51 protein-coding genes and 1 pseudogene (1 of these 52 only partly in view) are annotated in these 57,100 nt (G+C 60.8%); 28 read left to right on the top strand and 24 right to left on the bottom strand.

What is annotated here, in order from left to right; all coding sequences use genetic code 11:
• The first annotated feature begins 44 nt into the window (after window positions 1-44).
• From J0F90_RS04800 to ppnP, 6 genes and pseudogenes are all read left to right on the top strand, one after another.
• The gene (locus J0F90_RS04800; RefSeq protein WP_033641168.1) at window positions 45-2,744 is read left to right on the top strand and encodes a TonB-dependent receptor; all 2,700 of its coding nucleotides are present in this window, start codon (window positions 45-47) and stop codon (window positions 2,742-2,744) included.
• Window positions 2,745-2,822: 78 nt separating this feature from the next.
• On the top strand, window positions 2,823-3,389 hold the full coding sequence (locus J0F90_RS04805; RefSeq protein ID WP_016928898.1) for a hemophore HasA: 567 nt from the start codon (window positions 2,823-2,825) through the stop codon (window positions 3,387-3,389).
• 72 nt (window positions 3,390-3,461) lie between these two features.
• A pseudogene (locus J0F90_RS04810) lies at window positions 3,462-5,244 on the top strand (type I secretion system permease/ATPase).
• Entirely contained in the window at window positions 5,241-6,572 is a 1,332-nt protein-coding gene (locus tag J0F90_RS04815) for an HlyD family type I secretion periplasmic adaptor subunit (protein ID WP_033641167.1), read from the top strand. The pseudogene J0F90_RS04810 and the gene J0F90_RS04815 overlap by 4 nt, the downstream one beginning before the upstream one ends.
• 2 nt (window positions 6,573-6,574) lie before the next feature.
• The gene (locus J0F90_RS04820; RefSeq protein ID WP_033641166.1) at window positions 6,575-7,366 is read left to right on the top strand and encodes an energy transducer TonB; all 792 of its coding nucleotides are present in this window, start codon (window positions 6,575-6,577) and stop codon (window positions 7,364-7,366) included.
• A gap of 151 nt (window positions 7,367-7,517) precedes the next feature.
• Window positions 7,518-7,808 carry a pyrimidine/purine nucleoside phosphorylase gene (gene ppnP, locus J0F90_RS04825; protein ID WP_004940463.1) on the top strand — a complete coding sequence of 97 codons (291 nt, stop codon included), beginning with the start codon at window positions 7,518-7,520 and terminating at the stop codon, window positions 7,806-7,808.
• A gap of 65 nt (window positions 7,809-7,873) precedes the next feature.
• Here the strand turns inward: ppnP and rdgC are convergent, their stop codons facing one another.
• A complete protein-coding gene (rdgC, locus tag J0F90_RS04830) occupies window positions 7,874-8,785 on the bottom strand; it encodes a recombination-associated protein RdgC (RefSeq protein ID WP_004940461.1) in 912 nt (303 codons plus the stop codon).
• 217 nt (window positions 8,786-9,002) lie between these two features.
• On the opposite strand from rdgC, the gene mak reads away from it, so the two are divergent.
• The 3 genes from mak to J0F90_RS04845 all read left to right on the top strand — a co-directional run bounded on the left by mak (window position 9,003) and on the right by J0F90_RS04845 (window position 10,636).
• Window positions 9,003-9,917 (top strand): fructokinase, encoded by a 915-nt coding sequence (gene mak, locus J0F90_RS04835; protein WP_033641479.1) that lies wholly within the window; start codon window positions 9,003-9,005, stop codon window positions 9,915-9,917.
• Window positions 9,918-10,019: 102 nt separating this feature from the next.
• Window positions 10,020-10,253 carry a type II toxin-antitoxin system Phd/YefM family antitoxin gene (locus J0F90_RS04840; RefSeq protein WP_033641164.1) on the top strand — a complete coding sequence of 78 codons (234 nt, stop codon included), beginning with the start codon at window positions 10,020-10,022 and terminating at the stop codon, window positions 10,251-10,253.
• Entirely contained in the window at window positions 10,250-10,636 is a 387-nt protein-coding gene (locus J0F90_RS04845) for a type II toxin-antitoxin system VapC family toxin (RefSeq protein WP_033641163.1), read from the top strand. The genes J0F90_RS04840 and J0F90_RS04845 overlap by 4 nt, the downstream gene beginning before the upstream one ends.
• Here J0F90_RS04845 and licT read toward each other — a convergent pair.
• The 3 genes from licT to sbcD form a co-directional block, all read right to left on the bottom strand.
• A complete protein-coding gene (gene licT, locus J0F90_RS04850; protein ID WP_033641162.1) occupies window positions 10,633-11,481 on the bottom strand; it encodes a BglG family transcription antiterminator LicT in 849 nt (282 codons plus the stop codon). The two genes, J0F90_RS04845 and licT, sit on opposite strands and share 4 nt — an antisense overlap.
• 231 nt (window positions 11,482-11,712) lie before the next feature.
• Window positions 11,713-14,964, bottom strand: coding sequence for an exonuclease subunit SbcC (gene sbcC / locus J0F90_RS04855; protein ID WP_033641161.1), 3,252 nt, complete (start codon window positions 14,962-14,964; stop codon window positions 11,713-11,715).
• Window positions 14,961-16,193 (bottom strand): exonuclease subunit SbcD, encoded by a 1,233-nt coding sequence (gene sbcD, locus J0F90_RS04860; RefSeq protein WP_033641160.1) that lies wholly within the window; start codon window positions 16,191-16,193, stop codon window positions 14,961-14,963. The genes sbcC and sbcD overlap by 4 nt, the downstream gene beginning before the upstream one ends.
• Before the next feature lie 215 nt (window positions 16,194-16,408).
• Between sbcD and phoB the strand changes: the two genes are divergently transcribed.
• The 5 genes from phoB to proY all read left to right on the top strand — a co-directional run bounded on the left by phoB (window position 16,409) and on the right by proY (window position 22,699).
• On the top strand, window positions 16,409-17,098 hold the full coding sequence (phoB, locus tag J0F90_RS04865) for a phosphate response regulator transcription factor PhoB (protein WP_004940438.1): 690 nt from the start codon (window positions 16,409-16,411) through the stop codon (window positions 17,096-17,098).
• A 24-nt stretch (window positions 17,099-17,122) separates the two neighbouring features.
• Window positions 17,123-18,439, top strand: coding sequence for a phosphate regulon sensor histidine kinase PhoR (phoR, locus tag J0F90_RS04870; RefSeq protein WP_004940434.1), 1,317 nt, complete (start codon window positions 17,123-17,125; stop codon window positions 18,437-18,439).
• 14 nt (window positions 18,440-18,453) lie between these two features.
• On the top strand, window positions 18,454-19,416 hold the full coding sequence (locus tag J0F90_RS04875; protein WP_033641159.1) for a PstS family phosphate ABC transporter substrate-binding protein: 963 nt from the start codon (window positions 18,454-18,456) through the stop codon (window positions 19,414-19,416).
• A gap of 486 nt (window positions 19,417-19,902) precedes the next feature.
• The gene (brnQ, locus tag J0F90_RS04880) at window positions 19,903-21,219 is read left to right on the top strand and encodes a branched-chain amino acid transport system II carrier protein (protein ID WP_033641158.1); all 1,317 of its coding nucleotides are present in this window, start codon (window positions 19,903-19,905) and stop codon (window positions 21,217-21,219) included.
• Window positions 21,220-21,292: 73 nt separating this feature from the next.
• Window positions 21,293-22,699 (top strand): proline-specific permease ProY, encoded by a 1,407-nt coding sequence (gene proY / locus J0F90_RS04885; protein WP_033641478.1) that lies wholly within the window; start codon window positions 21,293-21,295, stop codon window positions 22,697-22,699.
• A 32-nt stretch (window positions 22,700-22,731) separates the two neighbouring features.
• Here proY and J0F90_RS04890 read toward each other — a convergent pair whose 3' ends face one another.
• Both J0F90_RS04890 and J0F90_RS04895 read right to left on the bottom strand, forming a co-directional pair.
• Window positions 22,732-22,995 (bottom strand): hypothetical protein, encoded by a 264-nt coding sequence (locus tag J0F90_RS04890; RefSeq protein ID WP_033641157.1) that lies wholly within the window; start codon window positions 22,993-22,995, stop codon window positions 22,732-22,734.
• A 132-nt stretch (window positions 22,996-23,127) separates the two neighbouring features.
• The gene (locus tag J0F90_RS04895) at window positions 23,128-24,384 is read right to left on the bottom strand and encodes a mechanosensitive ion channel family protein (RefSeq protein ID WP_016928882.1); all 1,257 of its coding nucleotides are present in this window, start codon (window positions 24,382-24,384) and stop codon (window positions 23,128-23,130) included.
• Window positions 24,385-24,630: 246 nt separating this feature from the next.
• Between J0F90_RS04895 and malZ the strand changes: the two genes are divergently transcribed.
• Complete coding sequence (gene malZ, locus J0F90_RS04900; RefSeq protein WP_033641156.1) at window positions 24,631-26,454, top strand: maltodextrin glucosidase; 1,824 nt, start codon at window positions 24,631-24,633, stop codon at window positions 26,452-26,454.
• A 53-nt stretch (window positions 26,455-26,507) separates the two neighbouring features.
• On the opposite strand, the gene ggt is transcribed toward malZ, so the two are convergent.
• From ggt to J0F90_RS04915, 3 genes are all read right to left on the bottom strand, one after another.
• Window positions 26,508-28,271 (bottom strand): gamma-glutamyltransferase, encoded by a 1,764-nt coding sequence (gene ggt / locus J0F90_RS04905; RefSeq protein WP_016928880.1) that lies wholly within the window; start codon window positions 28,269-28,271, stop codon window positions 26,508-26,510.
• A gap of 234 nt (window positions 28,272-28,505) precedes the next feature.
• A complete protein-coding gene (locus tag J0F90_RS04910) occupies window positions 28,506-29,108 on the bottom strand; it encodes a peroxiredoxin C (RefSeq protein WP_004940403.1) in 603 nt (200 codons plus the stop codon).
• Between the two features lie 229 nt (window positions 29,109-29,337).
• Window positions 29,338-29,919: an acyl carrier protein phosphodiesterase gene (locus tag J0F90_RS04915; RefSeq protein ID WP_033641155.1), complete on the bottom strand. Its 582-nt coding sequence runs from the start codon at window positions 29,917-29,919 to the stop codon at window positions 29,338-29,340.
• 120 nt (window positions 29,920-30,039) lie between these two features.
• Between J0F90_RS04915 and queA the strand changes: the two genes are divergently transcribed.
• The 5 genes from queA to secF all read left to right on the top strand — a co-directional run bounded on the left by queA (window position 30,040) and on the right by secF (window position 35,524).
• Window positions 30,040-31,110 (top strand): tRNA preQ1(34) S-adenosylmethionine ribosyltransferase-isomerase QueA, encoded by a 1,071-nt coding sequence (queA, locus tag J0F90_RS04920; protein ID WP_016928878.1) that lies wholly within the window; start codon window positions 30,040-30,042, stop codon window positions 31,108-31,110.
• Window positions 31,111-31,182: 72 nt separating this feature from the next.
• Window positions 31,183-32,307 carry a tRNA guanosine(34) transglycosylase Tgt gene (gene tgt / locus J0F90_RS04925; RefSeq protein WP_016928877.1) on the top strand — a complete coding sequence of 375 codons (1,125 nt, stop codon included), beginning with the start codon at window positions 31,183-31,185 and terminating at the stop codon, window positions 32,305-32,307.
• 33 nt (window positions 32,308-32,340) lie between these two features.
• Window positions 32,341-32,673 (top strand): preprotein translocase subunit YajC, encoded by a 333-nt coding sequence (yajC, locus tag J0F90_RS04930; protein ID WP_004940391.1) that lies wholly within the window; start codon window positions 32,341-32,343, stop codon window positions 32,671-32,673.
• 24 nt (window positions 32,674-32,697) lie between these two features.
• Window positions 32,698-34,545 carry a protein translocase subunit SecD gene (gene secD / locus J0F90_RS04935; RefSeq protein ID WP_004940390.1) on the top strand — a complete coding sequence of 616 codons (1,848 nt, stop codon included), beginning with the start codon at window positions 32,698-32,700 and terminating at the stop codon, window positions 34,543-34,545.
• Window positions 34,546-34,555: 10 nt separating this feature from the next.
• The gene (gene secF, locus J0F90_RS04940) at window positions 34,556-35,524 is read left to right on the top strand and encodes a protein translocase subunit SecF (RefSeq protein ID WP_004940389.1); all 969 of its coding nucleotides are present in this window, start codon (window positions 34,556-34,558) and stop codon (window positions 35,522-35,524) included.
• Between the two features lie 65 nt (window positions 35,525-35,589).
• Here secF and J0F90_RS04945 read toward each other — a convergent pair whose 3' ends face one another.
• Window positions 35,590-36,150, bottom strand: a complete 561-nt coding sequence (locus tag J0F90_RS04945) for a SadB/YajI family lipoprotein (protein WP_016928875.1) — start codon at window positions 36,148-36,150, stop codon at window positions 35,590-35,592.
• 174 nt (window positions 36,151-36,324) lie between these two features.
• On the opposite strand from J0F90_RS04945, the gene nrdR reads away from it, so the two are divergent.
• From nrdR to pgpA, 6 genes are all read left to right on the top strand, one after another.
• The gene (nrdR, locus tag J0F90_RS04950) at window positions 36,325-36,774 is read left to right on the top strand and encodes a transcriptional regulator NrdR (RefSeq protein ID WP_004940387.1); all 450 of its coding nucleotides are present in this window, start codon (window positions 36,325-36,327) and stop codon (window positions 36,772-36,774) included.
• 10 nt (window positions 36,775-36,784) lie between these two features.
• A complete protein-coding gene (gene ribD / locus J0F90_RS04955; RefSeq protein WP_033641154.1) occupies window positions 36,785-37,894 on the top strand; it encodes a bifunctional diaminohydroxyphosphoribosylaminopyrimidine deaminase/5-amino-6-(5-phosphoribosylamino)uracil reductase RibD in 1,110 nt (369 codons plus the stop codon).
• A gap of 107 nt (window positions 37,895-38,001) precedes the next feature.
• Entirely contained in the window at window positions 38,002-38,472 is a 471-nt protein-coding gene (gene ribH, locus J0F90_RS04960) for a 6,7-dimethyl-8-ribityllumazine synthase (RefSeq protein ID WP_004940385.1), read from the top strand.
• Window positions 38,473-38,492: 20 nt separating this feature from the next.
• Window positions 38,493-38,909, top strand: coding sequence for a transcription antitermination factor NusB (gene nusB / locus J0F90_RS04965; RefSeq protein WP_004940384.1), 417 nt, complete (start codon window positions 38,493-38,495; stop codon window positions 38,907-38,909).
• A gap of 51 nt (window positions 38,910-38,960) precedes the next feature.
• A complete protein-coding gene (thiL, locus tag J0F90_RS04970) occupies window positions 38,961-39,953 on the top strand; it encodes a thiamine-phosphate kinase (RefSeq protein WP_016928872.1) in 993 nt (330 codons plus the stop codon).
• Window positions 39,946-40,440 (top strand): phosphatidylglycerophosphatase A, encoded by a 495-nt coding sequence (gene pgpA / locus J0F90_RS04975; protein WP_016928871.1) that lies wholly within the window; start codon window positions 39,946-39,948, stop codon window positions 40,438-40,440. The genes thiL and pgpA overlap by 8 nt, the downstream gene beginning before the upstream one ends.
• A 33-nt stretch (window positions 40,441-40,473) precedes the next feature.
• On the opposite strand, the gene J0F90_RS04980 is transcribed toward pgpA, so the two are convergent.
• From J0F90_RS04980 to xseB, 4 genes are all read right to left on the bottom strand, one after another.
• Window positions 40,474-41,448, bottom strand: coding sequence for an aldo/keto reductase (locus J0F90_RS04980; protein WP_016928870.1), 975 nt, complete (start codon window positions 41,446-41,448; stop codon window positions 40,474-40,476).
• Between the two features lie 106 nt (window positions 41,449-41,554).
• Complete coding sequence (gene dxs / locus J0F90_RS04985) at window positions 41,555-43,420, bottom strand: 1-deoxy-D-xylulose-5-phosphate synthase (RefSeq protein ID WP_033641152.1); 1,866 nt, start codon at window positions 43,418-43,420, stop codon at window positions 41,555-41,557.
• Window positions 43,421-43,454: 34 nt separating this feature from the next.
• Window positions 43,455-44,375: a (2E,6E)-farnesyl diphosphate synthase gene (ispA, locus tag J0F90_RS04990; protein ID WP_033641151.1), complete on the bottom strand. Its 921-nt coding sequence runs from the start codon at window positions 44,373-44,375 to the stop codon at window positions 43,455-43,457.
• Window positions 44,376-44,380: 5 nt separating this feature from the next.
• Window positions 44,381-44,644: an exodeoxyribonuclease VII small subunit gene (gene xseB, locus J0F90_RS04995; protein ID WP_015376838.1), complete on the bottom strand. Its 264-nt coding sequence runs from the start codon at window positions 44,642-44,644 to the stop codon at window positions 44,381-44,383.
• Between the two features lie 160 nt (window positions 44,645-44,804).
• On the opposite strand from xseB, the gene thiI reads away from it, so the two are divergent.
• Window positions 44,805-46,253 (top strand): tRNA uracil 4-sulfurtransferase ThiI, encoded by a 1,449-nt coding sequence (gene thiI, locus J0F90_RS05000; RefSeq protein ID WP_004940377.1) that lies wholly within the window; start codon window positions 44,805-44,807, stop codon window positions 46,251-46,253.
• A 66-nt stretch (window positions 46,254-46,319) separates the two neighbouring features.
• Here thiI and yajL read toward each other — a convergent pair whose 3' ends face one another.
• Both yajL and panE read right to left on the bottom strand, forming a co-directional pair.
• Window positions 46,320-46,910, bottom strand: coding sequence for a protein deglycase YajL (yajL, locus tag J0F90_RS05005; protein WP_033641150.1), 591 nt, complete (start codon window positions 46,908-46,910; stop codon window positions 46,320-46,322).
• Window positions 46,873-47,784, bottom strand: a complete 912-nt coding sequence (gene panE, locus J0F90_RS05010) for a 2-dehydropantoate 2-reductase (protein ID WP_033641148.1) — start codon at window positions 47,782-47,784, stop codon at window positions 46,873-46,875. Before panE ends, yajL begins: the two co-directional genes overlap by 38 nt.
• A 182-nt stretch (window positions 47,785-47,966) precedes the next feature.
• On the opposite strand from panE, the gene J0F90_RS05015 reads away from it, so the two are divergent.
• Entirely contained in the window at window positions 47,967-48,458 is a 492-nt protein-coding gene (locus tag J0F90_RS05015; RefSeq protein ID WP_004940373.1) for a YajQ family cyclic di-GMP-binding protein, read from the top strand.
• 34 nt (window positions 48,459-48,492) lie between these two features.
• On the opposite strand, the gene J0F90_RS05020 is transcribed toward J0F90_RS05015, so the two are convergent.
• The 8 genes from J0F90_RS05020 to J0F90_RS05055 all read right to left on the bottom strand — a co-directional run.
• A complete protein-coding gene (locus J0F90_RS05020; RefSeq protein WP_033641147.1) occupies window positions 48,493-49,857 on the bottom strand; it encodes an MFS transporter in 1,365 nt (454 codons plus the stop codon).
• A 198-nt stretch (window positions 49,858-50,055) separates the two neighbouring features.
• Window positions 50,056-50,946: a heme o synthase gene (gene cyoE, locus J0F90_RS05025; protein ID WP_015376842.1), complete on the bottom strand. Its 891-nt coding sequence runs from the start codon at window positions 50,944-50,946 to the stop codon at window positions 50,056-50,058.
• A gap of 17 nt (window positions 50,947-50,963) precedes the next feature.
• Complete coding sequence (locus J0F90_RS05030; protein WP_016928864.1) at window positions 50,964-51,302, bottom strand: cytochrome o ubiquinol oxidase subunit IV; 339 nt, start codon at window positions 51,300-51,302, stop codon at window positions 50,964-50,966.
• Window positions 51,302-51,916, bottom strand: coding sequence for a cytochrome o ubiquinol oxidase subunit III (locus J0F90_RS05035; protein ID WP_004940367.1), 615 nt, complete (start codon window positions 51,914-51,916; stop codon window positions 51,302-51,304). The genes J0F90_RS05030 and J0F90_RS05035 overlap by 1 nt, the downstream gene beginning before the upstream one ends.
• Window positions 51,906-53,897: a cytochrome o ubiquinol oxidase subunit I gene (cyoB, locus tag J0F90_RS05040; protein WP_004940366.1), complete on the bottom strand. Its 1,992-nt coding sequence runs from the start codon at window positions 53,895-53,897 to the stop codon at window positions 51,906-51,908. The genes J0F90_RS05035 and cyoB overlap by 11 nt, the downstream gene beginning before the upstream one ends.
• Window positions 53,898-53,900: 3 nt before the next feature.
• Window positions 53,901-54,851: a cytochrome o ubiquinol oxidase subunit II gene (cyoA, locus tag J0F90_RS05045; protein ID WP_004940365.1), complete on the bottom strand. Its 951-nt coding sequence runs from the start codon at window positions 54,849-54,851 to the stop codon at window positions 53,901-53,903.
• Between the two features lie 440 nt (window positions 54,852-55,291).
• Window positions 55,292-56,770 carry a muropeptide MFS transporter AmpG gene (ampG, locus tag J0F90_RS05050; protein ID WP_033641146.1) on the bottom strand — a complete coding sequence of 493 codons (1,479 nt, stop codon included), beginning with the start codon at window positions 56,768-56,770 and terminating at the stop codon, window positions 55,292-55,294.
• A 51-nt stretch (window positions 56,771-56,821) separates the two neighbouring features.
• Window positions 56,822-57,100: the 3' portion of a lipoprotein gene (locus tag J0F90_RS05055; protein ID WP_004940363.1), read on the bottom strand. Its footprint extends 300 nt past the window's final position; 279 of the gene's 579 nt are visible here — the last part of the coding sequence; the start codon falls outside the window, past its right edge; the stop codon is at window positions 56,822-56,824.

Raw genomic sequence — 57,100 nt, forward strand, 5'->3', positions numbered from 1 at the left:
CATTATCACTTGGTTTGGCATTCTTTCGGGTGGAACACACACGCATGTTTATTCACAAGGGAACCACGCCGGCCGGCCGATTGGCCACGGCGGTACGCGCCGCGCTGGCGGCGATGATGTTGACTCAGCCGGCGGTAGCGCTCGCCGCCCAGGCTGAGGCGAGCAGCGCGCAGGCCGCGCAGCAAAAGAATTTCAACATTGCGGCGCAGCCGCTGCAGAGCGCCATGTTGCGCTTCGCCGAGCAGGCCGGCATGCAGGTGTTTTTTGACGAGGTGAAACTCGATGGCATGCAGGCGGCGGCGCTGAACGGCAGCATGAGCGTAGAACAGGGCCTGCGGCGCTTGATCGGCGGCAATCCGGTGGCTTTCCGCCTGCAGCCGCAGGGGCAGATCGTATTGAGCCGGCTGCCGACGGCGAACGGCGACGGTGGCGCGCTGGCGTTGGACAGCCTGACGGTGCTGGGCGCCGGCGGCAACAACGCCAACGATTGGGTTTACGACGAACCGCGCTCGGTCAGCGTCATCAGCCGCGAACAGATGGACAACCGCCCGGCGCGACACGCGGCCGATATTCTGGAGCAGACTACGGGAGCCTATTCCAGCGTCAGCCAGCAAGATCCTGCACTGTCGGTCAACATCCGCGGCATACAAGACTATGGCCGGGTGAACATGAATATCGACGGCATGCGGCAGAATTTTCAAAAGAGCGGCCATGGCCAGCGTAATGGCACCATGTACATCGATTCCGAACTGCTGTCCGGCGTGACCATCGACAAGGGCACCACCGGCGGCATGGGCAGCGCCGGCACGCTCGGCGGCATCGCCACCTTCAATACCGTCAGCGCGAGCGATTTCCTGGCGCCGGGCAAAGAGCTGGGCGGCAAGCTGCACGCCAGCACCGGCGATAACGGCACTCACTTCATCGGCAGCGGCATACTGGCATTGGGCAACGAAACCGGCGATATCCTGCTGGCCGCCAGCGAACGCCACCTCGGCGACTATTGGCCCGGCAACAAGGGCGACATCGGCAACATTCGCATCAATAACGACACCGGCAATTACGATCGCTACGCCGAGAGCATCAAGAACAACAAAATCCCCGACACCCATTACCGCATGCACTCGCGGCTGGCCAAGGTGGGCTGGAATCTGCCCGCCAACCAGCGCCTGCAGCTGAGTTATCTGCAGACCCAGACCGCATCGCCGATCGCCGGCACCTTGACTAACCTGGGCACTCGCCCGCCCTATGAACTGGGCTGGAAACGCACCGGCTACACCGATGTGATGGCGCGCAACGCGGCGTTCGACTACAGCCTGGCGCCGGAAGACGTCGACTGGCTCGATTTTCAGGCCAAGCTGTATTACGTCGATACTCAGGATGACAGCGACACCTACAGCACCAGTTCGCTGCTGGACAACGGCTACGCGACGCGCACCCGCCTGCGTACCTATGGCGCACAGGCGCAAAACACCTCGCGCTTCAGCCTGGCGCCGGGGCATGACTTCCGCGCCAATTACGGGCTGGAGTTCTATTACGACAAAGCGACCAGCGACTCTTCCCGCCAAGGCATGGAAGGGGTGACGCCGGCCGGCAACCGTTCGGTAGCCAGCCTGTTCGCCAATCTGACCTACGACTACGACGGCTGGCTGACGTTGGAAGGCGGGCTGCGTTACGACCGCTATCGCCTGCGCGGCCAGACCGGCCTGAGCTATCCGGATTTGGCCAAGGATGGGCAACGCTACACGATTGACAATCCTTGCAAAGCGTTGCGTCTGACCGGCTGTTCAACCACCACCCGCGAAGATTGGGACGTGGATCGCGATCAGGGCAAGCTGTCGCCGACGCTGGCGGTGGCGGTGCGCCCCGGCGTGGAGTGGCTGGAGCTGTATACCACCTACGGCAAATCCTGGCGGCCGCCGGCGATCACTGAAACGCTGACCAACGGCAGCGCGCACAGTTCTTCCACGCAATACCCCAATCCGTTCTTGCAGCCCGAGCGTTCGCGCGCCTGGGAAGTCGGGTTCAACGTGCAGCAGCCGGATCTGTGGTTTGAGGGCGATCGGTTGGTGGCCAAGGTGGCCTACTTCGACACCAAAGTGGATAACTACATCAACCTGGCGATAGACCGCAATAAACCGGGGCTGGTGCAGCCGAGCATCGGCAATGCCGCTTACGTCAACAATCTGTCGAAAACCCGCTTCCGCGGGCTGGAGTATCAGCTCAACTATGACGCCGGGGTGTTCTACGCCGACCTGACCTACACCCACATGATCGGCAAAAACGAGTTCTGCTCGAACAAGGCCTGGTTGGGAGGGCGTCTGCGCTACGGCGACGGCTCGCGCCGCGGGAACTTCTATGTTGAGCCTGATGCCGCGTCCAATGACTTCGTCACGTGTGATGGGGGGACGCAGTTCGGCTCCGCCGCCTACCTGCCGGGCGATCGCGGTTCGGTGACGCTGGGCGGGCGTGCCTTCGATCGCAAGCTGGACGCCGGGGTGACCGTACGCTTTGCGCCGGGTTATCAGGACAGCTCGGTACCGTCCAACTACCCGTACCTGGCCGACTGGCCGAAGTACACCCTGTTCGATCTGTACGCCAGCTACAAGCTGACTGACAGCCTGACGCTGCGCGGCTCGGTGGAGAACCTGACCAACCGCGCCTATGTCGTCAGCTACGGCGAGACGTTGGCCAATACCCTGGGGCGCGGCCGCACCGTGCAGGGCGGGGTGGAATACCGTTTTTAAGCAGTAAAAGGGCGTTGCTCATCCTTGAGCACAAGGGCCGCCTCGCAAGGGGCGCCGTTCATCAATGGAGATAGAGAAATGGCATTTTCAGTCAATTATGACAGCAGCTTCGGCGGTTACAGCATTCATGACTATCTGGGCCAGTGGGCTTCGACATTCGGTGATGTCAATCACACCAACGGCAATGTCACCGACGCCAACAGCGGCGGCTTCTATGGCGGCAGCCTGTCCGGTAGTCAGTATGCCATCAGCAGCACGGCAAACCAGGTGACCGCCTTCGTGGCGGGCGGCAACCTGACCTACACGCTGTTCAACGAACCGGCGCATACCTTGTACGGCCAGCTGGATTCCCTGTCCTTCGGCGACGGTTTGAGCGGTGGCGATACATCGCCGTACAGCATCCAGGTGCCTGACGTCAGCTTCGGCGGCCTGAACCTCAGCAGCCTGCAGGCGCAGGGTCATGATGGCGTGGTGCACCAGGTGGTGTACGGCCTGATGTCCGGCGATACCGGTGCGCTGGAGACCGCGCTGAACGGCATCCTCGACGACTACGGCCTGAGCGTCAACTCCACCTTCGATCAGGTGGCGGCGGCGACGGCGGTGGGCGTGCAGCACGCCGACAGCCCGGAACTGCTGGCGGCCTGATCGCGGCCGTTTGCCCGCCGGCGCCGTGCGCCCCGGCGGGCGTTTTCTCGTTTTTAGCCGATGGAAAACGCCATGAAAAACGCCGTCAGGCGCGGAGAAGTGATGAGCGTGCTGGCCGCATACCGGCGCGGATTTTGGGGCATCGCGCTGTTTACCGCGGTGATCAACTTGCTGATGCTGGCACCGGCGCTGTACATGCTGCAGGTCTACGATCGCGTGTTGCCGTCGGGCAACCGCATGACGCTGGCGATGCTGACCCTGATGGTGGTCGGCCTTTACCTGTTTATGGGGCTGCTGGAGTGGGTGCGCAGCCAGGTGGTGATCCGCCTCGGCGCCCAGATGGATATGCGCCTCAATCAGAGAGTCTACGACGCCGCCTTCGAAACCAATCTGAAAACCGGCAACCCGCTGGCGGGGCAGGCGCTGAACGATCTGACCAACCTGCGCCAGTTCGCCACCGGCAATGCGTTGTTCGCCTTTTTCGATGCCCCCTGGTTCCCGGTTTATCTGCTGGTGGTTTTTCTGCTCCACCCCTGGCTTGGCGCGTTGGCCAGCGCCGGAGTGATCGTGCTGGTGCTGCTGGCCTGGCTCAATCAGCGGGTGTCGCAAGCGCCTCTGGCGGAGGCCGGCCGGGTCGCGCTGAGCGCCACACAGCAGGCCAACGGCAATCTGCGCAACGCCGAAGCTATCGCCGCCATGGGGATGCTGACCGACTTGCGCCTGCGTTGGCTGCGGCAGCATCAGCAGTTCCTGCTGTTGCAGAACCGCGCCAGCGAGAAAATCGCCGCCGTCACCGCCTGGTCGAAAACCGTGCGGCTGGCGCTGCAGTCGCTGATGTTGGGCTGCGGCGCGCTGTTGGCGGTCAGCGGTGACATTACGCCGGGCATGATGATCGCCGGATCGATCCTGATCGGCAGGGTGCTGGGGCCGATCGATCAGCTGATCGGCGCCTGGAAGCAGTGGTCATCGGCGCGCCAGTCCCTGCAGCGTCTGGAGGTGATGCTGGCCGCTAACCCGCCACGAATACCGAGTCTGCCGCTGCCGGCGCCCGGCGGCGCATTGACCGTGAGCCAGTTGACCGCCAGTGCGCCCGGCGGCACGGCGCCGGTGTTGCACGGCGTCAGTTTTCGTCTGGAAGCCGGCGAGGTGCTGGGCGTGATTGGCGCGTCCGGCTCCGGCAAAACGTTGCTGATGCGCCAACTGGTCGGCGCGCTGACGCCGATCAGCGGCGACGTGCGGCTGGACGGTGCAGACATTCAACAGTGGGACAAGCAACAACTCGGGCCGCATATCGGCTACTTGCCGCAGGATATCCAGCTGTTCGCCGGCACCCTGACGGACAACATCGCCCGCTTTGGCCAGGTCGACGCCGAGAAGGTGGTGGCCGCGGCGGCGCTGGCCGGCGTGCATCAGCTGATCCTGCATTTACCGAAAGGCTATGAGACCGAGCTGGGTGAAGGCGGCAGCGGCCTGTCCGGAGGCCAACGTCAACGGGTGGCGCTGGCGCGCGCTGTATGGATCTCCGGCGCTGGTGGTGTTGGACGAACCGAATGCCAACCTCGATCGCGAAGGGGAAGAGGCGCTGCAGCGGGCGATCGAAGCGCTGAAGGCGCGCGGCACCACTATCGTGTTGGTGACCCACAAACCGGCGATCCTGGCGACCACCGACAAATTACTGGTGCTGACCGCCGGCCAGGTGCAGCACTTCGGCCCCAGCGACGCCATCCTGAAAAAACTGCCTGGTTTTGCGCCCGCCGCTGCCGCCGCTCCGGCCAATACCGGGCGCAGCAACGGCGGCTTCAACGTCAATTACGCCAATTTCGCCAAAACGGCCAGCGGTGAACGAAAAGTATGAGCAATCAGAGTGTGATCCCCGGCGATATCGACACCCTTTCCCGGCAGTTTGACGAAGGGCGCCATCTGCGGCTCGGCGGCTGGCTGGTGCTGCTGGGATTTGGCGGCTTCCTGCTGTGGGGGCTGTTGGCGCCGTTGGATAAGGGCGTACCGGTTTCCGGCAGCGTGGTGGTGGCCGGCAACCGCAAGGCGGTGCAGCACCCGAGCGGCGGCGTGGTGTCGCAGATTCAGGTGCATGAGGGTGACCGGGTCCGCGCCGGGCAGGTGCTGTTACTGATGGATACCGTCGACAGCCGCACCCAGCGCGATGCGCTGCGCAGCCAGCAGTTGAGCAACGCCGCGCAGCAGGCGCGGCTGCAGGCCGAGCGCGACGGTCTGCAGGCGATCGCTTTCCCGCCATTGCTGCAAGCGCGGCGAGAAGAGCCGGAGGTGATGTCGCTGATGCTGCTGCAACAACAGCTGTTCACCAGCCGCCGTGCGGCGCTGCAGAGCGAGCTGGCGGCGATCGCGGAGAGCATCGCCGGATCGCAGGCGATGTTGGAAGGGGTTCGGCAATCTTACGCCAGCAAGCAACGGCAAAAGGCCATGTTGCAGGAGCAACTGAGCGGCATGCGCAAGCTGGCGGCGCAGGGGTATGTGGCGCGCAATCGGCTGTTGGATCTGGAAGGGCAGCATGCGCAGATCGACGGCCAGGCGTCCGAGGATACCGGGAATATCGGCCGCCTGGGCCGCCAAATCCTGGAGCTGAAACTGCGGGCGATCCAGCGGCGGGAGGAGTATCAGAAAGAGGTCAGTAGCCAATTGGCCGAGGTACGGATGAAGCTGGACGAGCTGGATAACCGCTTGGCCAAGGCGGAGGCCGATCTGGGGCATACGCAGGTGAAAGCGCCGGTGGCGGGCACCGTGGTGGGGTTGAGCGTGTTCACCGAAGGCGGCGTGATCGGCGCCGGTCAGCAACTGATGGAGATCGTGCCCAGCGATCGGGGGCTGCAGGTGGAGGCGCGCATCCCGGTCGAACTGATCGACAAGGTGCAGGTGGGGCTGCCGGTCGAACTGTTGTTCTCGGCGTTCAACCAAAGCACCACGCCGCGCGTCGAGGGTGAAGTGACGTTGGTCGGGGCCGATCGCCTGACCGACGAGAAAAGCGGTGCGCCTTATTACAGCGTGCGCGCCAAGGTCAGCGAAGAAGGATTGCAACGTTTGAACGGGTTGGAGATCCGCCCGGGGATGCCGGTTGAAGGATTCATCCGCACCGGCGAGCGTTCGATGATGAACTATCTGTTCAAACCGCTGACCGATCGCCTCCATTTGGCGCTGACGGAAGAGTGAGCATGTCGGTTTCGCCGCTGCCTTTCGCCGCGCCCGGCGCCGCCATGCCCTGGCGCCGTTGTCTGGTGTTGGTGCTGGCGCTGCATCTGCTGGTTGCCGCGCTGCTTTGGCCCAGGAGAGACAAGGCCGAGCCGCCGTGGGTGCCGCCGCCGGCGGTGATGGTGCTGATGGCCGCCGCGCCGCAGGCCCCGGCCGAGGCGAAACAGCCGCCGGGACAAAGGACGCCGCCGCCTCAGGCTGAACCGTCGGCGCCGCCGGAGCCGTTGCCGCCGGTGAAAGCGCCTGACGCCACGCAGCCGAACATCGCCGTGCCGCCGAAACAGAAAAAACCACCTAAGCCGGTGAAGAAAAACAACCTGCCCCGCACGCCGCCGCAGGAGAGAATCATCGCGCCGCCGAAGGTTCAGGAGCAAAGCGTCGGCGCGCCGCCGCCGGGCCGCGCGGATAAAACGGCCGCGCCGCAAACCCGCCTGACACCCTATGCTCAGGCGGGGGAGGACAACTGGCGCAGCCGCATCAGCGGCCGCCTGAATCGCTTTAAGCGTTACCCCAAAGACGCACTGCGGCTGAAGCGCCAGGGCGTCGGGCAGGTGCGTTTCACGTTGGACAGACAGGGCCACGTGCTGGCGGTGACGCTGGTCAGCAGCGCCGGGCTGCCGTCGCTGGATCGTGAAATCCAGGCGCTGGTCAAACGCGCGTCGCCGCTGCCCACGCCGCCGGCGGACGCCTACGTCAACGGCACGGTGGAATTGACGTTGCCGATCGATTTCAGTTTGCGCGGCGCGGGTTTTTGACGCGGTTGTTTCATGGCGATGGCCTGAGCGTGGCGCACGGAAACCTTTGCCTCTGCGCCGCGATCGCATTTCGCGCGAAAAACCAGTGACAGATCAACCGCAATCCCCCAATATGGATTTTCCATCAAGATGATTACGCGGGTGCCAGTCTATGCTGAAAGTGAATGAGTATTTTGCCGGAAAAGTGAAGTCTATCGGTTTTGACAGTAGCAGCATCGGTCTTACCAGCGTGGGCGTGATGGAAGAGGGCGAATACACCTTCTCCACCGCGCAGCCGGAAGAAATGACGGTGATCACCGGGGCGCTGAAAGTGCTGCTGCCGGGGGCGCCGGACTGGCAGGTGTTTACGCCGGGCGAGAAGTTCTTCGTGCCGGGGCACAGCGAGTTCAACCTGCAGGTGGCCGACGCCACCGCCTATCTGTGCCGCTACCTGAGCAAATAAACGTTGCTCGTTAGGGGAACGCAGGGCTCAGCGAAGGCTGGGCCCTGGTCGTTTCTGAGGCGGGATTAACGCTGGGCTTCGCCGCCGAGCGCTTCGATGGTGTTTTTGATCAACGCCGCCAGCTCGCTGGTCATCAGGATAAAGTCGGCGTCAAAGCGCTGGGCGAAGTCATCGCGATCGATATCGTCGTTCTGCTCGCGCAGCGTGTCGGCGAACTTCAGGCGCTTGAGCGAGCCGTCGTCCGACAGCATCAGCTGGATGCGCTCCTGCCAGTCCACCGCCAGCTTGGTCACCAGCTTGCCGGCTTCGATGTGCACCGCGATTTCGTCGCTGATCAGATTCTGCTTCTTGCAGCGGATCACGCCGCCTTCTTCCAGAATCGCTTTCAGTTCCGCCTCATCCTGAATGGCGAAGCCGGCCGGCATCTCGCCGGAACGCACCCATTCGGTCAGCGTCAGTTCGATCGGGCTTTCCATGGTCAGCGGCACTACCGGCAGCGAGCCGAGGCTTTTGCGCAGCAGCGCCAGCGTGTCTTCGGCGCGTTTGGCGCTGGCGGCGTCGACCATGATCAGATCGTTGACGGTGTCGATCCACATGAAGGTCTGGTTGAAGCGGCTGAACGCGCGCGGCAGCAGGCTGTGCAGCACTTCATCTTTCAGCGCGTCCTTCTCGGTTTTCTTCAGTTTGCGGTGTTGCTCCGCCTCCAGGCGCTCAATCTTGGCCTGCAGCTCTTGCTTGATCACCGGCGACGGCAGGATTTTCTCTTCCTTGCGCGCGCAGATGACGATCTGGCCGTTGACCGCGTGCGTCAGCGCATCGCTGTGCGAGCCCATCGGGGAGACCCAGCCGGTCTTCGCCATGTCCTGGCTGCCGCACGGCGTGAAGGCGAACGCGCTGAGTTGTTTTTCCATTTCATCCGCGTTTAACGCCACTTCGCGGCTCAAACGGTAAACCATCAAATTCTTAAACCACAGCATAATGTTATCCCTGGCTGGGCGTGCGTTCGGCACGCTGATTCGTCAAAAGCAGGGCGGCATGATAACGAATTGACGCTGAAAAATCGCCCCATTCTCTCCGAATTGCGTCGCTTTGCGCACCGGGGAAGGACGGGACGGAGAATGGGAAACAGGTGATTCATTCGCGCGCTTACATTAGGCTGTGACAACGCTGCGTGGCATCGAGGAGAAAAAATACGTGCGCATTGGCATCGACTTGGGTGGAACAAAAATTGAAGTGATCGCGTTGGCGAATGACGGGCGGGAGCTGTTTCGCCATCGCATCGCCACGCCGCGCCATGACTACCGGCAAACCCTGGCGGCGATCGCCGGACTGGTGAAACTGGCGGAGGATCATACCGGCGAACAGGGATCGGTCGGGATCGGCATTCCCGGCACGCTGTCGCCGTTTACCGGGCGGGTGAAGAACGCCAACTCGGTATGGCTCAACGGCCAGCCGCTGGACAAGGATCTGTCGGCGCTGCTGGCGCGCGAGGTGCGTATCGCCAACGACGCCAACTGCCTGGCGGTGTCGGAAGCCACCGATGGCGCCGGCGCCGGCGCGAAAACCGTGTTTGCGGTCATCATCGGCACCGGCTGCGGCGCCGGCGTGGCGCTGAACGGCCAGGCGCATTCCGGCGGCAACGGCATTGCCGGCGAATGGGGCCACAACCCGCTGCCGTGGCAGGATGACGATGAGCTGCGTTACGCCCGCGAAGTGCCGTGCTACTGCGGCAAACCGGGCTGCATCGAAACCTTTATTTCCGGCACCGGTTTCGCCACCGACTATGCGCGCCTGAGCGGCAACGCGCTGCAAGGGCATGAGATCATGGCGCTGAGCGAGCGGGGCGATGCGCTGGCGGAGCAGGCGATCGTACGTTACGAAATGCGATTGGCGAAATCGCTGGCGCACGTGATCAACATGCTGGATCCGGACGTGGTGGTGCTCGGCGGCGGCATGAGCAACGTGGATCGCCTGTACCGCACGGTGCCGCAGCGAGTGAAAGACTGGGTGTTCGGCGGCGAGTGTGAAACGCCGATCCGCAAGGCGGTTCACGGCGACTCCAGCGGCGTGCGCGGCGCGGCCTGGCTGTGGCCGCAACAGCAGCGCTAAGCGTTGCAACAAAGCGCGAGGCTGCTCGCGCTTTAAACCCTTCACTGTACAAAAACTGGACGGCGCTTTATGCTTTAGCTAACTTAGCTAAGGAGGACGCGTATGCCGATTCAGGCCAATATGCACGAAGCCAAATCCAATCTGAGTCAGTTGGCGGACAGAGCCGCGGAGGGAGAAACCGTGATTATTGCAAAAGCAGGGAAGCCGTACGTACAGCTGGTCGCCATCAAGGGGGGAGCGCGCCGCCCTGGCGCCGCCAAGGGCAAGTTCACCGTGCCGGCGGATTTCAACGCGGGGGATGCGGCCATTGCGGCGTTGTTTGAGGGCGATGAATGAAGCGCCTGTTGCTGGATACCCACGCGTTGCTGTGGTGGTTGATTGATGACGCCTGCCTGGGCGCGAACGCCAAAAGGCAGATCGCCGATCCGGGCAATGCGGTGTACGTCAGCGCGGCCAGCATTTGGGAGATCTCGATCAAGCAGACGCAGGGCAAACTGGCGCTGCCGGAAGACATCTTTGCGATCATCGAGGCCGAGGATTTTCTGTCGTTGCCGATGGACGCCTTTCACTGCCAACAGGCCGGGCAGCTGCCGCCCTATCATCAGGATCCTTTCGATCGCATGCTGATCGCACAGGCGCAGGCCGAGGGGCTGACGCTGATCTCCGCCGACGCGGTGTTTCCGCAGTACGGCGTGCGGGTGGCGGACGCCCGCCGTTAAGCCGGCTTTTCCTCGCTTTCGCTGCGCACCCGTTCGATATGAATGGTCAGAAACATCATCTCTTCCGTGGTGAGCTGATGCTGATAGTGCTTTTCGATGTGGCGGTTGATCTTGCCGGCGCAGGCGAAAGACTCGCGGTATTTCTCTTTCACCACCTGATACAGCGAGTCGTCGTCGCTGTCGACGTAGTTTTTCCCCAGCAGGCGCTGGGCGAAGAACTTCAAATGGGTGACGAAGCGGTGGTAGCTCAGGGATTCCTCGTTGTAATCAAAGCGGAAATGGTATTTGACCAGGTTGAGGATCTCTTGCATCACGCGGGTGATGTGCAGCGTGTTATGCATCTCGTCGTTAAGCTGAGCGTTGACCAGGTGCAGGGCGATAAATCCGGCTTCGTCTTCCGGCAGCGCGGTATCCAGCCGCTGGGCGATCAGGGCCAGCGCCTCCAGCCCGACGGCGAACTCGGCCGGGTAGAGCTTTTTAATCTCCCATAGCAGCGCATTTTTGATATCCAGCCCTTGCGCATGGCGCTGCAGGGCGAAGTGGATGTGATCGGTCAGCGTGATGTAGACGATGTTATGCAACTTGCCCGGCAGGCGTTCGCGGGCGAGGGTGATGATCCTGTCGGCGGTGGTGACGCAGGCCAATGGGATCTCGGCGAGCAGCTCTTTATAGCGCTCGGCGATTTCACCGCCGTTATGGGTGAACACCTTTTCGATCAGGCTTTCGTCCAGCGTATCGCCGGGCTTCTTTTTAAAGCCGATTCCTTTTCCCATTACCACCGTCTCTTCCTGACGGTCGTCCAGCGTAATCACCACGTTATTATTGAGTATTTTAGCGATTTTCATGGTTTTTCCCGGTGTTTCAGCATCCTGAAAACGAAAAAACCTGACGCCCGGAAGCGATCCCGGGCGTCAGGTTTTGCCTGTATTTTATGTTTCTGTCCTGCGGCCTGAGCGGCGAAGGGGATACAGTAACAATCCTGTTATGCCTGCATAATAACCCGTGCTTGCCGCGGCTCAACGCTTTTCACTGCGGAGTGCCGCCGCGGTCACACTTCTGCGCCGCGCGCGGCGGGATCATTCCAGCCTGAAGTGCGCCTCCAACCGGCTGACGCCGAGCCCGTTGACCTTTTTCACTTTGATCTGCACCGGAATACGCTCTTTCATCGCCTCGACGTGACTGATCACGCCAATGGTTTTGCCGGAGGCGTTCAGACTGTCCAGCGCGTCCAGCGCGGTATCGAGGGTTTCGGCGTCCAGCGTGCCGAAACCTTCGTCGAGGAACAGCGAGTCGATGCTGGTTTTGTGGCTGACCAAATCGGACAACGCCAGCGCCAGCGCCAGGCTGACCAGGAAGCTCTCACCGCCGGACAGGGTGCGGGTATCGCGCAGCGCGTCGGCCTGCCAGGTGTCCACCACCTGCAGCTCCAGCGCGTCGCTGGTCTTGCGCTGCAGCAGGTAGCGCCCGTGCAGCCGGCCGAGTTGAAGGTTGGCCAGATACACCAGATGATCGAGCGTCAGCCCCTGAGCGAAGCGGCGGAATTTGTCGCCCTCTTTTGAGCCGATCAGCTGGTTGAGGCAGCTCCAGTCGTCGTAGTCTTGCTGGCTGCGGGCGATCTGCTCGAACAGCGCCTGTTGATTGAGACGGCGTTCGGCGTCGCTTTCCAGCTGGTTGCGCAGTTCGCCCTGGCGCAGCTGCAGCGCCTTCAACTGCTGTGCCAGTTCGGCCAGCGATTGGGTGAGCGCATCGAGATCCGCGTTGGCTTCATCCACCCCTTCAGGGCGGTTTTGCCGGTGCTGCTCCAGCGTTTGCGTCGCCTGCGTCAGCAGGGCGGCGGCCTCCACCTGCCGCTGTTGCAGCTGTTCTTTGCGCTGTTGCAATTCGCGGCGCAGGACATCGTCCAGCAGCGCGGCGGTGAAGGCGGTTTCATCGGCGAATTCGCTGTCGGCCAGCGCCTGCTGCCACTGCTGCTGCGCCTGCTGCAGCCGCTCCTGCATCTGAGTGTGTTGATGTTGCAGCCCGGCCTGCTGGCCGGCCAGGCGTTCGCGCAGTTCCTGCGCCTTTTGCCACTGCTCGGCGGCCTGAACGCTGGCCTGTTCGCAGGCGGTGTGTTTGGCGCGCAGCTGTTCGCGCACCTCGGCGACCTGCTGTTCGCCGAACAGCGCCAGCCGCTGCGCGCGTCGTTCGGCAAGGGTCTTCTCGCCTTCTTGCCAGCGTTGATGCAGCTCTTGCTGCTGTTGCAGGCTGTCGGCGTGGGCTTTCTGCAGCAGCGTAAAGCGTTCTTCGAGCAACGCCAGCTGTTGATGCGTCTGCTGCTGCTGCGTTTGCAGAGCGATGAGCGCATCCTTCGCCTGCTGTACCGCCTGCGCCGCCTGTTCATGCTGTTGCAGCGCGTGTTGCCCGCGCCGTTCTTCGTCGTCGCAGCCGTTCAGCCAGGCGCTGAGTTGCTCGCCATCCGCCAGCGTAAAGTCGAACGCCAACGGCGCGCTGAGCTGCCCCCACTGCAGCTGTTGGCCGGCCAGCTGTTGTTCATCCTGCGCGATGGTTTGCTGCTGACGCTGCAATTGCTGTTGCAGGTTGTCGTAACGGGCTCGCAGCTCGACGCCTTGTTTTTGCAATGCTTCGGTCTGGACTTTCATTTGCTCCAGACGTTGCGCGGTTTCTGACAGTTTTACCTCTTGGTATTGTTCTACCGCCGGGTGCTCGCATGAGCCGCACAGCGGGCAGGGGGCGCCGGGTTGCAAACGGGCGCGCTCGGCCTCCAGACCCACGATCCGTTGTTCCAGCGCATAGGTTTTTTCAACATCGGCCTGGTGGGCTTTCTGCTGCTTAAATTGCTGACGGATGAGTTCTAGCTGTGGTTCCAACTGGGTAAGTTCATGTTGGCCGCTGTTTAGCTCTTGCCGCTGCTGTTCCAGCCGTTTAACGATTTGCTGCGACAAAGAAGATAGAGTAAACAGCTGCTGGCGTGTTGGGCGCAGATCCGCCAGGGCGCTCAGGCGTTGGCGCAGCGGAGCCAACGGCGTTTGCGCCTCCAGCGCCTGTTGCTGTTGCTGTTGAACGGCCAGTGCTTCGGTCAGCGCGTTCAACTGCTGTTGATGCTGTGCGGCCTGCGTCGTCAGTTGGCTGCGCTGGGCGGTGAGCTGCTCCAGCGCGGTCTGCTGCTGGGCGCATTGCTGCGCGGCGGCATCGCCGGCCTGTCGCCGCTCGGCCTGTGTCGACTGCAGTTGGGCTATTTGATGGTCGAGCGGGGCCACCTGGTCATCGATCAACTGTTGCTGTTGCCGCATATGCTCGGCATGGGCTTGCTGCGCCAGACGGGTTTTTTCCACCGCCTGCTGCAGCGGCGCCAGCTGCGCCGAGTGCTGTTCCTGTTGTTGCGTCAGCTGGGCTGCCTGCTGTTGTATCGTCTGCAGCTCGGCGCGGCAACGATCGCGTTCGCCGCGCAGCGGCCGCAATTTCTCGGCCGGCTCGCTGAGCGCCAGCCGCTTCAGCTGTGGGGCGGCCTCCGCCTGCTCGCGCTGGGCGGTGTCCAGCCGCAATTGCCCCTCGCTTTGCTGTTGCCGGAGGCGTTGCCATTGCTGCAGCCAGCTCAGCGCCTGTTGCTGCCGCTGGGTTTGCTCGCCGAGGGCGATTTCCTGCGCGCTCAGCGCCGTCAGCTGTTCGGTCAGAGACTGGCGCTGCTCGTCGTTCAGCAGTTCGATGCCGCTGGCGCGTTGATGCAACGCATCCAGGTCGGTTTTGGCCTGCTTGTGCGACTCGAACACCTGTTCGGACAACCGCCCGTAGATTTCGGTGCCGGTCAGCTCTTCCAGCAGTTCGGCGCGATCGTTGGCGTCGGCGTTGAGGAACGCGGCGAACTGCCCCTGAGACAGCATCATCGATTTGGTGAAGCGGCCAAAGTCCAGCCCGGTGATGGCGGCGGTAAGCTCCAGCTTGTCGCGCACCTTGTCCGCCAGGATCTTGCCGTCCTCGCGGCGCGCCAGTTCGACCTTCGGCGCCTGCAGATTGCCGTCCGGCGCGTTTTTGGCGCGGCGCTGGCTCCAGAAGGCGCGATAGCCGACGCCCTTGACCTCGAATTCGACCTCCGCCAGCGATTCGGCGGTGTGGCGGGTCATCAGTTCATTCTGGCTCGGCGTGACGTTGAGGCGCGGCGTTTGGTGGTACAGCGCCAGGCAGATGGCGTCCAGCAGGGTGGTTTTGCCCGCGCCGGTCGGGCCGGTAATGGCGAACAGGCCGTTGCTGGCGAACGGCTCGGCGGTGAAGTCAATTTTCCATTCGCCCTGCAGCGAGTTGAGGTTTTTTAAGCGCAGGCTGAGGATCTTCATGGGTTGGTCTCCTCGGCGTTCTGCTGCACCGCCTCGACCACCTGGCGGAACAGTTGGTGCATCCGCCGTTGGCGCGCTTCGGGCATGTCGGCCTCCTGTGTCAGACGCCGTTCGAACACTTCGTTGACGCTCAGCTCGTTCAGCGTTTCTTTATCCTGCTGCGCGATCGCCTGGCGGCGCTGCTCTTTACTGCGCCGCAGCAGCACCACTTCCACCGGCAGCTCATCCGCCATCAGCTGGATGCGGCGCTGGATGTCGCTGAGGTAGTCCTGCGTCGCCACTTCGATATCCAGCCACACCGGCAGCTCGCCGGCATAGTCGGCAAATTGCCGCAGCTGCCGTTCGATCTCGGCCAGATCGCCTTTGATCAGTTGCATGGGCTGAAACTGCGGGATCGTTAACGCGTCTACCCGCTGCAAAGCGCCGTCGGCGAAATCGACCAGGAAGACGCTTTTGGCTTTGCCCAGCTCATCGAAACTGAGCGGGATCGGTGAGCCGCTATAGCGAATATGCTCCGATTTGGCGACGTTCTGCGCGCGGTGAATGTGGCCGAGCGCGATATAGTCGGCGGGCGGGAAGGCCTGCGCCGGGAAGGCGTCGAGGGTGCCGATATAGATGTCGCGCACCGAGTCGGAGGTGGTGACGCCGACGGTGGTCAGGTGGCCGGTGGCGACGATCGGCAGCGGTAGGCCCAGCTGGTCGCGGCGCTCGCAGGCCGCCTGATACAGCGCTTGGTAATGTTCGGCGATGGCTTCCTGCAGCGCCTGCTGTTTCTGCGCGCCGGATTCGCCGGCGCGGCTGGTGAGCAGGTCGCGCGGCCGCAGGAACGGGATGGCGCACAGCACCGCGCCCGGCTGGCCGTCGCGTTGGTTAAGCACCACGATCTGCTGTTCCGGGGCGCCCTGCGCGCTGGCGATCACCGTGGTGTTCAGGCAGGAGAGCAGTTCACGCGATTCGTTCAGCGTTGCGACCGAATCGTGGTTGCCGCCCAGCACTACCAACTGGCAGCCGGTGCGCTGCAGTTCCACCACGAAGCGGTTGTACAGCTCGCGGGCATAGCTGGGCGGCGAGCCGGTATCGAACAGATCCCCGGCGACGATCAGCGCATCCACCTGCTGCTGTTCGATCTGTTCGATCAGCCAGTTCAGAAAAGCCTGGTGCTCGGCGGCGCGGCTTTTGGTGAAAAAGTACTGGCCAAGGTGCCAGTCAGAGGTGTGGATCAGGCGCATGACACTCCCGGATGTGAAGATAATGGCGATGATTATAAAGGCCGCGGCGGCGGCTGTCCCGGCGCAATGATGATGACAACCGGATGATTTTTCTTTACTGCGGGAAATAATCGCTATGCTTACTGCCTATAACAGCCGGTTTTTTTCATAAAAGTGTCACAAAACTGACGCATAATGGCGCCCGAAAAGTCGCTAACACATTGGCAGGATTGACGATGGCAAGACGCATACTGGTGGTGGAAGACGAAGCGCCGATCCGTGAGATGGTGTGCTTTGTGTTGGAACAGAATGGTTACCAACCGTTGGAAGCCGAGGATTATGACAGCGCCGTGACGCGTCTGTCTGAGCCGTTCCCTGATTTGGTGTTGCTTGACTGGATGTTGCCCGGCGGTTCCGGCATTCAGTTTATCAAACATATGAAGCGCGAAGCGCTGACCCGCGATATCCCGGTGATGATGCTGACCGCGCGCGGCGAAGAAGAAGACCGGGTGCGCGGCCTGGAAGTGGGGGCGGATGATTACATCACCAAGCCGTTCTCGCCCAAGGAGCTGGTGGCGCGCATCAAAGCGGTCATGCGCCGCATTTCGCCGATGGCGGTGGAAGAAGTGATTGAAATGCAAGGGTTGAGTCTGGATCCGTCCTCCCATCGCGTAATGGCGAACGATCAGGCGCTGGACATGGGGCCGACAGAGTTCAAGCTGCTGCACTTCTTTATGACCCACCCGGAGCGGGTTTATAGCCGCGAGCAGTTGCTTAATCACGTCTGGGGCACTAACGTTTATGTGGAAGACCGTACCGTTGACGTGCATATCCGTCGGCTCCGCAAGGCGTTAGAAACCAGTGGGCATGATAAAATGGTTCAAACCGTTCGGGGCACCGGCTACCGGTTCTCAACGCGCTACTGATCGCGCCGCGCTGGAGAATATGCCGTGTTAGAACGTCTGTCGTGGAAGAGGCTGGCTCTGGAGCTGGCTCTTTTCTGTCTGCCCGCCTTACTGCTGGGGCTGATTTTCGGTTATCTGCCCTGGTTCCTGCTGGCCTCCGCGCTGGCTGCGCTGGTGTGGAATTTCTACAACCAGCTCAAACTCTCCCATTGGCTGTGGATCGACCGCAGCATGACGCCGCCGCCCGGCCGCTGGAGCTGGGAGCCGCTGTTCTATGGCCTGTATCAGATGCAGCAGCGCAACCGCCGCCGCCGGCGCGAGCTGGCGCTGCTGATCAAGCGCTTTCGCAGCGGGGCCGAATCGCTGCCTGACGCGGTGGTGATGACCACCGTCGAAGGCAATATCTTCTGGTGCAACGGGCTGGCGCAGCATCTGCTCGGCTTTCGCTGGCCGGAAGACAACGGCCAGCACATCCTTAACCTGCTGCGGTATCCGGAATTCAGCCACTATCTGCAACAACAGGAGTTTTCGCGCCCGCTGACGCTGCAGCTGAACAACGAACACTACGTCGAATTCCGCGTGATGCCGTATTCTGAAGGGCAACTGCTGATGGTGGCGCGCGACGTCACCCAGATGCGCCAGTTGGAGGGCGCGCGGCGCAACTTCTTCGCCAACGTCAGTCATGAACTGCGCACGCCGCTGACGGTGCTGCAGGGCTATCTGGAGATGATGGGCGACGAAGAGCAGGATGGCTCGCTGCGCAGCAAGGCGCTTAGCACCATGCAAGAGCAGACCCGCCGGATGGACGGGCTGGTCAAGCAGTTGCTGACGCTGTCGCGCATCGAGGCGGCGCCCAATGTCGACATGAACGAGCGGGTGGATATTCCGCTGATGCTGCGGGTGTTGCAGCGCGAGGCGCAATCGCTGAGCGGCGGCAATCACGAGATCACCTTCCGGGTGAACGAACAGCTCAACGTGTTCGGCAATGAAGATCAGTTGCGCAGCGCGGTGTCTAACCTGGTGTACAACGCGGTCAACCACACGCCGAAGGGCACCCATATCGAAGTCAGCTGGCAGCAGACGGCGCACGGCGCGCAATTCCAGGTCAGCGACAACGGGCCGGGCATCGCCGCCGAGCATCTGCCGCGCCTGACAGAGCGTTTTTATCGCGTCGACAAGGCCCGTTCGCGCCAGACCGGCGGCAGCGGGCTGGGGCTGGCGATCGTCAAGCACGCGCTCAGCCATCACGACGCGCGGCTGGAGATCCTCAGCGAACCGGGGATCGGCACCCGCTTTATCTTTACCTTGCCCAATCGGTTGATTGTTCCCGCCGCTTTATCAGAGAATGCGGTGAAAAATTAACGCGAGACACCGGTATGACCCGAATTACCCGAGGGCTGTTGCTTTGCCTGGCGCTGCTGGCCGGACGCGGCGCGCTGGCGCAGCCTGACGGCATGTTGGCGGGCAACCTGTCCAGCGTCGGCTCCGACACGCTGGCGAATTTGATGGCGCTGTGGGCGCAGGATTTCAGCCAGCATTATCCCAACGTCAACCTGCAGATCCAGGCCGCCGGTTCGTCGACCGCGCCGACCGCGTTGGCGGCGGGCGCCGCGCAACTGGGCCCGATGAGCCGGCCGATGAAGGCGGCCGAGGTTTCGGCGTTCGAACACCGTTACGGTTATGCGCCCCTGGCGGTGCCGGTAGCGGTGGATGCGCTGGTGGTGTTGGTGCATCAGGACAATCCGCTGCGCGGCCTTAACCTGCAGCAGCTCGATCGCATTTTCTCCGCCACCCGGCGCTGCGGTGAAAGCCAGCCGCTGACGCGCTGGGGCGAGCTGGGGCTGCGCGGCGACTGGGCGACACGCTCGCTGCAACGCTTCGGCCGCAACTCGGCGTCCGGCACCTACGGCTATTTCAAACTGCGCGCGCTGTGCGGCGGCGATTTCATGCCGCGCGTCAATGAGCTGCCTGGTTCGGCTTCGGTGGTGCAGGCGGTGGCCGGTTCGCTCAACGGCATCGGCTACGCCAGCATCGGTTTTCGCGCCAGCGGCGTGCGGCTGCTGCCGCTGGCGGAGTCGGGAGAAGACTATGTCGCGCCTACCGCCGCCAACGTGCGCAACGATCGCTACCCGCTGTCGCGCTATCTGTATATCTACATCAACAAAGCCCCCAATCAACCGCTGGAGCCGCTGACCGCCGCGTTCCTCGATCGCGTGCTGTCGACACCAGGGCAAAGCCTGGTCAACCACGACGGCTATCTGCCGCTGCCGCCGGCCGCCCTGCAGAAGACTCGTCAGGCGCTCGGGTTGCCACCGCTCGCGCCGGCCACGGCGCAATAAGCGACAAAAATCGGCGTAATTTTCGCCTTTTTTCACGGCAAAACGGAGCTTATACCACGCGAAAACCGGGCATTTATTGGCGTTTTCGCGCGGTAAAGCGATATATGCTTCACGTTTCGTGAATTCATTGTTCAAAAATGATACAAATCATGTAGTGTATATTTATTGATAGCCAATATGATCGACTGGTGGCTAAAGTTTATATGGTCGATAGCTCTGCTTTTCGCCGTGCGTCTTGCCTTGAAGCGCTATAAACGTTTACCTTAGCCTTCGTTGTCGGATTAAACCTCCATTTTTATAACTCCTAAAATTTTGCCCATCTTCATGAGCGGCCACTTTCGAATAGGGACATAAACGCCGGATCGACTGCGTTTAGGGTGCTTATTAGGCGCTGCGACGATCGGGCATGCCGGCAACCGGGTGGGGCGTTTCGCCACCACGCTATCGGACAATTTTTTTTCATTTGAACAGGCAACACGACATCGTATGAGTCATCGTTTAACGTCAAAAGATATCCTGGCACTGGGCTTCATGACCTTTGCCTTATTCGTTGGGGCCGGGAACATCATCTTCCCGCCGATGGTCGGCTTGCAGTCCGGTGAACACGTCTGGATCGCTGCGCTGGGCTTCCTGCTCACCGCCGTGGGCCTGCCGGTCATCACCGTCATCGCGCTGGCGCGCGTCGGCGGCGGCATCGACGCCCTCAGTTCGCCGATCGGCCGCGGCGCCGGCCTGCTGCTGGCGACCGTCTGCTACCTGGCCGTCGGCCCGCTGTTCGCCACGCCGCGCACCGCCACCGTGTCCTTTGAGGTGGGCATCGCCCCGCTGACCGGCGACGGCGCCATGCCGCTGTTCATCTACAGTCTGGTGTACTTCACGCTGGTGATCGGCATCTCCCTGTATCCGGGCCGTCTGCTCGATACCGTCGGCCACGTGCTGGCGCCGCTGAAGATCGTCGCGCTGGCCGTACTGGGCATCGCCGCGCTGCTGTGGCCTGCCGGCGCGCCTATCCCGGCGACGGCGGCTTATCAGAGCGTGCCTTTCTCCTCCGGCTTCGTTAACGGCTATCTGACCATGGATACGCTGGGCGCGCTGGTATTCGGCATCGTTATCGTCAACGCGGCGCGCTCGCGCGGCGTGAAAGACGCCGGTCTATTGACCCGTTACACCATTCTGGCCGGTTTGATCGCCGGCGTGGGCCTGACGCTGGTTTATCTGAGCCTGTTCAAGCTGGGCTCCGGCAGCGGCGCGCTGGTGCCTGACGCCACCAACGGCGCGGTGATCCTGCACGCTTACGTTCAGAACACCTTCGGCGGCCTCGGCAGCTTCTTCCTGGCGGCGCTGATCTTCATCGCCTGCATGGTGACCGCGGTGGGCCTGACCTGCGCCTGCGCCGAGTTCTTCGCGCAATACCTGCCGTTCTCTTACAAGACGCTGGTGTTTATCCTGGGCCTGTTCTCGATGGTGGTGTCCAACCTCGGCCTGAGCCACCTGATCCAGATCTCCATTCCGGTGCTGACCGCGATTTATCCGCCGTGCATCGTGCTGGTGGTGCTGAGCTTCACCCTGCGTTGGTGGCACAGCGCGCCGCGCATCATCGCGCCGGTGATGCTTGTCAGCCTGTTGTTTGGTATTCTTGACGCGGTGAAAGCGTCCAGCTTCCAGCAGCTGCTGCCGGCCTGGTCCACTCACCTGCCGCTGGCGGAGCAGGGGTTGGCATGGTTGCCGCCTTCGCTGCTGATGTTGGCGCTGGTCGCGATTTATGATCGGGTGTGCACGCGTTCCCAAGTGACCGCGCACTGATAATCCCCCGGCTAAATCCAGGGCCACGGACATGTCCGTGGCTTTTTTTCGTTTAAAACTATGGGTCATTTTCATGCAACAACAGTCACCCACCACTGCCTCCGACAATAAGCTGAAACGCGGCCTCAGCACGCGTCATATCCGCTTTATGGCGCTGGGGTCGGCCATCGGCACCGGGTTGTTCTACGGCTCGGCGGACGCCATCAAAATGGCCGGCCCGAGCGTGCTGCTGGCTTACCTGATCGGCGGCATCGTGGCCTTTATCATCATGCGCGCACTGGGGGAGATGTCGGTCAACAACCCGCAGGCCAGCTCATTTTCCCGCTACGCGCAGGACTACCTCGGCCCGATGGCGGGTTACATCACCGGCTGGACTTACTGCTTTGAGATCCTGATCGTCGCCATCGCCGACGTGACCGCCTTCGGCATCTATATGGGGGTCTGGTTCCCGGAAGTGCCGCACTGGATCTGGGTGCTGAGCGTGGTGCTGATCATCGGCGCCATCAACCTGATGAGCGTCAAGGTATTCGGCGAGCTGGAGTTCTGGTTCTCGTTCTTCAAGGTCGCCACCATCATCATCATGATCGCGGCCGGCATCGGCATCATCATCTGGGGTATCGGCAACGGCGGGCAACCGACCGGCATTCATAACCTGTGGTCGAACGGCGGCTTCTTCAGCAACGGCGTTATCGGCATGATCCTGTCGCTGCAGCTGGTGATGTTCGCTTACGGCGGCATTGAAATCATCGGCATCACCGCCGGCGAAGCCAAAGATCCGAAAAAATCGATTCCCAAAGCCATCAACTCGGTGCCGTGGCGCATTCTGGTGTTCTACGTCGGCACGCTGTTTGTCATCATGTCGATCTACCCGTGGAACCAGGTGGGCACCAACGGCAGCCCGTTCGTGCTGACCTTCCAGCATATGGGCATCACCGTGGCGGCGGGCATCCTCAACTTCGTGGTGATCACCGCTTCGCTGTCGGCGATCAACAGCGACGTGTTCGGCGTCGGCCGCATGCTGCATGGCATGGCCGAGCAGGGGCACGCGCCGAAGATGTTCAGCAAGGTGTCGAAACGCGGCATTCCCTGGGTGACGGTGGTGGTGATGATGCTGGCGCTGCTGCTGGCGGTATACCTCAACTACATCATGCCGGAGAGCGTGTTCCTGGTGATCGCCTCCCTGGCGACCTTCGCCACCGTGTGGGTGTGGATCATGATCCTGTTCTCGCAAATCGCCTTCCGCCGCAGCCTGAGCAAAGAGCAGGTGAAGCAGCTGGCGTTCCCGCTGCGCGGCGGGGTGTTCACCTCGGTGGTGGCGATCGTGTTCCTGGTGTTCATCATCGGCCTGATCGGTTACTTCCCGACCACGCGCGTCTCGCTGTACGCCGGCCTGGTCTGGGTGGTGTTGCTGCTGGCGGGGTACTGGTTCAAGGTCAACCATCAGAAAAAACGCGCGCCGTTGGCGACGCAGCAAGACTAAATGGAAAAACACCGGCTGAGGCCGGTGTTTTTTTAGGGTTTATCTTCCGCTTCCTCCTCCCCGGCGGCGCGCGCTTCGATGCGCATGCCGCCGTCGTTCAGCCGTTCCTCCTCTTCCTCGCCGGCGCAGCGCGCCAGCACTTCGCGAATGTCCTGCAGGTTGCTGCTGAGGGCGCTCAGCGAAGGTTGCAGATTGCGGGGCATGCGGCTTTCATCCAGCGACGCGCTGTGCAGGCAGCCGATAAACAGCAGGGTGGCCAGCAGGGTAAACAGCCGATGACGTATGCGTTTCAGCAAGGGCTTTCCCTCTCGGTGGTGAAGGTGATGGCGCATTAACGCCGTTTTCGCCGGGGAAAAGAAGGGGATGGAGATATCTGCTGGCAATTGAAAGAGAATAATTACCAGCAGACACAGTTACGTCAGCCGACGTCAGGAAGCGTTCGCGCTTTGTCGCAGCATGCCGCGCAGGTCATTGCCGGTTGGCGTCTGATGCACGCGCAGGCCGAACTCGTCGATCACCGCCAGGATATGATCGAAAATATCCGCCTGAATACTTTCGTACTCCGCCCAGACCGTGGTGTTGGTGAAGGCGTAGATTTCCAGCGGCAGGCCCTCCGGCGTCGGCGCCAGCTGGCGCACCATCAGCGTCATGTTCTGGTGAATGCGCGGATGAGCGCGTAGGTAGGCTTCCAGATAGGCGCGCAGCGTGCCGAGGTTGGTGAGGCGGCGGCCGTTGAGCGGCGAGGCCAGATCGACGGCGATTTCCTGGTTGTGCTGGCTCAGCTCCTGGGTCTTAACGTTCAGATAGCTGTGCAGCAGCGGGTTGCGCTGCAGGCGGCGCTGCTCTTCTTCCGACAGGAAGTGCACGCTGCCGGTGTCGATATTCAGGCTGCGCTTGATGCGGCGCCCGCCGGATTCCGACATCGACCGCCAGTTCTTGAATGAGTCGGAGATCAGCGCGTAGGTGGGGATGGTGGTGACGGTGTTGTCCCAGTTGCGCACTTTGACCGTGGTCAGGCCGATGTCGGTGACCGCGCCGTCGGCGCCGTATTTCGGCATTTCCAGCCAGTCGCCGATCTTCAGCATGTCGTTGGCGGAGAGCTGGATGCCGGCCACCAGCCCGAGGATCGGATCCTTGAACACCAACATCAAGACCGCGGTCATGGCGCCCAGACCGCTGAGCAGCAGCAGCGGCGATTTGCCCATCAGCAATGAGACGATCATGATGCCGATCAGGATCGCCGCCACCAGCTTCAGGCCCTGGAAAATGCCGCGCAGCGGCAGCTGATTGGAAATCGGGCTTTGGCGCAGCAGCGCCAGCAGCGTATCCAGCAGCGAGAACAGCGACAACAGGGTGAAGGCGAGGATCCACACCTGCGCGGCGGTGACGATCACCGCCTGAGTCTGGCTGCCGCTCTGCAGCCACAGCGTCGCCTGGATGCTGATGATCACCCCTTGCAGCAGCAGCGCCACGCGCTGGAACAGTTTGTATTGGGTGATGGCCTGTTGCCAGACGCGCTGCGACTGCTGGCCACGGCGCTGAAGGGCCGCCAACACCACCCGGTGCAGCACCAGGTGGATCGCGACCGAGATCAGAACAATCAACCCCAATACCATCAACAGCGACATCACTCCGCCGAATTCCAAACCAAACTGTTCCAGCCAGCGCGTTATCTGTTGTTGCATTACCGCTCCTTAAAAAATGCGCAAAAAATATCCTGTAAACTTAAAACGCGTTAGCCTAAGGGGTAACGTGCAGGATTTGTGCCTGTTTACCTTTTTTTACATCAAGTTAGCGTTATTTTTCAGTCTCCGCCCCCCGGCTCATCCCCGGGTTTTGCGGCCAGAGAGGAGGGGGAGTTGCACTTAACGTGGCATTGTTCGTTTTTTGAAGAACGCCGTCGATTTCGTTTGGTACAGCAGGAGAACAGTATGCTTAACGCCTGGCATCAACCGGTCCCGCCTTTTGTGGTGAAGCAAGGGCAACGTTTGGATATCACGCTGTGGTTACAAGGGGATGAACTGCCGGAACGGGTATTTTTGCGCGCCGAACCGGACAACGAAGAGTGGCTGCTGACGATGAAAGCGCAGCGCCACGAGGGGATGCGGCGCTACCAGGCCAGCCTGACGCTGAATGAGGGCGAGCCGACGCGGCGTTACTGCTTCAAGCTGCTGTGGGCCGATCGCCAACAGTGGTTCGGCCCGCAGGGCTGGTCGCCAACGCCGCCGGGCCAGCTGGCGCAGTTCGCCGTCGACGAGCCCGACAACGGCCCCGCGTGGGTGGCGGATCAGCTGTTCTACCAGATTTTCCCCGATCGCTTCGCCAGCAGCGGCGGCGAGCACGGCATCCAAAGCGGCAGCTACCGCCATCACGCGGCCGGCGCCGAGGTGATTCGGCGCGACTGGCAGCACCCATTGGAGGATCGCCACGCCGCCTCGACCTTTTACGGCGGCGATCTGGACGGCATTTGCGCCAAACTGCCGTATTTGCAGCAGCTGGGCGTGACGGCGCTGTATCTGAACCCGATTTTTACCGCGCCGAGCGTGCATAAGTACGATACCGAGGACTATTACCAGGTCGATCCGCACTTCGGCGGCAACGCGGCGCTGCAGCGTTTGCGAGTGAGCACTCACAAGGTGGGCATGAAACTGGTGCTGGACGGGGTCTTTAACCACACCGGCGACTCGCACCCGTGGTTCGACCGCCATCGTCAGGGCGAAAACGGCGCCTGTCACCACCCCGATTCACCGTATCGCGGCTGGTTCAACTTCTACCCGGACGGCCGCGCGCTCGACTGGAAGGGCAACGCCAGCCTGCCGAAGCTCAACTTCGCCGAGCCGCAGGTGGCGGAAGCGATTTATCAGGGGGAAGGCAGCGTGGTGCGTCACTGGCTGCGCCCGCCGTACAGCATCGACGGCTGGCGGCTGGACGTGGTGCATATGCTGGGGGAGAACGGCGGCGCCACCGGCAATCTGCGCCACCTGGCGGGCATCTATCAGGCGGTGAAGCAGGAGAATCCACAGGCCTATGTCTTGGGCGAGCACTTCGGCGACGCGCGCCGCTGGCTGCACGCCGGCGTGGAGGATGCGGCGATGAACTACATGGGGTTCGCGTTGCCGGTGCGGGCGTTTTTGGCGGGGCTGGACGTGGCCTACCACCCGGTGCGGCTGGACGCCGCCGGGTGCGCGCAGTGGATGGACGGTTACCGCGCCGGGCTGCCGCACAGCCGCCAGCTGATCCAGTTCAATCAGCTGGACAGCCACGATACCGCGCGCTTCCTCACGCTGTTGCAGGGGAATGCGGCGCGCATGCAGATGGCGGCGGTGTGGTTGCTGAGCTGGATCGGCGTGCCTTGCCTCTATTACGGTGATGAGATTGGCCTGGACGGCGGCAACGATCCGTTTTGCCGCAAGCCGTTCCCGTGGGACGTCGGTGACTGGGATCGGCCGCTGCTGGCGCTGTTCCAGCGCATGGCGGCGCTGCGTAAACAGAGCCTGGCGCTGCGTCGCGGCGGCTGTCAGGTGCTGTACGCCAGCGGAGAAACGCTGGTGTTCGTGCGTCTGTATCAGCAGGAGCAGGTGTTGGTGGCGCTGCAGCGCGACGGCAGCGGCCAGGCGCAGCTGCCGCACAACCCGCTGTTGGCCCGCGGCCCGTGGCGGCGTGTGGAAGGGCGGGGAGAGTTGAGCGAAACGGTCGGCGGGCTGCGCCTGCAGCTGGCGGAAGAGTCGGCCACCGTGTGGCGCTGCGAGGGATAAAGGGAGTGCGGGGGCAGAAACGCCCCCGCGGTTAAGGTGAGTGGGTGTTTACATCAGTAACCGACCGCGGAGCCCGCCGGGCGACGCACGTCGTTGGCGCCGTACAGGTAGCCTTCACGCACTTTGCCGGAAACCGCCGAATCGTTGCCGGAGTTGGCCGGGCTGACGCCCGCCGCACCCGGCAAACCGACCAGAATCAGTTCGGCGGCGCCCCACGGCGTTTGCTCGACCATCTTATAGCCCATGCCGCTCAGCAGCTTCAGCGTATCGGCGGAAACGCCGCGCTGTTCGTAGTACACCTCATCCGGCAACCATTGGTGATGGATGCGCGGTGCGTCCACCGCTTCCTGCGGCGCCATACCGTGGTCGATCACGTTCAACGCGGTCTGCAGGGTGATGGTGATTATGCGTGAGCCGCCCGGCGAGCCCAGCACCATAAAGATCTTGTTGTCCTTGGTCACCAGCGTCGGGCTCATCGACGATAGTGGGCGCTTACCGGGGGCAATGCTGTTGGCGGTGCCCTGTACCAGCCCGTACAGGTTTTTCTCGCCCACTTTCACCGTAAAGTCGTCCATCTCGTCGTTGAGGAAGAAGCCGGTACCCGGTGCGATGACGACAGCGCCGAAGCGACCGTTGACGGTATAGGTGGTGGAGACCGCGTTGCCGTCGTGATCGACGATCGAATAGTGGGTGGTTTCCGGCTTCTCATGCGGCTCCATGCCGGGCTGCACGTTTTCCGACGGCGTGGCCTTGTCCGCGACGATTTTCTTGCGGATCTGCTCGGCGTAGCTCTTGCTCACCAGTCGGTCGATCGGGTTCTTGATGAATTCCGGGTCGCCAAGGTAGGTGTTGCGATCCATGTAGGCATGGCGCATCGCTTCGGTCATGGTGTGAATGGCCGCCGCCGAGTTGAAGCCCATGCTTTTCAGATCATAGCCTTCCACCACGTTGAGGATTTCGCACAGCGTCACGCCGCCGGAACTGGGAGGCGGCGCTGACACGAACTTGTAGCCGCGATAGCTGCAGGTGATCGGCGGGGTTTCGGTGACTTTATAGTTGGCGAAGTCGGCGGCGGTCAAAATGCCGCCGCCCTGTTTGGCCGCCGCCTCCACGGCCTGCGGGATCTTGCCTTTATAGAAGGCGTCGGTTCCGCCTTTGGCGATGGCTTCCAGCGTGTTGGCCAGATCGGTTTGCACCAGCTTGTCCCCCGGCTGCAGCGGGCTGCCGTCCGGGCGCAGGAAGATTTTGGCCGATTCGGGATCCTGCTTGAAGCGCGCGATGGTGGTGTCGAGGATATCGGTATCGGCGCGGGTCAGCACAAAGCCTTCGCGCGCCAGCCTGATCGCCGGCGCCAGCACCTGTTCGCGGCTCAGTTTGCCGTACTTCTCACGCGCGGTTTCCATCCCCAGCACGGTGCCCGGCACGCCCGCCGCCAGATAGCCGTACAGGCTGGCGTCTTTCTTCACCTTGCCGTCGGCGTCCAGATACATGTTGGCGCTGGCCGCCGCCGGCGCGGTTTCGCGGAAGTTGATGAAGGTGTCGGTGCCGTCCGCCAGGTGGACGGTCATAAAGCCGCCGCCGCCGATGTTGCCGCAGCAGGGGTTCACCACCGCTTGCGCATAGCCGACCGCCACGGCGGCGTCGATGGCGTTGCCGCCCATCTTCAGGATATCCACCCCGACCTGCGAGGCCAGATGCTGCGAGGTGACCACCATGCCGTTTTGGGCTTCCACCGCTGGGTTGGATGCCGCATACAGGCTGCCGCTGACCAGCAGCGCCGCCATAGTCAGGGGTTTGCTCCATTTCTGTAAAAACATAGTTATTCCTACCCTGTCAGTTTTTTATTGTGTTGTGTTTGCTTGCCGCTGTTCGCTTGCAAAGCGCGAGCCAGCGTTATTGATAGTAGCCGCAGATGGGCATTCGCGCGGCGAACTGGGCGGGAAATGTGAGCGGAAACAGGGAAATAAAGCACTGCAGGCGGGCGGTCTGCCCCAAAAAGGGGCATAAAAAAACCGGCCGCGTGGGCCGGTTGATTCACTATCAGGCTGAAATTACAGCTTGGCAGCGTTTTCAGACAGGTATTTTGCCACGCCGTCTGGGGAAGCGCCCATACCTGCTTTGCCTTTTTCCCACTGAGCCGGGCAGACTTCACCGTGCTCTTCGTGGAATTGCAGCGCGTCAACGGTACGGATCATTTCGTCGATGTTACGGCCGATTGGCAGGTCGTTAACAACCTGAGCACGCACGATGCCGTCTTTGTCGATCAGGAAGGAGCCGCGCAGCGCAACGCCGGCTTCCGGGTGTTCGATGCCGTAAGCTTTCTGGATTTCACGCTTAACGTCAGCAACCATTGCGTATTTCACTTCACCGATGCCGCCTTTGTCGACAGGGGTTTTACGCCATGCGTTGTGGACGAATTCTGAGTCGAAGGAAACGCCAACCACTTCAACGCCACGCTTCTGGAACTCTTCATAGCGGTGATCGAAAGCGATCAGCTCGGAAGGGCATACGAAGGTGAAGTCCATTGGCCAGAAGAACAGCACGGCCGGTTTGCCGTTCAGGTGCTTCTTCAGGTTGAAGTTTTCAACGATTTCGCCGCTACCCAGTACGGCAGCTGCAGTGAAGTCAGGGGCTTGACGAGTTACCAGGACCATAATTACTCCTGTAATAGGTGTTAAAGGGTGGATGTAAAAACAAGGGCCAGTATAGGGGCCATGACTTGGTGAATAAAGGGTAAAAGACCAATTAATGAGATAGCTTTTACCTATCAAAGTCGTTGATATAATTTATCAAGCTTTAAAAATAACCTTTTCCTGCAAAAGGGCAAGCGGCAAAACGTAAATTCTTGCAATGCGCTGCAATTTCAAACGCTTGGGCTTGACCTCAGAGCGTTTTTTCCTTCGCCTGCTGCATCATTTGCGGATAAAACTGCCAGAATTGTGTTTCAAGCTGATGATAATGTTGTTCGACGTCGGCGAACGAGCCGGCCAGCGCTTCGAGGCGCGGACGGCGGCTGGCCATGCCCTGCAATACCCGGGCGATGAACGGCAATTCGGCGTAGCGTTCCAGCCAGCGTTCCGGCCACAGATAGCCGTTCAGGTTCTGAAAACGCGGGGGCGTGAGCGGCAGGTAAGGTTCGATCTGGCTGCGGGCTTCCTGGGTAAACTGGTGCAGGTCGCGTGAAGGCTCCAACTGTTGCCAGTGGCGCGCCAGAAAATGGTCCCACACCACGTCGAGGGTGATCGGCGCCACGCGGCGGTAGGGGGCGCTGAAATAGTCGCGGCAGGCTTTCACCTGCGGCAGGCTGTCGGTCAGCACGTCGACGCGGCGGTGCATCATGATGCCGGCCACGACCTCGGGCTGGTAGTCGGCGGCGGGGTTGCCGCGCACGAAATCGGCCAGCAGGTTGCCCAGCAGCGAACTGTCCGCCAGCATGGCCAGGTGAAGGTGAGCGAGAAAATTCATCCCTCAACTATACCTGAAGTCAGGCAAATCCTCCTTATTTCTTGCCGCTGACCGCCCCCGGCTTTAGACTAGGCCGCCTGTTTTTTACCAACCAGCCTTAAATTGAAGAAGTGAATACCCATGCGCGTCGCTGATTTTTCGTTTGAACTTCCCGAATCCCTGATTGCCCACTACCCCCAGGCCGAGCGCAGCGCATGCCGCCTGCTGCAGCTGGATGGGCCGAGCGGGGCGCTGACGCACGGCGTATTCACCGATCTGCTGGATAAGCTGGAAGCCGGCGACCTGCTGGTGTTCAACAATACCCGCGTGATCCCGGCGCGCATGTTCGGCCGCAAGGTCAGCGGCGGCAAGATAGAAGTGCTGGTGGAGCGCGTGCTGGACGACCATCGCGTGCTGGCGCACGTGCGCGCGTCGAAAGCGCCCAAGCCGGGCGCCGAGCTGCTGTTGGGGGATGACGAGAGCATCGCCGCCACCATGGTGGCGCGCCACGAGACGCTGTTCGAGCTGCGCTTCAACGACGAACGCGACGTATTCACCATTCTCAACGCGGCCGGCCACATGCCGCTGCCGCCTTATATCGCCCGCCCGGATGAAGACGCCGACCGTGAGCTGTATCAGACGGTCTACAGCGAGAAACCGGGCGCGGTCGCCGCGCCGACCGCCGGCCTGCACTTCGACGAACCGCTGCTGGCGGCGCTGCGCGCCAAAGGCGTGGAAATGGCGTTCGTGACGCTGCACGTCGGCGCCGGCACCTTCCAGCCGGTGCGCGTGGAAACCATCGAAGATCACGTGATGCACGCCGAATACGCCGAAGTGCCGCAGGACGTGGTCGATGCGGTGCTGGCCTGCAAAGCGCGCGGCAAGCGCGTCGTGGCGGTGGGCACCACCTCGGTGCGTTCGCTGGAAAGCGCCGCGGCGGCCAGCAAAGAGGCGCTGATTGCGCCGTTCTTCGGCGACACCAGCATCTTTATCTATCCGGGCTATCACTACCAGGTGATCGACGCGCTGGTGACCAATTTCCACCTGCCGGAATCGACCTTGATCATGCTGGTGTCGGCCTTCGCCGGCTACAAAAATACCATGAACGCCTATCAGCAGGCGGTGGCCGAGCAGTACCGCTTTTTCAGCTACGGCGATGCGATGTTCATCAGCCGTAATCCGCAGGCGGAAAACGAGTCCGTCGGCGGTTAATTTCCCGGGCTGCGCCTACGGCGCGGCCCCGTTTCAACGACATCAGACTGTTTCTCTGATGCTGGAGGCTTTGTGAAGTACGAACTACAAACTACCGATGGCCGCGCACGCCGCGGCCGCCTGATTTTCGACCGCGGCGTGGTGGAAACCCCGGCCTTTATGCCGGTCGGCACCTACGGCACGGTCAAGGGCATGACGCCGGAAGAAGTGAAAGAGACCGGCGCGCAGATCCTGCTGGGCAACACCTTCCACCTGTGGCTGCGCCCGGGCCAGGAGATCATGAAGCTGCACGGCGATCTGCACGACTTCATGCAGTGGCCGGGCCCGATCCTCACCGACTCCGGCGGTTTCCAGGTGTTCAGCCTGGGGGCGATGCGCAAGATCAAAGAGGAAGGCGTGTACTTCCGCAACCCGATCAACGGCGACAAGGTGTTCCTGAGCCCGGAAAAATCGATGGAAATCCAGTATGACCTGGGTTCCGACATCGTGATGATTTTCGATGAATGCACGCCGTACCCGGCCGACTGGGACTACGCCAAGCGTTCGATGGAAATGTCGCTGCGTTGGGCGCAGCGCAGCCGCCAGCGTTTCGACGAGCTGGAAAATAAAAATGCGCTGTTCGGCATCATTCAGGGCGGCGTTTACGAAGATTTACGTGATGTTTCCGTCAAAGGGCTGGTGGATATCGGCTTTGACGGGTACGCTGTGGGCGGCTTGGCTGTAGGCGAGCCGAAAGAGGATATGCATCGCATTCTTGAACACGTTTGCCCGCAAATTCCGGAAGATAAGCCACGCTATTTGATGGGCGTCGGCAAGCCGGAAGATTTGGTGGAAGGCGTGCGTCGCGGCATCGACATGTTCGACTGCGTCATGCCGACCCGCAACGCCCGCAACGGCCATTTGTTCGTGACTGACGGTGTGGTAAAAATCCGTAATGCCAAGCACAAGGATGATACTTCTCCGCTGGATAAGGACTGTGATTGCTACACGTGTCGCCATTACAGCCGCGCCTACTTGCACCATCTCGACCGTTGCAACGAAATATTGGGTGCTCGACTGAACACAATTCATAACCTGCGTCACTACCAGCGCCTGATGGCGGGTTTACGCCAGGCTATCGAAGAGGGTAAATTAGAGCAGTTTGTTGCGGATTTCTATGGTCGGATCGGCAAGCCGATTCCGCCTTTAAACGCTTGATCTAATAATTGATAACTTAATGAGGGAATTTCAATGAGCTTTTTCATTTCTGACGCCGTCGCATCCGCAGGGGCTCCGGCTCAGGGAAGCCCGTACTCTCTGATCATTATGCTGGTGGTGTTCGGCCTGATCTTCTACTTCATGATCCTGCGCCCACAGCAGAAGCGCGCGAAAGATCACAAGAAGCTGATGGACTCCATCGGTAAAGGCGACGAAGTGCTGACCACCGGCGGCCTGATCGGTCGCGTGACCAAAGTGGCCGACACCGGCATCATCGCCATCGCGCTGAACGACACCACGGAAGTGATGATCAAGCGTGACTTCGTGGCGGCCGTTCTGCCGAAAGGTACCATGAAGGCCCTGTAATCTTTTTTCCCGAAGGGAATTGCCGTGCTAAACCGTTATCCTTTGTGGAAGTATCTGATGTTGATCGTCGTGATCCTCGTCGGTCTGCTTTATGCGCTTCCCAACATCTACGGTGAGGATCCGGCCGTACAAATCACTGGCGCGCGCGGCGTCGCCGCCAGTGAAACTACGCTGGACCAGGTCCGTACCGTATTAGAAAAAGACAACATCGCGAGCAAGTCGATTGCGCTGGAAAATGGCGCCATCCTGGCTCGCTTTAAAGATCCTGACGTTCAGCTGCGCGCCCGCGAAGCGCTGGTGACCGAGCTGGGTGACAAATTCGTCGTGGCGCTGAACCTGGCGCCGGCCACGCCGACCTGGCTGGCCATGCTGGGCGCAGAGCCGATGAAACTCGGCCTGGACCTGCGCGGCGGCGTCCACTTCCTGATGGAAGTGGACATGGACACCGCGTTGAGCAAGCTGCAGGAACAGACCATGGATACCCTGCGCAGCGAGCTGCGCGAGAAGGGCATTCCTTACGCGTCTATCCGCAAGCTGGACAACAACGGCGTGGAAGTTCGCTTCCGTGACGATGCGGCTCGCGATCAGGCCATCAGCTACATCGGTCCGCGTCAACGCGATCTGGTGCTGTCTGCCAACGGCGCCAACACCATGAAAGCCAACCTGACGGACGCCCGTCTGAGCGAAGCGCGCGAATACGCCGTCCAGCAGAACATCACTATCCTGCGTAACCGCGTCAACCAGCTCGGCGTCGCCGAACCGCTGGTGCAGCGCCAGGGCGCCGACCGCATCGTGGTTGAGCTGCCGGGCATTCAGGACACCGCGCGCGCCAAAGAAATTCTGGGCGCCACCGCGACCCTGGAGTTCCGTCTGGTGAACACCAATGCGGACGCCACTGCGGCGGCCAACGGCCGCGTGCCGGGCGACTCAGAGGTGAAATACACCCGTGACGGCCAGCCGATCGTGCTGTACAAGCGCGTGATCCTGACCGGTGACCACATCACCGACTCCACCTCTAGCACCGACGAATACAACCAGCCGCAGGTTAACATCTCGCTGGACAGCGCCGGCGGCACGTCCATGTCCAACTTCACCAAGGATAACATCGGCAAGCCGATGGCGACCCTGTTCGTGGAGTATAAGGACAGCGGCAAGAAAGACGCTAACGGCCGTGCGGTGCTGGTGAAACAGGAAGAAGTGATCAACGTGGCGAACATTCAGTCGCGTCTGGGCAACAGCTTCCGCATCACCGGCATCGGCAACCCGAACGAAGCGCGTCAGCTTTCGCTGCTGCTGCGTGCGGGTGCGCTGATCGCGCCGATTCAGATCGTCGAAGAGCGCACCATCGGTCCAACCCTGGGTCAGCAGAACATCACCCAAGGTCTGGAAGCCTGTCTGTGGGGCCTGGTGGCGTCCATCGTCTTCATGGTGGTCTGGTACCGTAAGTTCGGCGTGATCGCCACCACGGCGCTGGTCGCCAACCTGGTGCTGATCGTCGGCGTGATGTCCCTGTTGCCGGGGGCGACGCTGACCATGCCGGGTATCGCCGGGATCGTGTTGACGCTGGCGGTGGCGGTTGACGCCAACGTACTGATTAACGAACGTATCAAGGAAGAGCTGAAGAACGGCCGGTCCGTTCAGCAGGCGATCCATGAGGGCTATAAAGGCGCGTTCTCCAGTATCGTCGATGCCAACATCACCACCCTGATCACCGCGGTCATCCTGTACGCAGTGGGCACCGGTTCGATCAAAGGCTTTGCGATCACCACCGCTATCGGTGTGGCGACGTCCATGTTCACCGCGATTGTCGGTACCCGTGCCATCGTCAACCTGCTTTACGGCGGCAAACGCATTAACAAGCTGTCTATCTGAGGAGTGCGTTGTGGCACAGGATTATACTGTTGAGCAACTCAACTACGGCCGTAAAGTCTACGACTTTATGCGCTGGGACTATTTGGCCTTCGGCATCTCGTTGCTGCTGTTGGTCGCGTCGATCGTCACCATGTCGGTGCGCGGGTTTAACTGGGGTCTGGATTTCACCGGCGGTACGGTGATTGAAATCAACCTGGAGAAACCGGCTAACCTCGACCTGATGCGCGATACGCTGGAGAAGGCCGGGTTCCAGGATCCGATCATCCAGAACTTCGGCAGCAGCCGCGACGTGATGGTGCGCATGCCACCGGCGACCGGCACCGCAGGCCAGGAACTGGGCAACAAGGTGATCGGCGTGATCAACGACTCGGTGGATAAAAACGCCACCGTGAAGCGCATCGAGTTCGTCGGCCCGAGCGTGGGCAGCGAACTGGCGCAAACCGGCGGCATGGCGCTGCTGGTGGCGTTGATCTGTATCCTGATCTACGTCGGTTTCCGCTTCGAATGGCGCCTGGCGCTGGGGGCGGTTATCGCGCTGGCGCACGACGTGATCATCACGCTGGGCGTGCTGTCGCTGTTCCACATCGAGATTGACCTGACCATCGTCGCGTCCCTGATGTCGGTTATCGGTTACTCGCTGAACGACAGCATCGTGGTTTCCGACCGTATTCGTGAGAACTTCCGCAAGATCCGCCGCGGCACGCCTTACGAGATCATGAACGTGTCGTTGACCCAGACGCTGAGCCGTACGCTGATGACTTCCGGTACTACCCTGATGGTGGTGCTGATGCTGTACATCTTCGGTGGCGCGATGCTGCAAGGCTTCTCGTTGGCGATGTTGATCGGCGTGTCGATCGGTACCGTCTCCTCCATCTACGTCGCGTCCGCGCTGGCGTTGAAACTGGGGATGAAACGCGAGCACATGCTGCAGCAAAAAGTGGAAAAAGAGGGCGCGGATCAGCCTTCGATTCTGCCTTAACCGCCGCAGTATTCAGAGAAATGAGAAGGAGCGCCCATCGGCGCTCCTTTTTTTTGCTTTGGGTTTCAGCGTTGCTGCACCACCGCCGGTTGGGCGGTCGAAACCAGACTGTGCAGACGGATATAGCCCAATTGTTCCGGCGTCACGCCGCTGAAGCGCAGCTCAAAGTCCTGGCCGGGTTTCGGCAGCAGCGAATCGGCGCTGGCGATCGGTTGCGACAGCGCCTCGGCGGTCAGCGGCCGCCCGGTGGCGTCGTCCAGTTGGCCCCATTCCACCACCGCTTTGAACGGCGGCAGCGTGGCCTGTGAGAGGATGCGCACATGCAGCTGCGCCTGCGTGCCGTTGGCTTCGCTCTTGATGTGGCTCAGCGAAACGCTCAGCTCGCCGATGCCGCTCTGCAAACGGGCGGCGCTTCGGGCCGCCGGCAGCAGGTAGACGCCGTTGTCGGAGTGCTGATTGAGCATATTCTGCCGCTCCAGTGCGGTGGTTTGATCGGTCAGCACGCTCACTTTCTGGTTCAGCGCGGCGACCTGATGGCGCAGTTGAGGCACGGCGGCGTTGTGCGCGCAGCCTGCCAGCAACACGGCGGCGGCGAGCAGGGCGATTTTGGGGTAACAGGTTGTCATGACGGCGATTTCCTATGCTGAATCTCCTGCTATCAGCTTAGTCCGCCCGGAGGGGAAAGTCATATCGGCGCCGCTTCCCGGCTGCGTGTCGCAACAAATGGCCGCCGCCCTTTGTTGTGGCTGCACTTCGGGGTAAACTGCGTTTATCTATAAAAACGTTTATCAGGACGTGTTATGCATTGCCCTTTCTGCGCCGCCGTTGATACCAAAGTCATTGATTCCCGCCTGGTGGGGGACGGTTCGCAAGTGCGCCGCCGCCGCCAGTGTCTGGTGTGCAATGAGCGCTTCACCACCTTCGAGGTGGCCGAGCTGGTGATGCCGCGAGTGATTAAAAGCGATGAGGTGCGCGAGCCGTTCAACGAAGACAAACTGCGCCGCGGCATGCTGAAAGCGCTGGAAAAGCGCCCGGTCAGCTCGGACGACGTGGAAAACGCCCTTAATCATATCAAATCCCAACTGCGCGCCACCGGCGAACGCGAAGTGCCGACCAAACTGGTGGGCAATCTGGTGATGGACGCGTTGAAAAAGCTGGATAAGGTCGCCTACATTCGCTTTGCGTCGGTGTACCGCAGCTTCGAGGACGTGCGCGAGTTCGGCGAAGAGATCGCCCGCCTGCAAGACTAAAGGATCTTTCATGCATCACGACGAATTTTATATGGCGCGCGCCTTCGAACTGGCGCGCCTGGGGCGTTTCACCACCGCGCCCAATCCGAACGTCGGCTGCGTTATCGTGCGCGACGGCGAAATTGTCGGTGAAGGCTACCATCTGCGCGCCGGCGAGCCGCACGCGGAAGTGCACGCGCTGCGCATGGCGGGCGACAAGGCGCGCGGCGCCACCGCCTATGTGACGCTCGAGCCGTGCAGCCACCACGGCCGCACGCCGCCCTGCGCCGATGCGCTGGTGGCCGCCGGCGTAACACGGGTGGTCGCGGCGATGCAAGATCCCAATCCGCAGGTGGCGGGGCGCGGGCTGTACAAGCTGCAGCAGGCCGGCGTCGAAGTCCGTCATGGCCTGATGCTGGCCGAGGCCGAAGCGGTCAACCTGGGCTTCCTCAAGCGCATGCGCACCGGTTTCCCTTACGTGCAGCTGAAGCTGGGCGCGTCGCTGGACGGCCGCACGGCGATGGCCACCGGCGAGAGCCAGTGGATCACCTCACCCGAAGCGCGTCAGGACGTGCAGCGCCTGCGCGCGCAGAGCGCCGCGATTCTCAGCACCAGCGCCACCGTGCTGGCGGACGATCCGTCGCTGACGGTGCGTTGGGATGAGCTGGACGCCGAGACGCAGCGCCACTATCCGCGCGAAAATCTGCGCCAGCCGCTGCGCATCCTGCTCGACAGCCAAAATCGCATCACCCCGCAGCACCGCGTGGTGCAGCAGCCGGGCGCTACCTGGCTGGCGCGCCTGCAGGCGGATGAACAGGCCTGGCCGCAAGAGGTCGAACAGTTTATCTGCCCGGCGCACGGCGGCGGCATTGATCTGGTGGTGATGATGATGCTGTTGGCCAAGCGCCAGGTGAATTCAATCTGGGTAGAGGCGGGCGCAATGCTGGCCGGCGCGCTGCTGCAGGCCGGCCTGGTGGATGAGCTCATTTTGTACATCGCGCCGAAACTGTTGGGCGATAATGGCCGTGGCCTGTGTCATCTGCCGGGCCTGGAACGGCTGGCCGACGCGCCGGAATTCGTCTTTAGCGACGTGCGCCAGGTCGGCCCCGATCTGCGTTTGCGCCTGCGGGCGAAACACTGAATCTCGCGCCCGCGCGCCGGTTTTACAAAAGCGCCGCGCAGGCGATGAAAGAATATGATAGAATCCGCCCCCCTGCGGGGTATTGAACCCATTTTTAAGGAAAGCCCATGAAAGTTATCGAAGGTGTTGTTGCTACTCCAAATGCCCGTGTGGCGATCGCAATTGCACGTTTTAACAATTTCATCAACGACAGCCTGCTGGAAGGCGCCATCGACGCGCTGAAACGCATTGGTCAGGTTGCTGACGACAACATCACCGTTGTCTGGGTCCCGGGCGCTTACGAGCTGCCGCTGACGGCGAGCGTATTGGCCAAAACCGGCAAATACGACGCGGTTATCGCGCTGGGCACCGTTATCCGCGGGGGCACCGCGCACTTCGAATATGTGGCGGGCGAAGCCAGCTCCGGCATCGGCAACGTTGCGATGAATGCCGAAATCCCGGTTGCCTTTGGCGTGCTGACCACCGAAAGCATCGAACAGGCGATCGAACGCGCCGGCACCAAAGCGGGCAACAAGGGCGCTGAAGCCGCGTTGACCGCACTTGAAATGATTAATGTTATCAAAGCTATTAAAGCCTGAATTTAGTTAAGGGGAATTCCGTGAAACCTGCTGCTCGTCGCCGCGCTCGTGAGTGCGCTGTTCAAGCGCTTTACTCTTGGCAGTTGTCTAAAAACGACCTTGCCGATGTTGAACACCAGTTCCTGACGGAGCAGGATGTCAAAGATGTTGACGTCGCCTATTTTCGCGAGTTGCTGTCCGGCGCGGCAGTGAATGCAGGTATGCTGGACGAACTGATGGCGCCTTACCTGTCGCGTCAGCTCGAAGAGCTGGGCCAGGTGGAGCGCGCGGTGCTGCGCGTCGCGCTGTTTGAACTGAAGATGCGCGAGGATGTCCCTTACAAAGTGGCGATCAACGAAGCGATCGAGCTGGCGAAAACCTTCGGCGCGGAAGACAGCCACAAGTTTGTGAACGGGGTGCTGGATAAAGTGGCGCCAACCCTTCGCAAGAAAAAGTAAAACATTAAGGCCGGCATTCCCGGCCTTAATTTCTTCTCGTGGAATATCGATATGGCATGCGGCGAATTTGACCTCATTGCCCGCTATTTTGACCGGTTTAAGCGCGTGCGCCGGGATGTACAGTTGGGCATTGGAGATGACTGCGCACTGCTGGCAGTGCCGGAAAAACAGCTGGTGGCCGTCAGTACCGATACGTTGGTGGCGGGCGTGCACTTCTTGCCGGATATCGATCCGGCCGATCTCGGTTATAAAGCGCTGGCGGTCAATCTGAGCGATCTGGCGGCGATGGGCGCCGATCCGGCGTGGCTCTCGCTGGCCCTGACCCTGCCCGAGGTGAACGAACCCTGGCTGAAGGCCTTCAGCGACAGCCTGTTTGATCAGCTCAACTATTACGGCATGCAGCTGATCGGCGGCGATACCACGCGCGGCCCGCTGAGCATGACGTTGACCATTCAGGGCTTGATCCCGGCCGGCCGGGCGTTGACCCGCAGCGGCGCGCGCATCGGCGACTGGATCTACGTGACCGGCACGCTGGGCGACAGCGCCGCCGGTCTGGCGATCCTGCAGGATCGCCTGGCGGTGCCGGATGCGGCGGCGCGCGATTACCTGCTCGCTCGCCATCTGCGGCCGCAGCCGCGGGTGCTGCAGGGGCAGGCGCTGCGGGATCTGGCCAGCTCGGCGATCGACATCTCCGACGGCCTGATTTCCGATCTGAAACACATCCTGAAGGCCAGCGACTGCGGGGCGCGCATCGTGCTGGACGAGCTGCCGATGTCGCAGGCGCTGAGCAGCCACACCGACGCCGAGCAGGCGCTGCGCTGGGCGCTGGCGGGCGGCGAAGATTACGAGCTGTGCTTCACCGTGCCGGAGATCAACCGCGGCGCGCTGGAAGTGGCGCTGAGCCACCTCGGCGCCGACTACACCTGCATCGGCCAAATTGGTCCGCTGTCTGAAGGCATCCGCTATTATCGCGACGACGAAGCGGTAGAGCTGGACTGGGCCGGGTTCGATCATTTCAATGCGGAGCCGGGCACCCATGGATGAAGCCAAGCGTCGGCTGCGGATGAGCAATCCGTGGCACCTGCTGGCCACCGGTTTTGGCAGCGGTTTGTCGCCGGTGATGCCGGGCACCATGGGATCGCTGGCGGCGATCCCGTTCTGGCTGCTGCTGATCCAGCTGCCGTGGCAGCTCTACTCGCTGGCGGTGATGTTCAGCATCTGTATCGGCGTCTATATTTGCCACCGCACGGCAAAAGACATGAAGGTGCACGATCACGGCAGCATCGTCTGGGATGAGTTCGTCGGCATGTGGATCACGCTGATGGCGCTGCCGATCAACGACTGGCGCTGGGTCGCCGCCGGTTTCGTCATCTTCCGCATTCTGGATATGTGGAAGCCGTGGCCGATCCGCTGGTTCGACCGCAACGTGCATGGCGGCATGGGCATCATGGTCGACGATATCATCGCCGGCGTGCTGTCCGCCGGCATCATCTACCTGATTGGCCACCACTGGCCTATCGGGCTGTTCTGACAGACGGGCGCGCTTCTTCGCGCCCGCTTCTCTTTATTCAAACCCTGTCACCCGGTGCGGCACGTAGGCCGTCTCCAGTTCCGCCACCTCTTGTGGCGACAAACTCAAATCGACCGCGGCGATGGCGTCATCCAACTGCTCGCTGCGTGAAGCGCCGACGATCGGCGCGCTGACCGTCGGTTTGTTCAGCAGCCAGGCCAGCGCGATCTGCGCGCGTGAAACGCCACGTTCGTCGGCGAGGCTGGCGACGCGCTCGGCGATGATGGCGTCGATGCCTTCAGTGTCCTCGTACAGGCTCTTGCCGAACTGGTCGGAGACCAGCCGCGCGGTGGTTTCGCCCCAGGGGCGGGTCAGGCGGCCGCGCGCCAGCGGGCTCCACGGCAGCACGGCGATGCCTTCGGCGGCGCATAGCGGGTGCATCTCGCGTTCTTCTTCGCGCTGGATCAGGTTGTATTGATCCTGCATGCTGACAAAGCGCGTCCAGCCGTGCAGATCGGCGGTATACAGCGCTTTGGCGAACTGCCAGGCGTACATCGAGGAGGCGCCGATGTATCGCGCTTTACCGGCTTTCACCACGTCATGCAGCGCTTCCAGCGTCTCTTCCAGCGGCGTTTCGTAATCCCAGCGATGGATCTGCAGCAAATCGACATAGTCGGTGCCCAGACGCCGCAGGCTGTCGTCGATGGACTGCATGATCTTGGCGCGCGACAAACCGCGCTCCAGGTTGCTCAGTGGGAAATAGACCTTGGTGGCGATCACCACGTCCTCGCGGCGCGCATAGTCGCGCAGCGCCCGACCGAGGATCTCCTCGCTGCTGCCGTCGGAATAGCTGTTGGCGGTGTCGAAAAAGTTGATGCCGGCTTCCAGCGCCTGTTTCAGCAGCGGGCGGCTGCTCTCTTCCGGCAACGTCCAGGCGTGATTGCCGCGATTCGGTTCGCCGTAGGTCATGCAACCCAGGCAGATGCGCGAAACGTTCAGATCGGTGTTGCCCAATTTCAGGTACTTCATGTTTGCCTCCCATTCACAGCTCAGACAGTAACTGTAGCGCGGATCCCGGAGGGCGGAAACGAAAACGCCTCCGAGAGCGGAGGCGTTTTTTCAGGCGCTGGGGGGATTACTGCGCCAGCCAGGTTTCGATTTGGCGCTGAATGCCGGCGGCGTCCAGCCCCAGATCGGCGCGCAGCTCTTCCTGGCTGCCCTGCGAGACGAAGCTGTCAGGCAGGCCGAGGTTCAGCACCGGCACCGGTCGGCGTTTGGCCATCAGCAGTTCGTTGACGCCGCTGCCGGCGCCGCCCATGATGGCGTTCTCTTCCAGCGTCACCAGCGTTTCATGGCTGGCGGCCAGCTCGAGCACCAACTGCTCGTCCAGCGGCTTGACGAAGCGCATGTCGACCAGCGTGGCGTTGAGCGTTTCCGCCGCTTGCGCGGCCTCCGGCAGCAGAGTGCCGAAGTTGAGAATGGCGATCTTTTCCCCCTGGCGGCGCACCACGCCTTTGCCGATCGGCAGCATGCTGAGCGGCTCCAGCGCCGCGCCGGTGCCGGTGCCGCGCGGATAGCGCACGGCGCTCGGGCCGGCATTGTAGTGATAGCCGGTATACAGCATCTGGCGGCATTCGTTTTCGTCGCTCGGCGTCATGATCACCATGGTCGGGATGCAGCGCATGAACGACAGATCGAACGCCCCCTGGTGGGTCTGGCCGTCGGCGCCGACGATGCCGCCGCGATCGATGGCGAACATCACCGGCAGGTTCTGGATCGCCACATCGTGGATCAGCTGATCGTAGGCGCGTTGCAGGAAGGTGGAATAGATCGCCACCACCGGCTTGTAGCCGCCGATCGCCAGCCCGGCGGCGAAGGTGACCGCGTGCTGCTCGGCGATCGCCACATCAAAATATTGCTGCGGGTAGTCGCGGGAGAACTGCACCATGCCGGAGCCTTCGCGCATCGCCGGCGTGATCGCCATCAGCGAGCTGTCTTTGGCGGCGGTTTCACACAGCCAGTCGCCGAAGATTTTCGAATAGGTCGGCAGACCGCCGGCGCTTTTCGGCAGCGTGCCGCTGGCGGGATCGAACTTCGGCACCGCGTGGAAGCTGATCGGATCCTTCTCCGCCGGCGCGTAGCCACGGCCTTTCTTGGTCATGATGTGCAACAGCTGCGGGCCTTTCAGATCGCGCATGTTTTTCAACGTGGCGACCAGCCCCTGCACGTCGTGCCCGTCTACCGGGCCGATGTAGTTGAAGCCCAGCTCTTCGAACAGCGTGCCCGGCACCACCATGCCTTTCAGGTGCTCTTCGGTGCGTTTCACCAGCTCCTTGATCGGCGGCACGCCGGCCAGCACTTTCTTGCCGCCTTCGCGCAGGGTGGAATAAAGCTTGCCGGACAGCAGCTGCGCCAGATGGTTGTTCAGCGCGCCGACGTTTTCCGAGATCGACATCTCGTTGTCGTTCAGCACCACCAGCATGTCCGGATTGATGTCGCCGGCGTGGTTCATCGCTTCGAACGCCATGCCGGCGGTGATGGCGCCATCGCCGATCACGCACACCGTGCGGCGGCCTTTGCCTTCACGCTCCGCCGCCACCGCCATGCCGAGGCCGGCGCTGATCGAGGTTGACGAATGGCCGACCGACAGCACGTCGTATTCGCTTTCGGCGCGCCACGGGAAGGGGTGCAAGCCGTTCTTTTGCCGGATAGTGGCGATCCGGTCGCGGCGACCGGTCAGAATTTTGTGCGGGTAGGCCTGGTGGCCGACGTCCCACACCAGATGATCGAACGGCGTGTTGTAGACGAAATGCAACGCCACCGTCAGTTCGACGGTACCCAGCCCGGAGGCAAAGTGGCCGCTGGAGCGACTGACGCTGTTCAGCAGATATTGCCGCAGCTCATCGCACAGCTTCGGCAAGCTCTCTTTGGGCAGTGAGCGGAGTTCCTCGGGGTTTTCCGCTAGCGCCAGGGTTGGGTATTTGGCTATATCAAGACTCATTCGATACTCATATCAGAGGAGTTAACGTCACACGTTAATTGTCGCGTTCAATAATGAAGCTGGCTAACGCTCGCAATGGCGCTGTGTTATAAGATTGCGCTGCCAAAGTGTCTAATGCAGCTAATGCTTCCTGATAGAGATCCCACGCTTTTGCTTTCGCGCTGTCAAGCCCGAGTAACGCCGGGTAGGTACTCTTTCCGTGCTGTTGGTCCGCTCCCTGGCGCTTGCCGATCTTTTCAGTCTCGCCGACAACGTCCAAAATGTCATCCTGCACCTGGAACGCCAGGCCGACCGCGGCGGCGTAACGATCCAGCTGCGGCAGCGCCGCTCGCCCGGCTTCGCCTGCGCTCAGCGCGCCCAGGCGCACCGCCGCGCGGATCAGCGCGCCGGTTTTGTGGCGGTGGATCTGTTCCAGCGCCTGCAGATCAACGTGCTTGCCTTCAGCTTCCAGATCCAGCGATTGGCCGCCGCACATGCCGGCGACGCCGCTGGCTGCTGCCAGTTCGGAAACCATCGCCAGCCGATCGCGCAGCGCCACGTCAGGCATTTCGGCATCGGCCAGGATCGAAAACGCCAGCGTTTGCAGCGCATCGCCGGCCAGGATCGCGTTGGCTTCACCGAATTTAATGTGGCAGGTCGGCTGGCCGCGGCGCAGATCGTCGTCGTCCATCGCCGGCAGATCGTCATGGATCAGCGAGTAGGCGTGAATGCATTCCACCGCCGCCGCCGGCGCGTCCAGGTTAGCCAGCGACACGCCGAACATCTGGCCGGTGGTATACACCAGGAACGGGCGCAGGCGCTTGCCGCCCAGCAAGGCGCCATGACGCATCGCCGCCACCATGTTGCCGTCGTTGAACGGCAGCGGGGCGATGAAGTCCAGCAGCGCGCGATCGGCGCGCTGGCGGAAAATCTGCAGTTGATCGGCAAAAGCGGCCGATGGGGCGATCTCAGACATGTCGGTTACTCGGCATCCGGTGTGAAAGGCGCCAGCGCCGCATCGTCGGCGCTGTCGTTAAGAAGTATCTGCACACGCTGTTCCGCCTGTTGCAGTTTCTGCTGGCCTTGGCGCGCCAGCTGCACGCCGCGTTCGAATTCGTTCAGCGCGTCTTCCAGCGGCAGTTCGCCCGACTCCAGACGCGTCACGATGCTTTCCAGCTCGCCGAGGGCGCTTTCAAAGCTGGCTGTTTGCTCTGTACTGGCTGATTGTGCTGGTTTTTTCGGCATAATTTTCTTTTTACGTCATCATGTGAACCGTGGCGCCAGAGCCTATCCTAGCGGATCTTGATTAGCAAATCATGGCGCTCATGTGTGGTTTTGTGCGCAGAGCGCGGTGATATGGTGATATACTCCGCGCCGTAATTCTTATCTGACAACAAAGACCGCCATGAAGTTTATCATTAAATTGTTCCCGGAAATCACCATCAAGAGCCAATCTGTGCGCTTGCGCTTTATCAAGATTCTCTCGACCAATATTCGCAACGTCCTGAAGCAGTATGATGAAACGCTGGCGGTCGTCCGTCACTGGGATCATATCGAAGTTCGCGCCAAAGATGAAAACCAGCGGCCGATCATCGCCGACGCGCTGACGCGCATTCCCGGCATCCACCATATTCTGGAAGTGGAAGATCGCGCTTACACCGACATCCATCACATCTTCGAGCAGACGCTGGAAGCCTACCGCGCCCAGCTGGAAGGCAAAACCTTCTGCGTGCGCGTCAAGCGCCGCGGCAAGCAGGCGTTCAATTCGCAGGACGTGGAGCGTTATGTCGGCGGCGGCCTGAACCAGCATATCGAGAGCGCGCGCGTTAATCTTACCCGCCCGCAGGTCACGGTAAATCTGGAGATTGAAGACGACAAGCTGATGCTGGTCAAACGCCGCCTCGAAGGCATCGGCGGTTACCCGGTCGGCACTCAGGAAGACGTGATGTCGCTGATTTCCGGCGGTTTCGACTCGGGCGTGTCCAGCTATATGCTGATGCGTCGCGGCTGCCGCGTGCACTTCTGCTTCTTCAATCTGGGCGGCGCCGCGCACGAGATCGGCGTGAAGCAGGTGGCGCACTATCTGTGGAACCGCTTCGCCAGTTCGCACAAGGTGCGCTTCGTCGCCATCGACTTCGAACCGGTGGTGGGCGAGATCCTGGAGAAGGTCGACGACGGCCAGATGGGCGTGGTGCTCAAGCGCATGATGGTGCGCGCCGCTTCGCAAGTGGCCGAACGCTACGGCGTGCAGGCGCTGGTAACCGGTGAAGCGCTGGGGCAGGTGTCCAGCCAGACGCTGACCAACCTGCGCTTGATCGATAACGCGTCCGACACCCTGATCCTGCGTCCGCTGATCTCGCACGATAAAGAGCACATCATCAAACTGGCGCGTGAAATCGGCACCGAAGACTTCGCCAAAACCATGCCGGAATACTGCGGCGTGATTTCGAAGAGCCCGACGGTAAAAGCCGTCAAGGCCAAGATCGAAGAGGAAGAGAGCCACTTCGATTTCAGCATTCTCGATCGGGTGGTGAGCGAGGCGAAGAACGTTGATATTCGCTCCATCGCCGAGCAGGCGCAGGAGCAGGTGACCGAGGTAGAAACCGTTGCGGCCTTCGGCGCCGATGAGGTGATCCTGGATATCCGTTCCAACGACGAGCAGGAAGAGAAGCCGCTGCAGCTGGAACAGGTTGAAGTGAAAGCGTTGCCGTTCTACAAGCTGAGCACCCAATTCGGCGATCTGGACCAAAGCAAAACCTACCTGCTGTACTGCGAGCGCGGCGTGATGAGCCGTCTGCAGGCGTTGTACCTGCTGGAGCAGGGCTTCAGCAACGTGAAGGTTTATCGCCCGTAACGCGCGGAGCGCCATAAACGAGAAGGGCTGAACCGATGTTCAGCCCTTTTTTTATCGGCAAGCCGCTCAGTCGCGGAAATCGTACATTCCCGGGATCAGCACCAGCTGCGCGGCGATCTCCGCCGCTTTGGCCTTGCCGAGCAGCAGGTCTATCAGCTTCAGCGCGAACTCCATCGCGGTGCCCGGCCCCTGGCTGGTGAGCAGGTTGACGCGCGCGTCGTACACCACGCGGCGCTCCATCCATTTTTCCGCCGGTATCTGGTCTTTCAGGCCCGGGAAGCCGGTCATGTTGCCGACCGGGAACAGATCGTGGTGCTGCAGCACCAGCGCCGGCGCCGCACAGATGGCGGCGACGATGTTCCCCTGCAGGTGCATCTGCCGCACTTTTTCCACCAGCAACGGGCTGTCGCGGAAGCATTCTGCGCCTTTCAGGCCGCCGGGCAGCACGATGGCGTCGAAAGGCTCATCGACGATCGCCACCAGCGGCGCATCGGCCAGCAGTTTGACGCCGCGCGAACAGACGATAGTCAGCTCGCCGTCGCCGGCGACGCTGGCGGTAGTGACTTTTACGCCCGCCCGCACCAGCAGATCGATGGTGGTGACGGCTTCGGTTTCTTCGCTACCAGGTGCCAGGCAAACCAGCGCCGATACGCTCATATTCATTTTCCTTTCGTTTAATCAATTCAAACAGCCGCGCATTCTCCGGCAGCGTGAGGCCGTGGCTGCGCGCGCGGCGCAGCAGGTAGCCGGTGATGTAGTCGATCTCGGTGTGTCGCTGGCTGCGGATATCCTGCAGCATCGACGAAACGTTGTCGGCGGTGCTGTGGATCACGTCCATCACATATTGCATCAGGCCTTCGCAGGAGGTGTGGTAGCCCTCCATCGCCATCACGCTGGCGACTTCACGACACAGCGCTTCGATTTGCTCCGGGTAGCGCTGCAGATCGCCGTTGCGACAGCCGTACAGCGCCGTCAGCGGGTTGATTACGCAGTTGACCGCCAGCTTGCGCCAGTTGGCCGAGGCGATATTGTTGTGCCAGGCAACGTCAGGCAAAGCCTGATGCAGCACTTCCGCCAGGTGGCTGAGCTGTTGGGCGGCCGGCGAGGTTGGGCCGATGTGGGTGATGCCGGTGGCGACGTGGATAATGGTGCTGCCTTCGTGGCGCGCGGCGTGGGTGGTGGTGCCCTGCAGGATGGGCTGGCCGTTTGGCGGCAGTTCCTCCTGGGTGCCCATGCCGTTATGCAACAGCAAAATGGCGCACTGAGGGTTCAGCTTCGGCAGCAGCGCGCTGACCGCACTGGACACCTGCCAGGCTTTCAGCGTCACCAGCAGCAGCTCGCTCTGCGCGAGGTGCTCAGGATCGTTGGTGGGCAAATTGCGATTAAACGAGACGCCTTCCGGCTCGATCACGTTCACGGCGCAAAAAGGCTGCGGCACTCTTAGCCATCCCTGTACATCGTGGCCCTGCTGATACAGCCGGGAGAGCCACAGTTGTCCGAGCGCGCCGCAACCAAGAATGGTTATTTTCATTCAGTCTCCTTGGAAACACGGGAATACCGCTCAATTACCGTGATTTAACTATAGGCTTTATGGCAGCCTGAAGCGCTATCCCTGCGTGCGTTCAGCAGATTTTGTCTGAGGCGGCAAAGCGGTTATCATGCTCGGCATCAAAATCGCCTAAGCTATTAGGCACTCATTCAGGAGGAAGAAGTATGCCATCTTTCGACATCGTTTCCGAAATTGATATGCAGGAAGTGCGTAACGCCGTTGAGAACGCCACCCGCGATCTCGGCACCCGCTGGGATTTTCGCAACGTGCCGGCCAGCTTTGAGCTAAACGAGAAAAACCAAAGCATTAAGGTTGCCACCGAGTCTGATTTTCAGGTGCAGCAGCTGCTCGACATTCTGCGCGAAAAGCTGAGCAAGCGCAGCATCGACGGCGCCGCGCTGGAGATCCCGGAAGAGTTTACCCACAGCGGTAAAACCTACAGCGTGGAAGCCAAGCTGAAGCAGGGGATTGAAACCTCTGTAGCGAAGAAAATCGTCAAGCTGATCAAAGACAGCAAGCTGAAGGTGCAGGCGCAGATCCAGGGCGAAGAAGTGCGGGTGACCGGCAAATCACGCGACGACTTGCAGAGCGTGATGGCGCTGGTGCGCGGCGGCGATCTGGGGCAGCCGTTCCAGTTCAAGAACTTCCGCGATTAATCTCGACGGGGCCGGCATTGCCGGCCCCGTTTCTTTACAGCGAATTGACCAGCGCTTCCAACTGACCGCGATTGGTCTGCTTGGTATCCACCTTGACGTAGGCGCTGCGCTCTTCCGGCACCACGATCGCCTCGGCCACGCCGGGCTGCGCCTTCAGGCGGCTTTCCAGCGCCGAATCCTTCACCGCCAGTTCCGACAGCGTAATGCGCAGGCTGCTGACATACGGCGGCTCTTTCATGGTGCTGCTGATCAGGAACCAGACGGCGGCTAATACCGCGCCGGCGATAAACACCAAGCCTGCCCCCTGCAAACCGTACAGCCAGCCGCCGAGGCTGCCGCCGATCGCCACGCCGATAAACTGGCTGGTGGAGTAGACCCCCATCGCGGTGCCTTTGTAGCCGGCCGGTGACTCTTTGCTGATTAGCGAAGGCAGAATGGCTTCCATCACGTTGAAGGCCATAAAGAACAGCTGTACGCCGGCGATGATGCCCCACAGGTGCGCGCCGGAGAGCCACAGCAGCACTTCGGCGCAGAACAGCACCGCCACGCAGCCCATAAACACCTGCTTCATGCGGCGATACTTTTCGGCATAGATGATGAACGGTACTACGGCGGCGAACGACACCAGCATGGTCACCAGGTAGACGATCCAGTGTTCGCTGGCCGCCAGCCCGGCTTTCTCCATCGCCAGCGGCAGCGCCACGAAGCTCGACATCAGCAGGATATGCAGGCACATGATGCCGACGTTGAGCTTCAGCAGGCGCGAGTTGCTCAGCACTTTGCGGAAGCTGCCGCGCACGATGCTGGACTCGCGGTTCAACAGATGGGTATCGGCGGAAGGCACTACTGCCAGAGTGATGACGATGCCGGCCAGCGCCAGCACGGCGATCATCCAGAACAACGCATGCAGGCCAAAGGCATGAGTGATGATAGGGCCCAGAACCATGGCGATGGCGAAGGTGATGCCAAAGCTGACGCCGATGAACGCCATCGCTTTGGTGCGGTTCTGCTCGCGGGTCAGATCGGAGAGCAGCGCCATTACCGCGGCGGCGATGGCGCCGGAGCCTTGCAACGCGCGGCCGAGGATCACGCCCCAGATAGAGTCAGTGACCGCGGCGATCACGCTGCCGAGGGCAAAAATCAGCAGGCCGCCGACGATCAGCGGCTTGCGGCCGATGCGATCGGACACCAGGCCGAACGGGATCTGAAACACCGCCTGCGCCAGGCCGTAGATGCCGATGGCGATGCCGATCAGCGCTTCGCTGGCGCCGTTGAGCGCCATGCCGTAGGTGGTCAGCACCGGCAATACCATAAACATGCCGAGCATGCGCAGGGAGAATACGGTGCCCAATCCCCAGGTAGCGCGGCGCTCCTGCGGGGTCATTGAATTATCGTTCACATCAAACCTCGGTAAAAACCATGCCATCAGACGTTGAGACAGCGCCTGATGGCATGATTTCTGTAAAGCTGCGTCATTTTAGTGTGCGGGGCAGGGGGGGTAAATCGAATGTTGTTTAACAGATATTACAGTTTGGCCGCTTTTCGGCGTGACAAATAAAATGGGCCGCAAAAGCGGCCCATTCACAGATGATTTGGCTTACCAAACGTAGGTCACCAGCGCTTCAGGCGCCGCCGTGGCGCTGAAGTCGATCGACATCATCACGCTCAGCGAGGTGATGGCGACGATGGAGAACACGAACAGTTTACGCGCCCAGACGCTGTCGTTTTCGGTCTTGTAACCGCGCAGCGCCATGCCCAGCCACCATACGCTCACCGCCGCAGCGACGATCAGGTACTTGTAGCCGGCATAACCTACCAGGGTCAGCATCAGCGTGGCGATCATAAATGCCAGGATGTAGACCGTGATGTGGTTCTTGGCGACGGAAATGCCTTTCACCACCGGCAGCACCGGAATGTTGGCCGCCTGGTAATCTTTAAAGCGGAAGATAGCGATCGCATAAGAATGCGGCATCTGCCACAGGCTAAAGATAGCCAGCAGGATCAACGCGCCGGCGTCGAACTCGTTGGTCACCGCGCAGTAGCCGATAACCGGCGGCGCGGCGCCCGACAGGCTGCCGATCAGCGTGCCGTAGACCGAATGGCGTTTCATGTACAGGCTGTAAACGCCGACATAAACCACGAAGCCCATCACCGCCAGCCACATGGCCAGCGGGTTGGCCGCGATATACAGCAACGCGAAGCCCGCAATACCCAACACGGTCGCATAAACCAGGGTGACACTCGGCGCGATCAGGCCTTTTACCAGCACCCGATTCTTCGTTCTCTCCATTTTCTTGTCGATGTCGCGGTCGATGTAGTTATTAAACACACAGCCCGACGCGACCACCAACGAGACACCCACCAGGGTGGCGAGAAACAGGGGATAGTCGATGCTCCCTTTGGAAGCGAGCAGGAATCCCCCAACGACAGAAATTAAATTGCCGAAAATAATTCCTGGTTTAGTGACTTGCAGGTATTGCTTAATCATCACGTGCAGCTCAGCTCTTAATCGACCATCATATTGATGTTGAGGTTGTACATAATCCAGAGTGAACCTACAACAACGATACCGATGATCATAGCGGTGAACAGCAATGCCACCAGGTTCCAGCGCTCTTCCGATGAGGTGTTCATGTGCAGGAAGTAAACCAGGTGAACAATCACCTGGATAACCGCCATACCGACAACAACCGCCAGGATGGTGGAATGAGAGGCGGAGCCGTTCATTACCATCGCAAATGGAATTACCGTCAGGATGATCGACAGGATAAAGCCGATCAGGTATGACTTCACGCTGCCGTGGCTTGCGCCGCCGTGAGAGGTTTCATGGGATGAATGGCTCATTACATAACCCCCAGCAGGTAGACAACGGTAAATACGCAGATCCAGACCACGTCCAGGAAGTGCCAGAACAGGCTCAGGCACATCAGGCGGGTTTTGTTGGTCGCGGTCAGGCCGAACTTGCTCACCTGAATCATCAGCACGATGATCCAAATCAGGCCGGAAGTCACGTGCAGACCGTGGGTGCCGACCAGCGCGAAGAAGCTGGACAGGAACGCGCTGCGATCCGGACCGAAGCCTTCGGCGATCAGGTGATGGAATTCATAGATTTCCATCGCCACGAAGCCCAGACCAAACAGGAAGGTCAGGAACAACCAGGTGTTTACACCGCCAACTTTACCCTTGTTCATGGCGATCATCGCCATGCCGTAGGTGATGGAGCTGAACAACAGCAGGAAAGTTTCGACCAGGACAAACTTCAGGTCGAAGATGTCTTTGCCTGAGGGACCGCCAGCGGTCCCGTTCACCAGGACTGCATAAGTCGCGAACAAGCTCGCAAACAAAATACAGTCGCTCATCAGGTAGATCCAGAATCCGAAGACTTTGGTCTCTCCCGCGTCGTGGTGCCCATGCTCTGCATGGGCTGCGTTATGATTGGTCAGAGTTTCAGTTGACATGGTTCACGCCTGCTTTACGGATTTGTTCGTAGTGTTGGTTCTCAATGCGCTCGATTTCATCAACCTGCACATAGTAGTCAACATCGTGATCGAAGCTCTTGCCGATCCAGACAACGATCATACCGATGAAGCCGGCCAGAGCCATCCACCAGATTTCCCAAATCATTGCGAAACCGAATACCAGGCTGAAGAAGGCGATGATAACGCCGGCGCCGGTGTTCTTAGGCATATGAATCGGTTCGTATTTAGCCGGTTTCTTATACGCTTCGCCTTTTTCTTTCATGTCCCAGAATTCATCACGGTCATGAATCTGCGGCACTACGGCAAAGTTATAGAACGGCGGTGGAGACGAGGTTGACCACTCCAGAGTACGAGCACCCCATGGGTCACCGGTCAGATCGCGGTTCTGTTCGCGGTCACGGATACTGACGAAGATCTGGGTCAGCTGGCACAGGATGCCGCAGGCGATCAGCGCCGCACCGCCGGCTGCAACCAGCAGCAGAGGGTGGAACTCAGGGTTGATGTTCTGGCTGATACGACGGGTCATGCCCATAAAGCCCAATGCGTACAGCGGCATGAAGGCGGTGAAGAAGCCGATGATCCAGAACCAGAACGCGCGGATGCCCCATTTTTCGTTCAGCGTGAAGCCGAAGGATTTCGGGAACCAGTAGGTCAGGCCCGCGAAGCAACCGAACACCACGCCGCCGATGATGACGTTGTGGAAGTGTGCGATCAGGAACAGGCTGTTGTGCAGCACGAAGTTCGCGCCCGGCACCGCCAGCAGAACGCCGGTCATACCACCCACAGAGAAGGTGATGATGAAGCCAACGGTCCACAGCATCGCGGAGTTGAGCTTGATACGGCCCTGATACATGGTGAACAGCCAGTTGAAGATTTTCACCCCGGTCGGGATGGAAATGATCATGGTGGCGATACCGAAGAAGGCGTTAACGTTCGCGCCGGACCCCATGGTGAAGAAGTGGTGCAGCCAGACGATGAACGACAGAACGGTGATCGCGATGGTTGCCCATACCAGTGAGGTATAGCCGAACAGGCGTTTTCTGGAGAAGGTCGCGGTGACTTCGGAGAACACGCCGAACACCGGCAGAACCAGGATATACACCTCTGGGTGACCCCAGGCCCAAATCAGGTTGATGTACATCATCATGTTGCCGCCCATATCATTGGTGAAGAAATGGGTGCCCAGATAGCGATCCAGGGTCAGCAGCGCGATGGTGACGGTCAGAATTGGGAAAGAAACGATGATCAGGACGTTGGTACACAGCGCCGCCCAGGTGAACACCGGCATCTTCATCATAGGCATGCCAGGGGCACGCATCTTCAGAATGGTGGCGAAGAAGTTCACGCCGGTCAGCAGGGTACCCAGACCGGAAATCTGCAGACTCCAGATCCAGTAATCGACCCCGACGCCAGGACTGTACTCTTTACCCGACAGCGGCGGATACGCCAGCCAACCGGTCTGAGCGAATTCACCGACCCCCAGGGAGATGTTGATCAGCACAACGCCCACCACGAAGAACCAGAAGCTCAGGGAGTTCAGGAACGGGAAGGCGACGTCGCGCGCACCGATTTGCAGCGGCACCACGACGTTCATCAGGCCGACCACGAAAGGCATCGCCATGAAGAAGATCATGATAACGCCGTGCGCGGTGAAGATCTGGTCGTAGTGGTGCGGCGGCAGGAACCCGGCTTCGCCGGCGGACGCCAACGCCTGCTGGCTACGCATCATGATGGCGTCGGCGAAGCCGCGCAGCAGCATGACCATCGCCACGATGATGTACATGATACCAATTTTTTTATGGTCGACCGAAGTCAGCCATTCGCTCCACAGCCACTTCCATTTGCCGAAATACGTCAGCAGCGCCAGCACTGCCAGGCCCCCGACAATAATTGCGGCTACGGTGACCATGATGATCGGTTCGTGGTACGGAACCGCATCAAGTGTTAATTTTCCCAACATCAGTTATTCCTCGGCTCCGGCGTGAGCAGCATGTTCACCCATGTCCATACCTTGGCTCATGTCCATGCCTTCGTGCGCGCCAGCGCCCTTGTGCATATCCATGTCGCCCATGAATTTGGCAATTGTTTCTTTGAACAAATTCGGTTTGACAGCGGCAAAGTACTCAACCGGGTTGTTTTCACTCGGCTCTGCCAGTTTGTTAAAGTCGTCGGTGGTGTTCAGGTTTTTAGACGATGCCTTCACCTTGGCCACCCACTGATCGAAGTCGCCTTCGGTCGGGGTAACGATCGCGGTGAATTTCATACCGGAGAAGCCTGCGCCGCTGTAGCTGCTGGAGATGCCTTTGTAGGCACCGGCTTCGTTGCCGATCAGGTGCAGTTTGGTCTGCATGCCGGCCATCGCATAAATCTGTCCACCCAACTGCGGGATAAAGAACGAGTTCATTACCGAGTTAGAGGTGATCTTGAATTCGACTGGAACATCTTTCGGGAAAGCCAGCTCATTAACGGTCGCAATGCCTTGTTCCGGGTAGATGAACAGCCATTTCCAGTCGAGCGACACCACTTCGATCGTCATCGGCTTCTTGTCGGTGACAATCGGCTTGAACGGATCGAGTTCGTGGGTGGTCTTCCAGGTAATGGTGCCAAGGATGGCGATGATAATGATAGGAATGGTCCAGACGACCGCTTCGATCTTGTTGGAGTGGGCCCAGTTCGGACTGTACTTGGCGTCTTTGTTGGAAGCGCGATACTTCCAGGCAAAGGCGAACGCCATGAAGATAACTGGCACCACTACGATCAACATCAACGCGATTGCAGTGATAATCAGTGTCCGTTGCTCAACACCAATTGCTCCTTTGGGATTCATCAAAACCATATCGCAGCCACTGAGCAATACAGTGCCTGCGATTAATGACAGCATCCCAATACTTTTATTGTATTTCTTAAGTCTCATCTAACGACCTCAATAACAAAGGCTCAATTGTCGTTTCATGTGTGCGGGCATTTTACGGGAAGGTTGCAGTACTGTAAACATGCTTAAGGGAGTGTCAGCGGCTTGTTGACACTTTCTGTTAAGGGGGTCACAGATGTAACCCTGCGTGACAATTTACCAATGACAACAACGCGTTGGCACGCTGAATCGTGACGAGCAGCCCGTATGTTAAGGAAAACTAAAGGTATGATGAATTTGGCGAAGAAATGCGCGGCGGGGAAATACGCAGAAAAGGTTTATTTAATGTAAAATAATTGTGTCTTAAAGGTGAATTTAATTTTATTTCCGAGCGCGGCAGTCGGATAAAAAAATAATTTCCGCGCCGATTATCTTTTTTTACCGAAATAAATATACCCCCGGATCGCTTTTTTTTCGGCCGGCGAAATCACCGGCCGTTCAGATTATGCCAAACGGGTGCGGCGCAGGGCGAGGTAATCCAACGTACTGCCCATTGCGACGCCGAGCAGGCTCAGCGCGGCGCCGATCTGCAGCAGCCGATCGGCCAACTGCGGGGCCTGCGTCCACTCCAGCGCATTGGCGATAAGCAACAGCAACCACAGGCCCAACAGCGAACAGCCTAGCGTCAGCAAGCGCAGTGCCCAACGGTAAGATTCTGAAAACTCGGTGCGCGGCATAAAATTGCCATGCTGCTGGGTGTGCTCCAGCGTCTGACGACAGATACCGAGCAGCAGCAAGCCGGGCAGGGCAGCGGCGATAGAGAACAGGTAGAACAGCGGCCAACCGTGGGCTTCGACGAACCAGCCGGCGATCGGGCCGACATAGACACGCCCTACGGCGGACAGCGCCGACAGCAGCGCGAACTGGGTGGCGGAGAACGACCGGTTGCACAGCGTCATCAGCAACGCCACGAAGGCCGCGGTGCCCATGCCGCCACACAGATTTTCGAGGAAGATGGCGCTGCCCATGGTGAGCAGGCTCTTGTCGGTCACCGCCAGGATCCAATACCCGAGATTGGAGACCGCCTGCAGGACGCCGAACAGCATCAGCGCGCGGAACAGGCTGAGACGCTGCATCAGCACGCCGCCGAACAGGGCGCCGACGATGGTCGCGAACAGGCCGAGGGTTTTGTTCACCAGCCCGACTTCACCGGCGTCGAACCCCACGCCGCGGATCAGGAAGGTGGTACTCAGGCTGCCGGCGAAAGCGTCGCCCATTTTGTACATCACGATCAGCAGCAGGATCAGCCAGGCGTTGTTGCGGCCGAAGAAGTCGCGCAGCGGCGCGACGACCGCCTGTTCCATGGTGCGCGGCGCCGGGATGTTTTCGTCCGGCTCCGGCGCCAGCAGCGTAGCGGCCACGCCGATCAGCATCAACCCGGCCATCAGCCAGTAGGTAGCTTGCCAGCCGAAATAGCGGTCCGCCAGCCACAGCGCCAGGCCGCCGGAAACCAGCATCGCCAGCCGATAACCCAGCACCGAGATCGCCGCGCCCGTGCCCCGTTCTTCGGCTTTCAGCAGATCGGTTTTATAGGCGTCGAACACGATATCTTGCGAGGCGGAGCAGAACGCCACCAGCACCGCCAACGCCGCCAGCCACCACAGGTGCTGCGCGGGCTGCATAAAGCCCATCGCCACAATCGCCGCCACCAGCAACAGCTGGCTGATCAGCAGCCAACCGCGCCGCCGCCCGAGAAACGGCGGGGTATAGCGGTCCATGAACGGCGACCAGAGGAATTTGAAGACGTAGGCCTGGCCCACCAGCGAGAAGATGCCGATGGTTTTCAGATCGATATTTTCGACGGTCATCCAGGCTTGCAGCGTGCCGGAGGTCAATGCCAGCGGCAGACCCGACGCGAAGCCCAGCAGCAGCAGAATGGCGGAGTTACGCTGGGTGAAGATGTTCAAATAGTGTTTCGACATGAGTTCCCTGTCTGCGCCGCCCGATCCGCCGGGCGGCACAAGGCGCGGCGATTAACGCGCGTTTTGCTTGATGAAATCGTTGACGCTGGTGTCCTGAGCCATGTCGGCGATCACGTCGCCCAGCACGGAGTTGACGGCGTCGGTGATCTTCTCGTTGGTCGCCGTGAAGGCGCCCTGCACGTTATAGGTCGAGCGGTAATTCTTCACCTGCTTGTTGCCGTTCTTCGCCTGGGCGATGATCGAGATGTCGGCTTTGGTGGTGATGTTGTAGCGCAGGTTACCTTCGGCGACGTCCGCGTACAGATTATTGACGACGATTTGCAGCGCCAC

This window comes from Serratia marcescens subsp. marcescens ATCC 13880 (assembly GCF_017299535.1).
GTDB lineage: Bacteria > Pseudomonadota > Gammaproteobacteria > Enterobacterales > Enterobacteriaceae > Serratia > Serratia marcescens.

Excerpts from the sequence above, each read along its gene's own strand:
- J0F90_RS04800 (WP_033641168.1), top strand. The coding sequence starts at position 45 with ATGTTTATTCACAAGGGAACCACGCCGGCCGGCCGATTGGCCACGGCG.
- J0F90_RS04805 (WP_016928898.1), top strand. The coding sequence starts at position 2,823 with ATGGCATTTTCAGTCAATTATGACAGCAGCTTCGGCGGTTACAGCATT.
- J0F90_RS04815 (WP_033641167.1), top strand. The coding sequence starts at position 5,241 with ATGAGCAATCAGAGTGTGATCCCCGGCGATATCGACACCCTTTCCCGG.
- J0F90_RS04820 (WP_033641166.1), top strand. The coding sequence starts at position 6,575 with ATGTCGGTTTCGCCGCTGCCTTTCGCCGCGCCCGGCGCCGCCATGCCC.
- ppnP (WP_004940463.1), top strand. The coding sequence starts at position 7,518 with ATGCTGAAAGTGAATGAGTATTTTGCCGGAAAAGTGAAGTCTATCGGT.
- rdgC (WP_004940461.1), bottom strand. The coding sequence starts at position 8,785 with ATGCTGTGGTTTAAGAATTTGATGGTTTACCGTTTGAGCCGCGAAGTG.
- J0F90_RS04840 (WP_033641164.1), top strand. The coding sequence starts at position 10,020 with ATGCCGATTCAGGCCAATATGCACGAAGCCAAATCCAATCTGAGTCAG.
- J0F90_RS04845 (WP_033641163.1), top strand. The coding sequence starts at position 10,250 with ATGAAGCGCCTGTTGCTGGATACCCACGCGTTGCTGTGGTGGTTGATT.
- licT (WP_033641162.1), bottom strand. The coding sequence starts at position 11,481 with ATGAAAATCGCTAAAATACTCAATAATAACGTGGTGATTACGCTGGAC.
- sbcC (WP_033641161.1), bottom strand. The coding sequence starts at position 14,964 with ATGAAGATCCTCAGCCTGCGCTTAAAAAACCTCAACTCGCTGCAGGGC.
- sbcD (WP_033641160.1), bottom strand. The coding sequence starts at position 16,193 with ATGCGCCTGATCCACACCTCTGACTGGCACCTTGGCCAGTACTTTTTC.
- phoB (WP_004940438.1), top strand. The coding sequence starts at position 16,409 with ATGGCAAGACGCATACTGGTGGTGGAAGACGAAGCGCCGATCCGTGAG.
- J0F90_RS04875 (WP_033641159.1), top strand. The coding sequence starts at position 18,454 with ATGACCCGAATTACCCGAGGGCTGTTGCTTTGCCTGGCGCTGCTGGCC.
- brnQ (WP_033641158.1), top strand. The coding sequence starts at position 19,903 with ATGAGTCATCGTTTAACGTCAAAAGATATCCTGGCACTGGGCTTCATG.
- proY (WP_033641478.1), top strand. The coding sequence starts at position 21,293 with ATGCAACAACAGTCACCCACCACTGCCTCCGACAATAAGCTGAAACGC.
- J0F90_RS04895 (WP_016928882.1), bottom strand. The coding sequence starts at position 24,384 with ATGCAACAACAGATAACGCGCTGGCTGGAACAGTTTGGTTTGGAATTC.
- malZ (WP_033641156.1), top strand. The coding sequence starts at position 24,631 with ATGCTTAACGCCTGGCATCAACCGGTCCCGCCTTTTGTGGTGAAGCAA.
- ggt (WP_016928880.1), bottom strand. The coding sequence starts at position 28,271 with ATGTTTTTACAGAAATGGAGCAAACCCCTGACTATGGCGGCGCTGCTG.
- J0F90_RS04910 (WP_004940403.1), bottom strand. The coding sequence starts at position 29,108 with ATGGTCCTGGTAACTCGTCAAGCCCCTGACTTCACTGCAGCTGCCGTA.
- J0F90_RS04915 (WP_033641155.1), bottom strand. The coding sequence starts at position 29,919 with ATGAATTTTCTCGCTCACCTTCACCTGGCCATGCTGGCGGACAGTTCG.
- queA (WP_016928878.1), top strand. The coding sequence starts at position 30,040 with ATGCGCGTCGCTGATTTTTCGTTTGAACTTCCCGAATCCCTGATTGCC.
- yajC (WP_004940391.1), top strand. The coding sequence starts at position 32,341 with ATGAGCTTTTTCATTTCTGACGCCGTCGCATCCGCAGGGGCTCCGGCT.
- J0F90_RS04945 (WP_016928875.1), bottom strand. The coding sequence starts at position 36,150 with ATGACAACCTGTTACCCCAAAATCGCCCTGCTCGCCGCCGCCGTGTTG.
- nrdR (WP_004940387.1), top strand. The coding sequence starts at position 36,325 with ATGCATTGCCCTTTCTGCGCCGCCGTTGATACCAAAGTCATTGATTCC.
- ribD (WP_033641154.1), top strand. The coding sequence starts at position 36,785 with ATGCATCACGACGAATTTTATATGGCGCGCGCCTTCGAACTGGCGCGC.
- ribH (WP_004940385.1), top strand. The coding sequence starts at position 38,002 with ATGAAAGTTATCGAAGGTGTTGTTGCTACTCCAAATGCCCGTGTGGCG.
- thiL (WP_016928872.1), top strand. The coding sequence starts at position 38,961 with ATGGCATGCGGCGAATTTGACCTCATTGCCCGCTATTTTGACCGGTTT.
- pgpA (WP_016928871.1), top strand. The coding sequence starts at position 39,946 with ATGGATGAAGCCAAGCGTCGGCTGCGGATGAGCAATCCGTGGCACCTG.
- J0F90_RS04980 (WP_016928870.1), bottom strand. The coding sequence starts at position 41,448 with ATGAAGTACCTGAAATTGGGCAACACCGATCTGAACGTTTCGCGCATC.
- dxs (WP_033641152.1), bottom strand. The coding sequence starts at position 43,420 with ATGAGTCTTGATATAGCCAAATACCCAACCCTGGCGCTAGCGGAAAAC.
- ispA (WP_033641151.1), bottom strand. The coding sequence starts at position 44,375 with ATGTCTGAGATCGCCCCATCGGCCGCTTTTGCCGATCAACTGCAGATT.
- xseB (WP_015376838.1), bottom strand. The coding sequence starts at position 44,644 with ATGCCGAAAAAACCAGCACAATCAGCCAGTACAGAGCAAACAGCCAGC.
- thiI (WP_004940377.1), top strand. The coding sequence starts at position 44,805 with ATGAAGTTTATCATTAAATTGTTCCCGGAAATCACCATCAAGAGCCAA.
- yajL (WP_033641150.1), bottom strand. The coding sequence starts at position 46,910 with ATGAGCGTATCGGCGCTGGTTTGCCTGGCACCTGGTAGCGAAGAAACC.
- panE (WP_033641148.1), bottom strand. The coding sequence starts at position 47,784 with ATGAAAATAACCATTCTTGGTTGCGGCGCGCTCGGACAACTGTGGCTC.
- J0F90_RS05015 (WP_004940373.1), top strand. The coding sequence starts at position 47,967 with ATGCCATCTTTCGACATCGTTTCCGAAATTGATATGCAGGAAGTGCGT.
- cyoE (WP_015376842.1), bottom strand. The coding sequence starts at position 50,946 with ATGATTAAGCAATACCTGCAAGTCACTAAACCAGGAATTATTTTCGGC.
- J0F90_RS05030 (WP_016928864.1), bottom strand. The coding sequence starts at position 51,302 with ATGAGCCATTCATCCCATGAAACCTCTCACGGCGGCGCAAGCCACGGC.
- J0F90_RS05035 (WP_004940367.1), bottom strand. The coding sequence starts at position 51,916 with ATGTCAACTGAAACTCTGACCAATCATAACGCAGCCCATGCAGAGCAT.
- cyoB (WP_004940366.1), bottom strand. The coding sequence starts at position 53,897 with ATGTTGGGAAAATTAACACTTGATGCGGTTCCGTACCACGAACCGATC.
- cyoA (WP_004940365.1), bottom strand. The coding sequence starts at position 54,851 with ATGAGACTTAAGAAATACAATAAAAGTATTGGGATGCTGTCATTAATC.
- ampG (WP_033641146.1), bottom strand. The coding sequence starts at position 56,770 with ATGTCGAAACACTATTTGAACATCTTCACCCAGCGTAACTCCGCCATT.